Origin of the sequence: Cryobacterium sp. TMT1-2-1, assembly GCF_004403955.1 — a bacterium.
GTDB lineage: Bacteria > Actinomycetota > Actinomycetes > Actinomycetales > Microbacteriaceae > Cryobacterium > Cryobacterium psychrotolerans.
This window is the reverse complement of the sequence record NZ_SOHC01000025.1, coordinates 1-51,770: the sequence shown is the minus strand read 5'-3', so window position 1 is coordinate 51,770 and position 51,770 is coordinate 1. Positions and strand designations below refer to the sequence as shown.

Annotated in this window: 44 protein-coding genes; 33 read left to right on the top strand and 11 right to left on the bottom strand. The window is 69.4% G+C overall.

Going from position 1 to position 51,770, the window contains the following annotated elements:
- Nucleotides 1-241 precede the first annotated feature (241 nt).
- Nucleotides 242-994: an SGNH/GDSL hydrolase family protein gene (locus E3T33_RS04460; RefSeq protein WP_241982819.1), complete on the top strand. Its 753-nt coding sequence runs from the start codon at nt 242-244 to the stop codon at nt 992-994.
- Between the two features lie 43 nt (nt 995-1,037).
- Here E3T33_RS04460 and E3T33_RS04455 read toward each other — a convergent pair whose 3' ends face one another.
- Nucleotides 1,038-1,847 carry a metal-dependent hydrolase gene (locus E3T33_RS04455; RefSeq protein ID WP_166784392.1) on the bottom strand — a complete coding sequence of 270 codons (810 nt, stop codon included), beginning with the start codon at nt 1,845-1,847 and terminating at the stop codon, nt 1,038-1,040.
- Between the two features lie 187 nt (nt 1,848-2,034).
- Between E3T33_RS04455 and E3T33_RS04450 the strand changes: the two genes are divergently transcribed.
- The 6 genes from E3T33_RS04450 to E3T33_RS04425 all read left to right on the top strand — a co-directional run bounded on the left by E3T33_RS04450 (nt 2,035) and on the right by E3T33_RS04425 (nt 8,548).
- Nucleotides 2,035-3,153 carry an alcohol dehydrogenase catalytic domain-containing protein gene (locus tag E3T33_RS04450; RefSeq protein ID WP_134574830.1) on the top strand — a complete coding sequence of 373 codons (1,119 nt, stop codon included), beginning with the start codon at nt 2,035-2,037 and terminating at the stop codon, nt 3,151-3,153.
- A 127-nt stretch (nt 3,154-3,280) separates the two neighbouring features.
- A complete protein-coding gene (locus E3T33_RS04445; protein WP_092325231.1) occupies nt 3,281-3,637 on the top strand; it encodes a YraN family protein in 357 nt (118 codons plus the stop codon).
- Between the two features lie 43 nt (nt 3,638-3,680).
- Nucleotides 3,681-5,216, top strand: a complete 1,536-nt coding sequence (locus tag E3T33_RS04440) for a YifB family Mg chelatase-like AAA ATPase (protein WP_134574828.1) — start codon at nt 3,681-3,683, stop codon at nt 5,214-5,216.
- Nucleotides 5,213-6,466: a DNA-processing protein DprA gene (dprA, locus tag E3T33_RS04435; RefSeq protein WP_134574827.1), complete on the top strand. Its 1,254-nt coding sequence runs from the start codon at nt 5,213-5,215 to the stop codon at nt 6,464-6,466. Before E3T33_RS04440 ends, dprA begins: the two co-directional genes overlap by 4 nt.
- A gap of 141 nt (nt 6,467-6,607) precedes the next feature.
- Nucleotides 6,608-7,513, top strand: coding sequence for a phosphodiesterase (locus E3T33_RS04430; protein ID WP_092325225.1), 906 nt, complete (start codon nt 6,608-6,610; stop codon nt 7,511-7,513).
- A gap of 42 nt (nt 7,514-7,555) precedes the next feature.
- Nucleotides 7,556-8,548, top strand: coding sequence for a tyrosine recombinase XerC (locus E3T33_RS04425; protein WP_092325223.1), 993 nt, complete (start codon nt 7,556-7,558; stop codon nt 8,546-8,548).
- 29 nt (nt 8,549-8,577) lie between these two features.
- Here E3T33_RS04425 and E3T33_RS15440 read toward each other — a convergent pair whose 3' ends face one another.
- Nucleotides 8,578-9,225, bottom strand: coding sequence for a M23 family metallopeptidase (locus tag E3T33_RS15440; RefSeq protein ID WP_241982818.1), 648 nt, complete (start codon nt 9,223-9,225; stop codon nt 8,578-8,580).
- 340 nt (nt 9,226-9,565) lie between these two features.
- Between E3T33_RS15440 and rpsB the strand changes: the two genes are divergently transcribed.
- The 9 genes from rpsB to E3T33_RS04370 all read left to right on the top strand — a co-directional run bounded on the left by rpsB (nt 9,566) and on the right by E3T33_RS04370 (nt 16,196).
- A complete protein-coding gene (gene rpsB, locus E3T33_RS04410; RefSeq protein WP_092325221.1) occupies nt 9,566-10,504 on the top strand; it encodes a 30S ribosomal protein S2 in 939 nt (312 codons plus the stop codon).
- A gap of 11 nt (nt 10,505-10,515) precedes the next feature.
- Complete coding sequence (tsf, locus tag E3T33_RS04405) at nt 10,516-11,343, top strand: translation elongation factor Ts (RefSeq protein WP_092325218.1); 828 nt, start codon at nt 10,516-10,518, stop codon at nt 11,341-11,343.
- 116 nt (nt 11,344-11,459) lie between these two features.
- Nucleotides 11,460-12,176: a UMP kinase gene (gene pyrH, locus E3T33_RS04400; RefSeq protein WP_092325216.1), complete on the top strand. Its 717-nt coding sequence runs from the start codon at nt 11,460-11,462 to the stop codon at nt 12,174-12,176.
- Between the two features lie 32 nt (nt 12,177-12,208).
- Nucleotides 12,209-12,763 (top strand): ribosome recycling factor, encoded by a 555-nt coding sequence (gene frr, locus E3T33_RS04395; RefSeq protein ID WP_092325214.1) that lies wholly within the window; start codon nt 12,209-12,211, stop codon nt 12,761-12,763.
- Between the two features lie 13 nt (nt 12,764-12,776).
- Entirely contained in the window at nt 12,777-13,757 is a 981-nt protein-coding gene (locus E3T33_RS04390; RefSeq protein ID WP_092325212.1) for a phosphatidate cytidylyltransferase, read from the top strand.
- A gap of 44 nt (nt 13,758-13,801) precedes the next feature.
- Entirely contained in the window at nt 13,802-14,347 is a 546-nt protein-coding gene (locus tag E3T33_RS04385) for a DivIVA domain-containing protein (RefSeq protein ID WP_092325210.1), read from the top strand.
- Nucleotides 14,348-14,487: 140 nt separating this feature from the next.
- Nucleotides 14,488-15,069, top strand: coding sequence for a lytic transglycosylase domain-containing protein (locus tag E3T33_RS04380; RefSeq protein WP_241977090.1), 582 nt, complete (start codon nt 14,488-14,490; stop codon nt 15,067-15,069).
- 61 nt (nt 15,070-15,130) lie between these two features.
- Nucleotides 15,131-15,430, top strand: coding sequence for a hypothetical protein (locus tag E3T33_RS04375; RefSeq protein WP_166784391.1), 300 nt, complete (start codon nt 15,131-15,133; stop codon nt 15,428-15,430).
- A gap of 22 nt (nt 15,431-15,452) precedes the next feature.
- Nucleotides 15,453-16,196 carry an alpha/beta fold hydrolase gene (locus tag E3T33_RS04370; RefSeq protein ID WP_092324921.1) on the top strand — a complete coding sequence of 248 codons (744 nt, stop codon included), beginning with the start codon at nt 15,453-15,455 and terminating at the stop codon, nt 16,194-16,196.
- A 3-nt stretch (nt 16,197-16,199) separates the two neighbouring features.
- Here the strand turns inward: E3T33_RS04370 and E3T33_RS04365 are convergent, their stop codons facing one another.
- Nucleotides 16,200-17,246, bottom strand: a complete 1,047-nt coding sequence (locus E3T33_RS04365; protein WP_092324923.1) for an AI-2E family transporter — start codon at nt 17,244-17,246, stop codon at nt 16,200-16,202.
- A gap of 53 nt (nt 17,247-17,299) precedes the next feature.
- Nucleotides 17,300-18,913: a DivIVA domain-containing protein gene (locus E3T33_RS04360; protein WP_092324973.1), complete on the bottom strand. Its 1,614-nt coding sequence runs from the start codon at nt 18,911-18,913 to the stop codon at nt 17,300-17,302.
- A 270-nt stretch (nt 18,914-19,183) separates the two neighbouring features.
- Between E3T33_RS04360 and E3T33_RS04355 the strand changes: the two genes are divergently transcribed.
- Entirely contained in the window at nt 19,184-21,073 is a 1,890-nt protein-coding gene (locus E3T33_RS04355; RefSeq protein WP_092324925.1) for a hypothetical protein, read from the top strand.
- The gene (locus E3T33_RS04350; protein WP_092324927.1) at nt 21,070-22,041 is read left to right on the top strand and encodes a tetratricopeptide repeat protein; all 972 of its coding nucleotides are present in this window, start codon (nt 21,070-21,072) and stop codon (nt 22,039-22,041) included. Before E3T33_RS04355 ends, E3T33_RS04350 begins: the two co-directional genes overlap by 4 nt.
- Nucleotides 22,042-22,156: 115 nt before the next feature.
- Here the strand turns inward: E3T33_RS04350 and glgB are convergent, their stop codons facing one another.
- Nucleotides 22,157-24,397: a 1,4-alpha-glucan branching protein GlgB gene (gene glgB / locus E3T33_RS04345; protein ID WP_092324929.1), complete on the bottom strand. Its 2,241-nt coding sequence runs from the start codon at nt 24,395-24,397 to the stop codon at nt 22,157-22,159.
- A gap of 46 nt (nt 24,398-24,443) precedes the next feature.
- A complete protein-coding gene (locus E3T33_RS04340; protein WP_277870626.1) occupies nt 24,444-26,420 on the bottom strand; it encodes an alpha-1,4-glucan--maltose-1-phosphate maltosyltransferase in 1,977 nt (658 codons plus the stop codon).
- A gap of 160 nt (nt 26,421-26,580) precedes the next feature.
- On the opposite strand from E3T33_RS04340, the gene glgP reads away from it, so the two are divergent.
- Nucleotides 26,581-29,169 carry an alpha-glucan family phosphorylase gene (glgP, locus tag E3T33_RS04335; RefSeq protein ID WP_092324933.1) on the top strand — a complete coding sequence of 863 codons (2,589 nt, stop codon included), beginning with the start codon at nt 26,581-26,583 and terminating at the stop codon, nt 29,167-29,169.
- A 117-nt stretch (nt 29,170-29,286) separates the two neighbouring features.
- Here glgP and ybaK read toward each other — a convergent pair whose 3' ends face one another.
- The gene (ybaK, locus tag E3T33_RS04330; RefSeq protein ID WP_174775330.1) at nt 29,287-29,781 is read right to left on the bottom strand and encodes a Cys-tRNA(Pro) deacylase; all 495 of its coding nucleotides are present in this window, start codon (nt 29,779-29,781) and stop codon (nt 29,287-29,289) included.
- Entirely contained in the window at nt 29,778-31,835 is a 2,058-nt protein-coding gene (gene glgX / locus E3T33_RS04325) for a glycogen debranching protein GlgX (RefSeq protein WP_092324935.1), read from the bottom strand. Before glgX ends, ybaK begins: the two co-directional genes overlap by 4 nt.
- 121 nt (nt 31,836-31,956) lie before the next feature.
- Between glgX and E3T33_RS04320 the strand changes: the two genes are divergently transcribed.
- The 8 genes from E3T33_RS04320 to E3T33_RS04285 all read left to right on the top strand — a co-directional run bounded on the left by E3T33_RS04320 (nt 31,957) and on the right by E3T33_RS04285 (nt 42,742).
- Nucleotides 31,957-33,189 (top strand): cysteine desulfurase family protein, encoded by a 1,233-nt coding sequence (locus tag E3T33_RS04320; RefSeq protein WP_092324937.1) that lies wholly within the window; start codon nt 31,957-31,959, stop codon nt 33,187-33,189.
- Nucleotides 33,190-33,319: 130 nt separating this feature from the next.
- Nucleotides 33,320-34,474, top strand: a complete 1,155-nt coding sequence (gene mnmA / locus E3T33_RS04315) for a tRNA 2-thiouridine(34) synthase MnmA (RefSeq protein WP_174775331.1) — start codon at nt 33,320-33,322, stop codon at nt 34,472-34,474.
- On the top strand, nt 34,467-36,767 hold the full coding sequence (gene ligA, locus E3T33_RS04310) for an NAD-dependent DNA ligase LigA (RefSeq protein WP_134574825.1): 2,301 nt from the start codon (nt 34,467-34,469) through the stop codon (nt 36,765-36,767). The genes mnmA and ligA overlap by 8 nt, the downstream gene beginning before the upstream one ends.
- Nucleotides 36,768-36,968: 201 nt before the next feature.
- The gene (locus E3T33_RS04305; RefSeq protein WP_166784390.1) at nt 36,969-38,264 is read left to right on the top strand and encodes an alpha/beta hydrolase; all 1,296 of its coding nucleotides are present in this window, start codon (nt 36,969-36,971) and stop codon (nt 38,262-38,264) included.
- Nucleotides 38,265-38,302: 38 nt separating this feature from the next.
- Nucleotides 38,303-38,599 (top strand): Asp-tRNA(Asn)/Glu-tRNA(Gln) amidotransferase subunit GatC, encoded by a 297-nt coding sequence (gene gatC, locus E3T33_RS04300; RefSeq protein WP_092324945.1) that lies wholly within the window; start codon nt 38,303-38,305, stop codon nt 38,597-38,599.
- 2 nt (nt 38,600-38,601) lie between these two features.
- Nucleotides 38,602-40,149 (top strand): Asp-tRNA(Asn)/Glu-tRNA(Gln) amidotransferase subunit GatA, encoded by a 1,548-nt coding sequence (gene gatA, locus E3T33_RS04295; RefSeq protein WP_092324947.1) that lies wholly within the window; start codon nt 38,602-38,604, stop codon nt 40,147-40,149.
- Nucleotides 40,149-41,654 carry an Asp-tRNA(Asn)/Glu-tRNA(Gln) amidotransferase subunit GatB gene (gene gatB, locus E3T33_RS04290; RefSeq protein ID WP_134574823.1) on the top strand — a complete coding sequence of 502 codons (1,506 nt, stop codon included), beginning with the start codon at nt 40,149-40,151 and terminating at the stop codon, nt 41,652-41,654. The genes gatA and gatB overlap by 1 nt, the downstream gene beginning before the upstream one ends.
- 5 nt (nt 41,655-41,659) lie before the next feature.
- Entirely contained in the window at nt 41,660-42,742 is a 1,083-nt protein-coding gene (locus E3T33_RS04285) for a VIT1/CCC1 family protein (RefSeq protein WP_092324951.1), read from the top strand.
- 30 nt (nt 42,743-42,772) lie between these two features.
- Here E3T33_RS04285 and E3T33_RS04280 read toward each other — a convergent pair whose 3' ends face one another.
- Nucleotides 42,773-43,579 (bottom strand): PDC sensor domain-containing protein, encoded by an 807-nt coding sequence (locus E3T33_RS04280; protein ID WP_092324953.1) that lies wholly within the window; start codon nt 43,577-43,579, stop codon nt 42,773-42,775.
- Between the two features lie 4 nt (nt 43,580-43,583).
- Nucleotides 43,584-44,378: a GntR family transcriptional regulator gene (locus E3T33_RS04275; RefSeq protein WP_092324955.1), complete on the bottom strand. Its 795-nt coding sequence runs from the start codon at nt 44,376-44,378 to the stop codon at nt 43,584-43,586.
- A 102-nt stretch (nt 44,379-44,480) separates the two neighbouring features.
- Between E3T33_RS04275 and E3T33_RS04270 the strand changes: the two genes are divergently transcribed.
- The 6 genes from E3T33_RS04270 (at nt 44,481) to E3T33_RS04245 (ending at nt 50,146) form a co-directional block, all read left to right on the top strand.
- Nucleotides 44,481-45,521, top strand: a complete 1,041-nt coding sequence (locus tag E3T33_RS04270; RefSeq protein ID WP_092324957.1) for an ABC transporter ATP-binding protein — start codon at nt 44,481-44,483, stop codon at nt 45,519-45,521.
- Between the two features lie 16 nt (nt 45,522-45,537).
- Nucleotides 45,538-46,740: an ABC transporter substrate-binding protein gene (locus E3T33_RS04265; protein ID WP_198417081.1), complete on the top strand. Its 1,203-nt coding sequence runs from the start codon at nt 45,538-45,540 to the stop codon at nt 46,738-46,740.
- Between the two features lie 41 nt (nt 46,741-46,781).
- On the top strand, nt 46,782-47,708 hold the full coding sequence (locus tag E3T33_RS04260) for an ABC transporter permease (RefSeq protein ID WP_092324961.1): 927 nt from the start codon (nt 46,782-46,784) through the stop codon (nt 47,706-47,708).
- An 8-nt stretch (nt 47,709-47,716) separates the two neighbouring features.
- Nucleotides 47,717-48,517, top strand: a complete 801-nt coding sequence (locus E3T33_RS04255; protein WP_092324963.1) for an ABC transporter permease — start codon at nt 47,717-47,719, stop codon at nt 48,515-48,517.
- A 68-nt stretch (nt 48,518-48,585) separates the two neighbouring features.
- Entirely contained in the window at nt 48,586-49,806 is a 1,221-nt protein-coding gene (locus E3T33_RS04250; RefSeq protein WP_092324965.1) for a DNA polymerase IV, read from the top strand.
- A 10-nt stretch (nt 49,807-49,816) separates the two neighbouring features.
- Nucleotides 49,817-50,146 (top strand): hypothetical protein, encoded by a 330-nt coding sequence (locus E3T33_RS04245; protein ID WP_092324967.1) that lies wholly within the window; start codon nt 49,817-49,819, stop codon nt 50,144-50,146.
- Between the two features lie 46 nt (nt 50,147-50,192).
- Here E3T33_RS04245 and nhaA read toward each other — a convergent pair whose 3' ends face one another.
- The gene (gene nhaA / locus E3T33_RS04240) at nt 50,193-51,563 is read right to left on the bottom strand and encodes a Na+/H+ antiporter NhaA (protein WP_092324969.1); all 1,371 of its coding nucleotides are present in this window, start codon (nt 51,561-51,563) and stop codon (nt 50,193-50,195) included.
- Between the last annotated feature and the right edge of the window lie 207 nt (nt 51,564-51,770).

Here is a 51,770-nt window from a genome sequence, read left to right as displayed (position 1 = left end):
GCCAGGGACGGCACGCTCACCTGGACCTCGCCCGCCGGCCGGGAGTACACGACCGAACCGGCCACCCGGATCGACCCGCCACCCCCGTTCTGACGCCCGGCGTTCCCCGACCCTCTAGACTCCACCTGAGCCTCGACCGCCCTGCCACGGGCCGGGCGAACGCCGAGCGAAGTCCAAGCGAAGGCCAAGCGAAGGCCAAGCGAAGGCCAAGCGAAACGGACGCTCGCTCCGAAGGATTCCCATGACCTCACGCCCGGCCCCACACCTGACCTCGCGCCTGTCTTCACGCCTGACCTCACGCCTGACCTCGCGCCGGCGGCTGGCCGCCTGGCTGCTGGCCGGCCTGGGCATGGTGACGGCTCTCGTCGTGGTGACGGGCTGCGCCGCCGTCAGGAGCGGAACGCCGGTCGCATCCGACCAGGACTCCGCCACCGGCCCGACGGCGGCCTTCTATGGCGACTCCTACACGCTCGGCACCGGGGCCTCCGGCCCGGCGAAGCGCTGGTCGACCATCGTGTCGGCCGAGCGAGGCTGGAACGAAGTGAACCCCAGCGTCAATGGCCTCGGGTTCGTCAACAAGCGCGACTCGCGGCCCGGTCCCGACCTCGTCGACCAGGTGATCAGCGCCAATCCCGACATCGTCATGGTCACCATGGGCCTCAACGACAACTTCTCGATGCCCGACCGAGCCGCTGACATCCGGGCCGCCATCGCGGATGACCTCACCAGGCTGCACGAGGCCCTCCCGGACGCCCGCTTGATCGTCGTGGAGCCGTTCTGGTACACGGACGCGCGGCCCTCCTCGGTCGAGCGCATCATCGGTTGGGTGCGGGACGCGGCGGCGCAGGTCGGTGCCAGCTACATCCCGGGCGCCTCGCACTGGATCGAGGGTCATCCCGAATGGATGGCCGGGGACGGGCTGCACCCCAATGATGACGGCTACCGGGCACTGGCCGAACGGATGGACGCCGAGCTGGCGAAGCTGGGCCTCTGAGGCTCTGAGGCTCTGAGGCTCTGAGGTTCTGTGGCGCCGGCCTTCACAGGAAGTCGGCGAACTCCGTGTCGATGAACGCGCCCAGGTCGACGCCGGCCATCGCGAGCACAGCGAAGAGGATCCCGTAGACCACGTAGACCGTGACCGGGACCAGCAGGAACCACTCGCGGCGTGACCCGGCATTGCCCAGCACCGGAAGTGCGAGGTAACCGCCCCTGGACCACAGGCTGCTGAACAGGGGCACCTTCCGCCGCCAGCGCGGCGGTTTCGGAACCCAGGGCCACAGCAGGGGCAGCCCACCGGTGGTGAGGAAGTCGCCGACGAGGTGGATGCCGTAGCCGAGGGTGAAGCAGACGACGAACCAGGCCTGCTGCTCGGGAGCATAGAGGGCGATGAACGCCGCCACACCGAGGCCGATCAGCCACGCCACCGGCCAGGGGCCGTCGGAAAACCCGAGCGCCTTCACGGCGAACGCGACGGCGGCCGCGGTCAGTACGGCCGGGCCGAAGCTGACGGGCTCGTGCCACCACTCCGGTTGCCAGACGATGTGGCCGAAGCCGGTGGCCAGTAACCAGGCGCAGAGCAGTGCGAGCAGGCTGTGCAGGCCGTGCCGATGCCCTCCGGAGGCCCGGGAGATGCCGGAGGTGACGAGTTTGCCGAGCACGGGAACGGACTGGGCGATGGTCGCGGAGCCGTGGTCGGCATCCGCCAGCAGCGCCGCCCCGGCGCAGAGCAGCGCACCGGCGATTGTGCCGACCGGGGTGACGGGGAAGAGGCCGAGGCCGTGCCCCGCCGTTGCCGTGACGGCGATCCAGGCGGCGGCGCCGGACATGGCGTGGTGTCCACCCATCATGAGCGCGGGTCCTGTCTTGTTGCACGTGTCTTTTGCACGCCGAATTCGCGAGGGATTTCGGCGGGGAGTGTCGCCGGGCCTCGCTTGAGCGGATGCCGACGGTTCCCACTGTAGGTGCCGCCGGTGACATGGCCGCCGTTCGTCAGGCGCGCCGCCAAGTAGGTTGAGGACCATGACTCCAGCGACGATGCTCACCTCCGTTCTCCGCCACGCCGGCTCCGTCCGCCCCTACGCGACCAGCCGCCCGCTTTCGCTGGAACGGGTGGATGTGCCGGCGCCACGGCGCGGCGAGGTGCTCGTCAAGATCGAACGCGCCAGCCTGTGCCACTCAGACTTGTCCGTCATCGACGGCTCCCGCATCCGGCCGCTGCCGATGGCACTCGGCCATGAGGCCGCGGGAACCATCGCCGAGGTGGGGTCCGGCGTCACCGACGTGCGTGTCGGTGACCGGGTGGTGCTCGTCTTCGTGCCCAGCTGCGGCGACTGCCGTGCGTGCAACCACGGCCGGCCCGCCCTCTGCCACCGGGGCGCGATCGCGAACGCCGCCGGGGACCTCCTGCACGGCGATGCGGTGCTTCGTACGGGCTCGGGCGACCGGCTGAACCACCACCTGGGAGTCTCGGCGTTCTCGGAGTACGCGGTCGTGGCCCGCGAATCCGTTGTCGTGGTCGACGACGATGTGCCCTTCGACGTTGCCGCCATGTTCGGCTGCGCCGCGCTGACCGGGATGGGCGCCGTACTCAACACCGCGCGACTGGGCGAGGGGGAATCGGTGATCGTGTTCGGTCTCGGGGCCGTCGGCCTGATGGCGGTCATGGCGGCCGCGCAGGTGCCGGGCACCACGGTGATCGCGATCGACCCGCTTCCCGAAAAGCAGGCGCTCGCGCTCCGCTGCGGTGCGCACGTCGCCGGCTCGCCCGAACAGGCGGCCGCGCTGGTGGCGGAGCACGCCGGCGACGGGGTCGACGTGGCCATCGAGGCCGTCGGCAGCGGGCGGGTCATGGAGGCCTGCCTCGGGTTGCTGACCCGCGGCGGAGCCCTGGTGTCCGTCGGGCTGCCGCACCCCGACCAGACGATCACCGTGCAGGCCCTGCAGTTCGCTGGGGCCGGCAAGCGGCTCCTCGGCTCCTACATGGGCGATTCCGTTCCGGCCAGGGATATCCCGTTCTACCTGCAGATGTGGCGGGACGGCAAGCTTCCGGTCGAGCTCCTGCACACCGACACCCGGCCGCTCGCCGACATCAACGAGGGCCTGGATGCCCTGGCCGAGGGACGGGTCGTCCGTCGGTTGTTCGCGATGGAATAGGGAACCGGGTGGCGCCGATGCTCGCCGGTTCCTCCACAGCGACCGCGCGCGACCCATCCCGCACCGAAACCGCCCCTGACGGCGGCGGGAACCTCCTCCTCCGACACGCTGGGGGCCGGAGGTGCTCGTGGCTCGCAAAGACGAACTGGGCAGGCGCGGGGAAGCCTGTGCGGCGGCCTTCCTGACCGATGCCGGCTACCGCGTGATCGCCCGCAACTGGCGGTGTCCGCAGGGTGAAATCGACCTCGTCGTCGAGGGTGGCGGCGAGGTTGTCTTCGTCGAGGTGAAGACGCGCTCGGGCACCGGCTTCGGGCATCCGTTCGAAGCGATCACGGTCGCCAAGCTGGCCAGGCTGCGCCGGCTGGCCGCGGCCTGGTGCGAGCAGGCGGACGCATGGCCGGGCCGCATCCGGATCGACGCGATCGCCGTGATCGCCGAGCCCGGCAAGACGCCGGTGATCGAACATCTCGCCGGGGTGTTCTGATGGGGCGGCTCCGGCCTCGGAGCGTTCCGGCGGGGCGAGCCTGATGGGGCTCGCCAGAACCCACGCGATGGCCCTCCTCGGCCTCACCGGTGCCCTGGTCGAGGTGGAGGCGGACATCTCCGGCCAGCTTCCCGGGATGTTCCTGATCGGGCTGCCGGATGCCGCGCTATCGGAGGCGACGCATCGCGTGCGGACCGCGGCCGCGAATTCCGGCTGCCCCCTCACCCGCAACCGCCTCACCATCAACCTGTCCCCGGCCGCGCTGCCGAAGCACGGCTCGGGCTTCGACCTGGCCATCGCGGTCGCCTGCCTCGCCGCCGACGAGCTCATCTCGGCCGACTCGGTGGCCGGCGTCGTGCACATCGGCGAACTGGCCCTCGACGGACGGCTGCGTCCCACGCCCGGGATACTGCCGGCCGTCGTCGCCGCATCGAGGCTGGGGCACACCACCGTCATGGTCCCCGCGGGCAGCGCCGACGAGGCGTCGCTCGTCCCGGACATGCGCGTGATCGGCGTCGCCACCCTGCGGGACGCGGCGATCTGGCACGGCGCCCGGCTCGAGCCGATCCCCGTCGACGCGATCGTGCCGCCGGCGGACCCTGCCGAGCACGTCGAAGAGCCCGACCTCGTCGACGTGCTCGGCAACGACGATGCCGTGCTCGCTCTGCAGATCGCCGCCGCGGGCGGCCACCACGTCTTCATGCTCGGGCCGCCCGGCTCCGGAAAGACCATGCTCGCTGCGCGCCTGCCGGGGCTGTTGCCCGATCTGGACGCCGCGGCCTCCCTCGAGGTCAGCTCGATGCGCTCGCTCAGCGGGCACGCGCTCGGGCGCGCGCTCATCACACGCCCACCGCTGGAGGCCCCGCACCACACGGCGACCGCGGCGGCCATGGTGGGCGGCGGGAGCGGACAGATCCGGCCTGGCGCGGCGGCGCGGGCCTCGCACGGCGTGCTCTTCCTCGACGAGGCGCCCGAGTTCGCCTCCTCGGTGCTCGACGCACTCCGTCAGCCGCTCGAGTCGGGTGTCATCATCATCCACCGAGCCAACGCGACGGCACGCTTTCCCGCCCGGTTCCAACTGGTCATGGCGGCCAACCCCTGCCCCTGCGGTCAGTACGGTTCCACCGATCTGGACTGCACCTGCCCGCCGAGCGCCAGGCGGCGCTACCTCGCCCGCATCTCCGGGCCGCTCCTCGACCGGATCGACATCCAGCTGCGGGTGACCCGCGTCACCGCGGCCCAGTTGCGCCTCGCGGCAGACGAGTCGCGGCGCTCCAGCGCCACCGCGCGCGGCCGCGTGATCGACGCGAGGGCGGCGGCCGCCGACCGCCTGGCCGGCACGCCGTGGTCCCTCAACTCCGAGGTCCCGGGACCCTGGCTGCGTGGCCCGCAATCGCGCCTCGGCGGATCGATCACGGCCACCCTCGACCGTGCGCTCGAGCGCGGCGGAATCACCATGCGCGGCTACGACCGCGTGCTCCGAGTCGCCTGGACGATCGCGGACCTCGACGGCGTGCAGCGCCCGGGCGCCGACCACGTCGGGCAGGCGCTCTACCTGAGGAAGGGAATGACGACATGACACTGTTCGGGCTGGAGGAGTCGGTGATCGTGGGGCTGGCGAGGGGCGTGCACCCGGGCGGCGATGAGTCGGAGCGGGATGCTCCGGCCGACGTGTTCGCCCGAGCCGCCTGGACCGGCATCGCCGAACCGGGCGACGGGGTCGCGGGTCTGCTCGTCGGCAGCCTGGGCGCGAGCGTGGCCCTCAACGCCGTCCTCGAGACGTGGACGCCGGAGCGGCTCGCGGTCACCGTGCGGGAGAGCGGCGTCGCCGGGGAGGAGCTCGAGAGCGAGCTCGAGCAGGGCCTACAGCGGTGGCGCCCGCGCCTGTCCTCCGCCGAGGTCATCCATTCCCTGCAGCAGGCAGCGCGGGTGTCGGCGCGACTGCTCCTGCCCTCCGACCCGCTCTGGCCGGCGTCGCTCGACGATCTCGGCCTGCACGCCCCGATCGCGCTCTGGTGGCGCGGCGACCCGGCGGCCTTCCACGCTCTCCCGCACGCGGTCGCCCTGGTCGGTGCCCGGGCAGCGACCGGCTACGGCGAGCACGTGGCGATGGAGGCCGCCGCCGGGCTCGTCGACCGCGGCTTCGCTATCGTGTCCGGCGCCGCCTACGGGATCGACGGTATGGCCCACCGCGCGGCCCTCGCCAGCGAGGGCATTACTCTCGCGTTCCTGGCCGGGGGAGTCGACCGGCATTACCCGACCGGTCATGACGCGCTGATCAGCCGCATCGCCGAGGTGGGCGCCGTCGTATCCGAGTTGCCGTGCGGCGCCGCGCCCACGAAATGGCGATTTCTCCAGCGCAACAGGTTGATAGCCGCTGCCGGCGCGGCCACCGTCGTGGTCGAGGCGGGCTGGCGATCCGGCTCGCTGAACACAGCCGGCCACGCCGCCGCCCTCGGCCGTCCCCTGGGCGCGGTTCCGGGGCCCGTCACATCGCCCGCCTCGGCCGGATGCCATCGCCTCATCCGCGAGTTCGACGCCGTCTGCGTGACCACCGCCGCAGAAATGGCCGAGCTTGCCGGTGAAGGGGTCTGGGCCCTCGACCGGATCGAGGCCGAGGGCGCCGCGGGCGGGACGGATTCCCGCACCAGCGAGGAGATCCGCGTCCTCGATGCGCTGAGCCGAAGGTCCCCGCGCCCCGTGCCCGACATCGCGCGCAGGGCCGGGATGTCAACCGCGGCCGTACTGGGCGCCCTCGGCGCGCTCGACCTCGACGGGGTGGTGAGCGAGCGCGAGACCGGTTGGGTCTCGATCGGCCGCGGAACGTGATGCCTGGCCTGTGGGCTCGGGGATCGAGAGCGCTCCGGCGTTCATCCCATCGGCCGGCTGTTCGCGAGCCGACACGGGGAGTGCCGGTGGTTGGTCGTAGTGTGGTCGCTGACCCACGAATCAGACCCACCAGGGGGATCCATGCCAGACGAAGACTGGGGCCAGTACTCGCCGGCCTCGCACCTCCTGGTGCACCTCAGCGACACGCACTTCCTCGGTGCGGAGCGGCCGCTCTTTGGAGCCGTCGACACGGACAGCACGGTGCAGCGGGCGCTGGAGCAGCTGGAACGATCAGGGCTGCGCCCCGACGCCATCGTGCTCACCGGCGACATCGCCGACCGGGGCGAGCCCGACGCGTACAGGCGCGTGCGGGACCTCGTAGAGGCGGCCGCCGATCGCCTCGGCACCCAGGTCATCTGGGTCATGGGCAACCACGACGAGCGGGCGGCCTTCCGCACCGAACTGCTGCGCGAAGAGGAATCGGCAAACACCGGGCCGGTCGACGCGGTCTTCGACATCCGCGGCCTCCGGGTCATCGTGCTCGACACGAGCGTGCCGGGCTATCACCATGGCGAGGTGTCCGACGAACAGCTGGCCTGGCTGGCCGGCGTGCTCGCGGATCCGGCCCCCCACGGCAGCCTCCTCGCCCTGCACCACCCTCCGGTCCCCACCCCGACGGCACTGATGAGCATCCTCGAACTCCGGGATCAGCCGCGCCTGGCCGAGGTGATCGCAGGCAGCGACATCCGGTCCATTCTGGGCGGCCACATGCACTCCGCGACGACCGGGCAGTTCGCGGGCATCCCCGTTTCCGTGGCCGCCGCCACCTGCTACACGCTCGACCCGAGCGCGCCGCGGCGCGAGCTGTCCGGGGTCGACGGGGGCCAGTCATTCAATCTGGTGCGCGTGTACGAAGACCAGGTCGTGCATTCCCACGTGCCGCTCGGCGCCTACGACGTGGTGACGCACTTCGACGCCGCATTCCTCGACCGCTTCGCCAGCCTCACCGCCGAGGAACGCACCGAGGCGTTCTCCCGGCACGCCTGAGGCGCTGCGGTGATATCCGATGCGGGGGTCGATGCCGGGGGAGTGCACCTGGACCGCGCCATCGACGACTTCGTGCTCTACCTCACGGTGGAGCGCGGGTTCTCGCCGCACACCATTCGCGCCTACCGCACCGACCTCGCCGCGCTGGCCACCTTCGCGGAGCTGCGCGGGCATACCACGACGGATGCCCTGAGCCTGGACCTGCTCCGCGACTGGCTCTGGTCGGGCACCCAGGCCGGGCTCGCTCGCTCCACGATCGCCCGGCACTCGGCCTCCGCCCGGAGTTTCACGGCGTGGCTGGCACGAACCGGTGCCGGCACGGTCGACCCGGGCGTGCGGCTGCGCTCGCCGAAGCCCGGCCGCACGCTGCCTCGGGTCATCAACCGCAGCCAGATGCAGGAACTCCTCGGTTCCCTGGCGCTACGAGCCGAGCACGGTGCGCCCACGGCGCTTCGGGACCTGGCGGTGATCGAGCTCCTGTACGCGTCGGGCCTGCGGGTGTCGGAGCTCGTCGGCCTCGACGTCGGCGACGTCGACCTGGACCGGCTGACCGTCCGGGTCACCGGCAAGGGCGGCAAGGAACGCGTGGTTCCGTTCGGGGTCCCGGCGCAGGGCGCGATCGTGGACTACATCCGTCGGGCTCGTCCGGTATTGGCCGCGGCACCGGCCGCCTCGAAAACAGCCGCCCAGACTGCGGCAGCGGCACGCGCTGCGGCGCAGTCCTCGCCGCAGTCCCGGCCATCTTCGTCGCCGGCGCCGTCAGCACTCTTCCTCGGAACCAGGCGCACGCGCCTCGGCGTGCGTGCCGTGTACCGCCTCGTCGCGAGTCTCCTCGTCGAGTTCCCGGGAGCGGGGCCGGCCGGTCCTCACGCGCTCAGGCACACGGCGGCCACCCATCTGCTGGACGGCGGGGCCGACCTCCGTGCGGTGCAGGAGATGCTCGGGCACTCCAGCCTGGGCACCACGCAGATCTACACCCACGTATCCGCCGAGCGGCTCAAGCAGAGCTATCGCACCGCCCACCCCCGCGCCTGATGCTCCCCGCGAAACCGCAGTTGTGCACGTTATGAGGGCGTTTTAAGCGGCACAACTGCAGTTTCGCGGAGGATTGAGGCCTGCAGGGGCAGGAGCACGGCGCGGGGAACCCCGCCGAGCAAGAGCATCGGCGACACGTACTGCCCGTGCAACCGCACGCCGAAATGTAGGCAGGCGTCCGCGCAGTGGCCGCCGGATGCCATCAGCCCGATTCGCTGCCCGGCGGCAACACGGTCGCCTACGGGAACGACGCCGATCACGGGCTCGACGGTCGAGACCAGGTCGCCCGGGTGACTGATCGACACCACAGGGCGGCCGGCGACGACGCCGGAGAAGGAGACAACGCCTCCCGCCGGTGCGAAAACGGGGGCGCCCCGCCGCTCGGGGAGATCGATGCCCCGGTGTCCGGCGGCGTAGGGGGAGGCCGGGGCCTCGAACGACCTCGTCACGGAGTGCGGAGCAGGCACTGGCCAGAGCCAGGTGGCCGGAGGCGAGGAGCCGGGCAGCAGCCAGAACGGGACGAGCAGCGACGCGGCGAACACACGGGACGGCCGCGCCAGGGACGGCAGCGCCCGGGACAGCAGCAAACGGGACGGCAGCGCCCGGGACGGCCATGCTCGGGGAGGCGGCGCCCCGAACGGCCACACCCGGAACGGGGATGCTCGGGAGGAGGACACGTACCCACCCTGTGCGTGCGCCCGCCGTCCGGATGCCCGGGGCCGGCATCCGTGCGGGGTCGGCTCGGCGCCGCGGTTGTGGTGGAAGGCCTGGTGCCGGCCCGGTGGCGAACGACGGTGTCCGCGGACCCGGTCGGCCTGGTGCTAAACTCATCCCAGCAGCGCTTTAGTGCGCTGACTACGCGTGCCCATTCGGCCTCCACGACCATTCGGTCCCCGCTTCGCAGGAAGCAGGGGCGGTTGTGTGCCGGGCACCAGGAGAGGCGATCGACCGATTGCCGCGTGAAACCGATTGGCGTTTTGCTGCCTCGCAGCGCGCGCCGGACAAGGAGAACGGCTCATGGCCGTCGTAACCATTCGCCAGCTGCTCGACAGCGGCGTGCACTTCGGGCACCAGACCCGACGTTGGAACCCGAAGATGAAGCGCTTCATCTTCACCGAGCGTTCCGGCATCTACATCATCGACCTTCAGCAGTCGCTCGGCTTCGTCGACAAGGCGTACGACTTCGTCAAGGAGACGGTTGCCCACGGCGGCACCATCCTCTTCGTCGGCACCAAGAAGCAGGCGCAGGAATCGATCTCGGAGCAGGCGCAGCGCGTCGGCCAGCCGTACGTCAACCAGCGCTGGCTCGGTGGCCTCCTCACCAACTTCCAGACCGTGTCAAAGCGTCTGGCTCGCATGAAGGAGCTCGAAGAGCTCGACTTCGAGGACACCGCCAAGAGCGGTTTCACGAAGAAGGAAATGCTCATTAAGAAGCGCGAGCTCGTCAAGCTTCACAAGAGCCTCGGCGGTATCCGCAACCTCACGAAGACGCCGTCGGCGCTGTGGGTTGTCGACACCAACAAGGAGCACCTCGCCATTGACGAGGCCCGCAAGCTCGGCATCCCCGTCATCGCGATCCTCGACACGAACTGCGACCCGGACGACGTCCAGTACCCGATTCCGGGCAACGACGACGCCATCCGCTCCGTCGGCCTGCTGACCCGCATCATCGCGGACGCGGCAGCCGAGGGCCTCATCCAGCGTCACGCCAAGCCGGAGGCCGAAGTTGAGCCCCTCGCCGCCTGGGAAGCCGAACTCCTGGCCGCCCCCGCTGAGGCCGAGGCCGCTACGGAGACCACTCCTGAGCAGTCCTCCGCCGAGACCGTAGAGGTTGCAGCCGAGAAGGTTGCCGCCGAGCAGGTCGCCGGCGAAGAAGCAGCAGCCACCGAGGTTGCCGCTGAGGCCGCAACCGAAGAGGTTGCCGCCGCAGACGCACCCGCCGAAGAGACCAAGTAAGGACACCAGGTATGGCAAACGTCACACTCGAAGCAGTCAAGGCCCTGCGCGAACGCCTCGGCACCGGCATGGTCGACACCAAGAACGCCCTCGTTGAAGCCGATGGCGACATGGAGAAGGCCGTCGAACTCCTCAGGATGAAGGGGGCGAAAGGCAACGCGAAGCGCGCCGACCGTTCCACCTCCGAGGGGCTCGTCGCCGCCAAGGAAATCGGCAACACCGCCACGATGATCGAGCTCGCCTGCGAGACCGACTTCGTCGCCAAGGGTGACAAGTTCGTCGCCCTGGCTGAGAAGGTCATCGACGCGGTCGCGGCTGCCGGCGCCACCACGGTCGACGAGGGCCTGGCCGCACCGGCCGACGGCAAGACCGTCGCCGAGCTGATCAACGACGAGGCCGCCATCATCGGGGAGAAGTTCGAACTGCGTCGCGTCGCATCCGTCACGGGTGAGAAGTTCGCGGTTTACCTGCACAAGACCAGCAAGGACCTGCCCCCGCAGGTCGGCGTTGTCGTCGGCTACTCGGGTGACGACGCGGAGACCGCGCGCAGCATTGCGCAGCACATCTCGTTCGCCAACCCCGAGTACCTCTCCCGCGAAGACGTCCCTGCGGACGCCGTCGAGGCAGAGCGTCGGATTGTCACCGAGATCTCGAAGAACGAGGGGAAGCCGGAAGCGGCACTCCCCAAGATCGTCGAGGGTCGCGTGACCGCGTACTTCAAGCAGGTTGCCCTGCTCGAGCAGGACTACGCCAAGGACAACAAGTTGTCCGTGAGCAAGGTCCTCGCCGATGCCGGAGTCACCGTCTCGGGCTTCGCCCGGTTCAAGGTCGGCGCGTAGCTTCACCATGAGGGAGACCGGATTGCGAACGCAATCCGGTCTCCTTTTCTGTGCCCTCACTCGCAGGTGCACGCAGTAGCTTTAGAACCACGTCACAACGGAAGGACTCGCACGGCATGTCAGAAACGGGTAAGAAGCGCAGGGTCCTCCTCAAACTTTCCGGGGAGGCGTTCGGGGCAGGAGCCCTGGGCGTGAACCCCGACGTCGTCAGTTCCCTCGCCCGCGAAATCGCCGAAGCGGCCAAGACCGTTGAGATCGCCATCGTCGTCGGCGGCGGCAACTTCTTCCGTGGCGCGGAACTCTCCCAGCGCGGCATGGACCGCGGCCGGGCCGACTACATGGGGATGCTCGGCACCGTCATGAACGCCCTCGCCCTGCAGGACTTCCTCGAGCAGGCCGGCGCGGAAACCCGCGTCCAGTCCGCCATCGCCATGACCCAGGTCGCCGAGCCGTACATCCCGCGGCGCGCCGAACGTCACCTCGAGAAGGGCCGGGTCGTCATCTTCGGCGCCGGGGCGGGCCTTCCGTACTTCTCCACGGACACCGTCGCCGCCCAGCGCGCCCTGGAAATCGACGCCCAGGTCGTCCTGGTGGCCAAGAACGGTGTGGACGGCGTGTACTCCGACGACCCGCGCACCAACCCCGATGCGACGAAGATCGCCCGCATCACCTACCAGGAAGCCCTGCAGCGCGGCCTCAAGGTCGTCGACTCCACCGCCTTCAGCCTGTGCATGGACAACGGGATGCCCATGCAGGTGTTCGGAATGAAGCCGGACGGCAACGTCACGGCTGCGATTCTGGGCGCCGATCTGGGAACCCTCGTCTCCAACTAAGCTTGATCCTGCCCACCGAAGAAGGAGTCCCCGTGATTGCGGATGTTCTGTCCGATTCCACCCAGCGCATGACGAAGGCCGTCGAAGCCGCCAAAGACGACTTCGCAACCGTTCGGACGGGGCGTGCGAACCCCCAGATGTTCGCGAAGATCCTGGTCAGCTACTACGGCACCATGACGCCCCTCGAGCAGCTCGCCTCCCTGCAGAACCCCGAGGCGCGCACGTTGCTCATCACGCCCTACGACAAGGGCGCCCTCCGCGACATCGAGGTGGCCATCCGGGACACCCCCAACCTCGGGGCCAACGTCGGCAACGACGGTGTCATCATCCGGGCGACCCTGCCCGAGCTGACGGCCGACCGTCGCAAGGAATACGTCAAGATCGTTCGGACCAAGGCCGAGGATGCGAAAATCTCCGTGCGAAACCTCCGCCGCAAGGCCAAGGACGAGCTCGACGCGCTGAAGAGCGACGTGGGTGAAGACGAGGTGTCACGTGCCGAGAAGGAACTCGAGTTGATCACCAAGAGCCACGTCGACAGCATCGACGACGCGCTCAAGCGCAAGGAATCCGAGCTCCTCGAGATCTAGGGGAGTCGCCGTCATGACCCAGGATCCTCCCGGCTCCCAGCCCCCCAAGCGCGGTCGTGGCACCAACCGCGCCGAATTCCGGGCGCAGGTCGAGGCCACCAAAGCCGACTTTGAACGCCAGGTTCAGGCGACCCGGGCGCAAATCGATGCCACGAATGTTCGGATCGAGGCGCGAACGGGCCGGAATCTGATCCTGGCCGTGCTGATCGGCCTCGTGCTGGGGCTGACGATGGTGTTCAGCCTGATCTTCATCAAGGAACTGTTCATGGTCTTCGCGGGCGTGATCGTGGCGTTCACCGCCTTCGAATTCGCCCAGGCTCTGCGTCACGCCGGGCGCATCGTTCCCCGGATCCCGGTCGTCATCGCGGCCGTAGCCGTCGTCCCGGCCGCGTTCTACTGGGGCGCCGAGGGCCAATGGCTGGCTACGCTGGCCGGCATCCTGTTGATTGCCCTCTGGCGGATGGCACTGCTCGCCTGGCCCGCGCACCGGGCGGAGTTCCGCAGCGTGCTCGGAGACATCGGCGCCGGATTCCTGATCCAGGCCTACGTCGTCTTCCTGTCCAGTTTCGCCGTGCTGCTGGCCGCCCAACCGGGAGGCCAGTGGTGGACTCTCGCATTCCTCCTTCTGGTCATCACCGCCGACACGGGCGCCTATGCCAGCGGCCTGTCGTTCGGCAAGCACCCGATGGCCCCCGGCATCAGCCCCAAGAAGACCTGGGAGGGCCTGGCCGGGGCCGCTCTGGTCTGCATGGTCGCCGGCGTGCTCCTCTCGCTCTTCATGCTCGGCCAGCCGTGGTGGTTCGGTCTGATCTTCGGGTCGGTCATCCTGGTCACCGCCACATTCGGCGACCTCGCCGAGTCGCTCATCAAGCGTGACCTCGGCATCAAAGACATGAGCTCGTGGCTTCCCGGACACGGCGGATTCCTCGACCGGCTCGACTCGATCCTCCCGTCCGCCGCAGCCGCTTACGCGCTCTTCCTCATCTTCGCCTGAGCCCGGTTGCAGCAGTGAAGCCGAGCGTGCGAGAGAATGAAGCGGTGAGCACCTTTCCCCTGACCGACAAGAAGACTCTCGGCTACAGCGTCGAGCAGGTCGATGGTTTCCTCGCAGCGGCCCGGAGCGCGTACGACGCGAAGGGTGTCTCCGAGCAGCTGACGGCCGAGTCCATCCGTCACACGGCCTTCGCGATGCAGAAGGGTGGCTACTCTCCCTCGCACGTCGACGCAGCCCTGGAGCGCCTCGAGGATGCCTTCGCCGCGCGCGAGCGTGACGACGCGGTGCGGACCAAGGGCCGCCAGGCGATCTCCGCGGAGGCGAGCAAGAAGACCCAGGAGATCGTCGACCGGCTCACTCGCCCGCCCGGGCACCGCTTCACGCGGACGAGCGTGCTCACCGTCGGCTACAGCCTCGCCGACGTCGACCGGTTCACGAGCCGAGTCGTCAAACACCTGGAGAAAGGCCGCGCGCTCAGCGTCGACGACGTGCGCACCGCCGTTTTCCGTCCGCAGCGCGGCGGATACCGCGAGGCGCAGGTCGATCTCGTGCTCGACGGCGTGGTCGACCTGATGCTCGCGGTTCGCTGACATCGGCCTGTTATCTCGCTGTGACCGCCGATCTGGGCTAGGCTCGACAAATCGTGGGTAGACATCTGAATGTAATCGAACCTGTTGCGGCTCACCAGCCGCCCAGGGCCCGGATGGTCAGACCCCGCTCGCGGAGCCGTTTGACCCTGGGTGTCTTCGCTTTCACGGCGGCATCCGCCTTCGTCCTGGTGAGCGTCATCGACCCGTACTCCGGCGCAACGGCGTCTCCGTACTTCCAGCCGGCCGGGGACCGCTTCGCCGGCCAGGCCAGCCAGGAAGTTCTCGTAGCCGGCAGCTACACGAACACCGTCTCTCGCGACAGCTTCACCGTGGGCGAGAAGCCCAAGCCAAAGCCCAAGCCCAAACCAAAGGCGGCGGCCTCAGCAGGCTTCGCAGCGCCGGATGCTGCCGTGCCCAGCCCGGGTTCCGCCCAGGCCATCGCGCACGGCAAGGTCATTGCGCGCGGCTGGGGCGAAGACCAGTTCAACTGCCTTGTCTCCCTGTGGAACAAGGAGTCGGGCTGGCGCGTCAATGCCATGAACTCCTCGAGCGGCGCCTACGGCATTCCCCAGGCACTCCCCGGATCCAAGATGGGCTCGGCCGGCTCCGACTGGGCGACGAACGCCGGAACCCAGATCGAGTGGGGCCTGGGCTACATCACCGACCGGTACGGCTCGCCCTGCGGCGCCTGGGGCAAGTCCCAGGCCGACGGCTGGTACTAGGCGCACAGCTGGCACCGGCGCCCGAAGCCGGCTCCCGAAACCAGCCCCATAGACTGGTCTCATGCCTCGTAGCAACCGCCCCAGGGGCCGTAAGCCCGGCGTCGACGATGACGGCGAAGCCGATCTGTCCAGCCTGCTGGCGGGCTGGCGTCGCACGGAGATCCGTCGTGACGGCCAGTGGCACGTTCAACCGGTGCCGGCGGCGCAGGCCCTGAAGAACTACGTGTGTCCCGGTTGCGGCCTCCGGGTCGTGCCCGGCGTCGCGCATATCGTCGCGTGGCGGGGCGACGGCGTCCTCGGCGACGGAGCCGACATCGCTGCCCGACGACACTGGCATTCACACTGCTGGAAAATCAATTGACCCGGTTGCCGGAGGATGACGCATGACCACGAACGCAGAGAGCACGCACGGAGTCGAGATCCGCGGCGGCATCGAGCTGCCAGCTACGCGCGAACATATCGAACTGCACACGAGCGACGGCCTGACCCTGGTCGGTGAGCTGGCGACGCCCGTGGGCCGCACGCCGGTGGCCACCCTGGTCACGCTGCACCCACTTCCCACCAGCGGCGGGTTCATGGATTCGCACATCCTGCGAAAGGCCGCGGGACGACTGCCCGCCCTGGCCGACCTGGCCGTGCTGCGCTTCAACACCCGCGGCACGACCTCGCCCCGGGGCACGAGCGGCGGCAGTTTCGGCAGCGGCGTGACCGAGCGCGAAGATGTCGCCGCCGCCATGGCCTTCGTGGCCGCACGCGGACTGCCGAACCCGTGGCTGGTCGGCTGGTCGTTCGGCACGGAGCTCGCCGTCAAGTACGGCCTCGAGCACCCGATCCGCGGCGCCATCCTACTCTCGCCGCCGCTGCACCGGGCGACGGACGCAGAACTGGCGGCCTGGGCCGGAAACGAGCGCCAGCTGGTGGCCATCATCCCCGAACACGACGACTACCTGCGGCCCGAAGAGGCCAGGGAACGATTTGCCTCGGTGCCCACCACCCGCTTCATCGCGGTCGATGGCGGAAAGCACTTGTGGGTGGGGGAGAACCAGACCCGGCGCATCCTGAACGAGATCGTCGCGGTCGTGAACCCGGCCGCGCTTCCGCTTCCGACCGAATGGGTCGGCCCGTAACTCCTAGAGTTCGTTCTGCCTCGGGATGACGACCTGCTTGATGATCATCAGGACGGCCGCCGCCACGGGAATCGCGATCAACGCGCCCAGCAGGCCCAGCAGCGAGCCGCCGGCCAGCGCCGCGATCACGACGAGGGCCCCGGGAACGGACACGGCGCGGCTCATGATGTGGGGGCTCAGCACATATGCCTCCACCTGCATGTAAATCAGGTAGTAAACCGCCGCGGCGATTGCGGTCTCAAGCGAGCTGATGCCCGGGATGAGGCAGGTCAGCACGATGATCACCGATCCGGTGATCGTCCCGACGAGCGGGATCAGGGAGAACAGGAACGCGATGAACGCCAGCAGGGCGGGGAATGGCGCTCCGATGATCGACAGGAAGATGAAGCTGAGCACTCCGTTGCACGCAGCGAGTGAGGCCTGACCGACAACGTACCGGCCCACCGCGGTCGTGATCTGCTCGCTGATGTCGGTGAAACGCTCACGCCTGGACGCCGGTACCAGCTGGTACACGCCGCGCTTCATGCTGCTCAGTGAAGCCGTGAAGTAGAGCGTGAGGATGAGGATGATCAGCCCGCCGAACAGGCCGCTGATGATGGCCAGCCCGGACTGGATGGCCGTCGTGGTGATCGTCGTCAGGTTGGTGCCGAGGAATTCGGTCACCGTCTTCACGACCTCGTTGACGTCGATGCCGGGGAACTGTTTCTGGAGGTCGGCCAGGAAGGTGGCCGAGTTGACGGCCTTCACGAGGTCGGGGATGGCCTTGGAGAGTTCCTTCACCTGTTCGGCGATGATCGGCACGACGGCGAAGATCACGCCGGTCAGTACACCCACGACGGCCGCGACCACGGTGAGGATTGCCGCCCAACGCGGGAACCCCTTCTTCTGCAGCCAGGACACCGCCGGGTCGAGGCCGAGGGCGATGAACAACGCCGCCCCGATGTAGACGATGATCGTCTGCAGCGTGACCACCGACGAGATGATGAGCAGGCCGAGACCCACGCCGAGGGTACCGATCAGGCCGACGCGAAACGCGTTCTGAATTTTCACGCGAATTCCCCCAAAATGTCGGACCTACCTGCCCGAACCTGCCTGGCTCGGACCTACTTGTCGGCGTTGTTGACCTTTTCCGCCTGTGTGAGAACACTGCGGAGGCTCTCGAAGTAGCCGGCCACCGCGTCGCGCTCAATCCTAATCTGGGAGAGGCGGTCTTCCGCGTCGGAGACAAGCAGGCGTGTCCGCGTGGTCGTTTCCTTGGTGAGGGCCCTGGCCCTGGTCTCGGCTTCGCGCACAATGCGGTCCGCGTCGGCCTGGGCCTGCTTGCGCTGCGTCGCGGCTTCCTCCCTGGCTCCCGAGTCGAGCTGCTCGTTGATCGCACGAAGTTCGAGGGTGCGCGCGGTGGTCTCGGTGAGTTGCGTGTCGGCTTCGGTCTGGAAGGTGTTCAGCAGCAACACGGCCTCCTGGTGCCGGGCCAGGTGCTCCTGCTCTGCCTCGTCGCGCCTGGCCTTCAGCTCCAGTTCGAGGTCGGCTCGAGTCTGGTCGATCTCTCGCTTGAGCTTGGCCGCCTCACGGTCGCCCTTTTTGCGTCCCGCCGTCAGCTTGTTTTCGAGGTCGATCCGGGCCTGCTCGCCTTCCGCGACGAAGTCGGCGGTGGCCTGCTCATTCTCGCGGGCCAGGTCAGCCCGGGCCTGCTCGAGTTCCGAGGCCAGGTCGGCCCGGGCCTTGTCGATCTTGCGTGCTGCCGCGGCGCGTTCCGCGTCAAGCTCGCGGGTGAGGTCCGTGTGCGCCTGTTCGTGCTCGATCTGGCGGGCGATCCGATCGGCCTCGATCTGGCGGGCGAGATCGGTGCGGGTCTGCTCGACCTCCTCCGCCAGCGTGGTGCGCGTCTGCTCTGCGTCGTGGGCGAGCTCGATCCGAGACTGCTCGCCGTCGCGCGCCAGGTCGAGGCGTGCCTGTTCGGTTTCGGCCGCCAAGTCGATCCTGGCCTGCTCGGACTCCCGCGCGAGGTCGGCCCGCTCCTGGTCCAGCTCGTGCGCCACTTCGGCGCGCGTGAGCTCCGTCTCGGCGGTCAGCCCGGCCGCAACCTCTCGCGCCACGCTGGCCTCGCGCTGGGCGACAACGCGTACCTCCGCCGCCTCACGTTCCGCCTCGGAGCGCAGCGCGGCGGCTTCACGCTTGACCGTCGCCCGCACTTCCGCGGACTCCGTCGCCACGGCTCCGCGGATCGCGGCGGCCGCCTGTACTGCGTCCTGGGTGAGCGACGCGGCTTCCGCGCGGGCGGCGGCGAGCACCGAGTCGGCTTCGGCCTGTGCGTCGTCGAGCATGCGCCCGGCCCTGACCGTGGCATCGGAGAGCGCGCTTTCGGCACGCTCCGTGGCTTCCCGGCGCAGGTTCTCGACCTCGCCGGCGGCTGAGGAACGAAGCTTTTCAGCGTCGATGTCGGCCTGCGCGATCACACGGGTCGACTGCTCCTCGGCCACGCGCAGGGTGTTCTCGAGCTTCGTGCCCAGCCCGGAGAAGGTGGGACTGCCCACTTCCTCGATCTCGGCGGTCAGGTCATCTATGCGCGTGGTGAGGCGTTTGATTTCCTTGCCGGCCTCCGCGCCCTGGGTGTTGGCCTGGATGAGGTCGCGCCGCAGGCTCTGGAGGGCCTTGTCGACCTCGTCCTTGTCATACCCGCGGAAAACCTGGGTGAATTCAGCGTCGTCTACCGCCACGGCCATCTCCTCGTCGTCGGGCTCGAATACAGGCCCGATTGTTCGAATGCGGGGGAGCCGATCCGATTTTAGTGCATTCCGGGAGTTCAGGCTCCATCCCAACTTCTGGGCCCCCCGACTTCTGGGGGCGCGGGGCTTCAGGAGACTATTAGGCGGCTCTCAGGGGAGTCAAGTATCGTAGAACGACTGTGTCTGTTGCCCTTCGGACGCGAAAAGTGCGTGCGAACCCAGGTCTGCACCCGCCGGTCGGCAACATAGGAAAGGTTTTACGTGCGTTTCGTTCTTGCCATCGTGGCATTCGTTCTCGCGGCCGTGATGATCATGCTCGGCATCGCGCAGCGAACGGTTTTTCTGGAACCGGCATCCACCAGCCTCAGCGCGACCGTTGAGGGCGGTGACCGGTATGCGGTCATCACCCCGGAAGCGCTCAGGGCTTACCCGGGCAGCCAGACGATTACGGTCTCCGGTCCGGGCACGATCTTCCTGGCCTATGGCCGATCCGCCGACGTCGATGCCTGGCTCGCCGATGAGGCCCACGCCGAGATCGGCTTCACACCCAGGACCGGCAAGCTGACGAGTAAGCGCAGCGGCGAAGCCGCCCCGAGGCCTGCCCCCACGGCCACGGCCACAGCACCGGCGGCCGCGCCGACGCCAGCGCCGACGGCCACACCGACGGCCACGCCGGCGGCCACACCGGCGCCCGGCGCACCGGCCGATGCTGAACCCGGCGCGAACCCGGCCGGGTCAGACCTCTGGCTCGAGGAGTTCACCGCGGACCGCGACCTGAAGACCCGAATCAATGTGCCCGCCGGCATCTCCCTGATCGTCGCGAGCGACGGCACCCAGCCGGCTCCGACCGAGATCACCCTGGACTGGCCCGCCGACAACTCGACGCCCCTGGCCGGCCCGCTGATCGCCGGGGGAGCGGTCCTGCTCTTGATCGGACTCATCCTCTACCTGCTGGCCCTGATGCACATGCGCCGCTCCCGGGGCCCGCGTCGCAACCTGCCCAAGGGCCCCCGGATGCCGCGCCTTCCCCGCGCTCCGCGCCCCAAGTCGATCAAGGCCAGCGAGATCACCGGCCCCCGCCGGTCGATCACGCGATCGTTCCGGGCCGTCGTACCCGTGGTGCTCGTCTCGAGCCTCGCGCTCAGCGGATGCTCCGCCGATTTCTGGCCGAGCACATCCTCGGAGTCGAGCGCCGCGGCCAGCCCCAGCCCGTCTGCCTCCGAGGCGGCGAAGCAGGGCGAGGACGTGTCCCCGCCCGCCGTCACCGTGCCCCAGCTCGAGCGCATCGTGCGCAAGGTCGCGGTGCTCACCCGCGACGCGGACGCCGCGCTCGACGCAACGTCGCTCGCGACCAGGTTCACCGGCCCGGCCCTCGAGCAACGGCTGGCGAACTACAAGATCCGAGCCAAGGACAAGAAATACCCGACGCCCCTCGCGTTGCCGGCCTCGCCGCTGACGCTGACCCTGCCGCAGCAGACGTCGACCTGGCCGCGCGTGGTCATGACCGTGATCCAGGACAAGGAAGACCCCGCCGTCGCCCCCACGGCCATCGTGCTCAGGCAGGACGGCCCCCGGGAGAACTTCCTCGTCGAGTACGCCGTGCAGCTCGAGCCCGCCGCGCAGGTGCCCGAGGTCGCCCCGGCGACCATCGGCGCCCCGCTCATCGCCCCCGACTCCAGGCTCCTGCTGATGCCGCCGGACCAGATCGCGGCGGCCTACGCCGACATCCTGGTGAAGGGCGACACAAGCGAGTTCGCTGACCTGTTCGAGGCCAAGGGCGACACCTTCCGAACGCAGGTCGGCCTGGAAGCGAAGACGAAGAAGCGGACCGACCTGCCCAAGACGGCATCGATCGCCTTCGGCATCGCGGTGGGGACGGGTAAGACCATCGCCCTGGCCACCAACGACTCCGGAAGCATCGTCGCCGTGAGCATCAAGGAGACGGAAACCGTGAAGCCGGTCGACGCCGGCGCGACGGTGAGTCCCTCGGGTGCGAGCAAAACGCTCTCCGGCGTCTCGGCGACGGCCAAGGGCATCCAGAGCGTCTACGGCGAGCAGCTCCTCTTCCACGTTCCTGCCGCCGGCTCGAAAGACAAAATCGTTCTCCTTGGCTTCGCCCAGGGACTGATCTCATCAGCGGAGCTCAAATGACCAATCTGCCACCATCCGGCGTCAACCTGCGCGGGGCCGTCGACCTGTCCTCGCTCGTGAACCGTGCGGCGGCTCCGGCCCCCGGCGCACCGGCTGCGCCGGGCGCGGCCGCGGGTGGTCCCGTGCCCGTGCCCAGCCTCGTACTGGAGGGAACCGACGCGAACTTCGGCGAGGTGCTCGAGTTGTCGATGACCGTCCCCGTTATCGTCGACCTGTGGGCCGAATGGTGTGGACCCTGCAAGCAGCTCACGCCCGTGCTCGAGAAACTCATCGCGGAGTTCGACGGCAGGATCGTCCTGGCCAAGGTCGACGTCGATTCGAACCCGCAGCTGTCGCAGGCCTTCGCGGCCCAGTCGATCCCCACTGTCGCCGCCGTCGTCGGCGGCCAGCCGGTGCAGCTCTTCAGCGGTGCCATCCCCGAGGCGCAGGTGCGCGAGGTGTTCGAGCGTGTCCTCGAACTCGCCGCCCAGCATGGCGTGACCGGGACCGCCCAAACGCCCGCCGGAGACGACGCCCCCGACGAGGTCGCCGCGGCCCTCCCGGCGGAACCGGAACTCCCGCCCCACCACAGGGAGGCCTTTGAGGCCATCGAACGCGGCGACTACGACGTGGCGATCAGCGAGTACAGCACGGCCCTGGCCAAGGACCCCCGCGACCAGATGGCTGTCGCCGGTCTCGCCCAGGTGCGACTTCTGGCGCGCCTGCAGGGCAAGTCGATCGCGGAGATCCGCTCCGCGGCGGCGGCCGGGCCGGACGAGCTCGACGCGCAGCTTCTCGTCGCCGACCTCGACCTGTCGGGCGGACACGTCGAAGACGCCTTCGACCGTCTCCTGACCCTCTTCCCCGCCCAGGACGCCGCCGGCAAGAACACGATTCGCGAACGCATCCTGGAGCTGTTCCAGGTCGTCGGACTCGAAGATCCGCGGGTGCCGCCGACTCGTTCCCGGCTCACCGCGCTGCTCTACTAAGTCCCCGCTGAGTCCCCCGCTAAGTCCTCGCTGAGTTGCGGAGAAAGTACCCTCGCTGTGACAGTGAGGGTACTTTTTCCGCAACTGAGCTGAAACGCAGGTCAGCGGTGAATCACTAGCGGCGGAGCTTCAGCCAGAGTCCCGCCAGCGGAGGCAGCGTGAGCGTCGCGGATGCCGGGCGGCCAGCCCACGGTTCGTCGGTCGCCGTGACCCCGCCGAGGTTGCCGACGCCCGAGCCGCCGAAGTCGGCGGCATCCGTGTTGAGGATCTCTTCCCAGTGGCCGGCGAAGGGCAGGCCGATGCGGTGGTCGTTGTGCGGATGCCCGGCGAAATTGAAAATGCAGGCCACGGGGTTGCCGTCGTTGTCCCAGCGCAGGAAGGAGACCACGTTCTGGGCCGCTCCGCCTCCGTCGAGCATCTCGAGGCCGCCGGCGTCGTTGTCGCGCGCCCAGAGGCTGGCGTTGGCCCGGTACACCCGGTTGAGCTGGCCGACGAGGGTGAACAGGCCCCGGTGGGCGGGCTGGTCGAGCATCCACCAGTCCAGGCCCCTGGCCTCGCTCCACTCCGACCGCTGCCCGAATTCCTGGCCCATGAACAGAAGCTGCTTGCCGGGGTGAGCCCACATGAACGCCAGGTAGGCGCGAAGATTGGCGAGTTGCTGCCAGGAGTCGCCCGGCATCTTCGAGACCAGCGAGCCCTTGCCGTGCACGACCTCGTCGTGGCTGATCGGCAGCAGGAAGTTCTCGCTGAAGGCGTAGACGAACGAAAAGGTGATGTCGTTGTGGTGGTACGAGCGGTACATCGGGTCGACGTGCATGTACTGGAGCGTGTCGTGCATCCAGCCCATGTTCCACTTGAAGCCGAAGCCGAGCCCGCCGGACGAGGTGGGCGCGGTGACGCCGCCCCAGTTCGTCGACTCCTCGGCGATCATGACCGTGCCGGGGTTGCGCTTGTACGCGGTGGCGGTGATCTCCTGGAGCAGGCTGATCGCCTCGAGGTTCTCATTGCCGCCGTGGATGTTCGGCTCCCACTGGCCGTCTTCCCTCGAGTAGTCGAGGTAGAGCATCGAGGCGACGGCGTCGACCCTCAGTCCGTCGATGTGGAACTCCTCGAGCCAGTACAGCGCATTGGCGACCAGGAAGTTGCGCACCTGCTTCTGGCCGAAGTCGAAGACGTAGGTGCCCCAGTCCATCTGCTCGCCGCGCCGGGGGTCGGGGTGTTCGTAGAGCGGCTGCCCGTCGAACCGAGCCAGCGCGAAGTCGTCCTTGGGGAAGTGGCCGGGCACCCAGTCCATGATCACGCCGATGCCGGCCTGGTGCAGCCGGTCGATCAGGTAGCGGAGGTCGTCCGGGTGGCCGAACCGGCTCGTCGGCGCGTAGTAGCCGGTGACCTGGTACCCCCAGGACCCGCCGAACGGATGCTCCGCCAGCGGCATGAACTCGACGTGCGTGTAGGCCAGCTCGTGCAGGTACCCGATGAGCTCGTCCGCCAGGTCCCGGTATCCGAGCCCAGGGCGCCAGGAACCCACGTGCATCTCGTAGATGCTCATCGGCTGGTTGTGCGGGTCGGTGGCCGACCGTGCGCCCAGCCACTCGGCATCCGCCCACTGGTAGTCGGATGAGCCGATCACGGACGCCGTCTTCGGCGGCACCTCGGTGTACCGGGCCATCGGGTCCGCTTTCCGCACCCAGTCGCCCGACTGCGCGAGCATCTCGAACTTGTAGTTGGCGCCGGTATCGAGGCCCGGGACGAACAGCTCCCACACCCCGGTGCTGCCCATGTTGCGCATGGCGTGGGCCCCGCCGTTCCAGCCGTTGAAGTCGCCGATGACCCGCGCGGCCTGCGCGTGCGGCGCCCAGACGGAGAAGGACGTTCCGCTCGTGGTGCCGAGCACGCCCGCGTGGTCGCGGTGGTGCGCCCCGAGCACGTCCCAGAGTCGCTCGTGGCGGCCCTCGCCGATCAGGTGAAGGTCGAGTTCGCCGAGGGTGGGGAGGTAGCGGTACGGGTCGTCGGCGATCCAGTTGGGGACACCGTCGTAGAGGGTTTCCAGGGTGTAGTCCTGCAGGCCGAGCGTGCTGACGCCCTGCCAGATGCCCTGATCGAGGTGCGTGAGCTCGATGTGGGCGCCGTCCGCGAGCACCGCGAACACCTCGGTCGCGAGTGGCCGGAGGGCCCGGATGACCACGAGCGGGGTCGCTGCGCCGCCCGCGCTCACGAGGTGCTGGCCGAGCACCTCATGGGGGTTGTAGTAGCGCCCCTCGGCGATCGCCTTGAGAACGTGCGCCGGAACGGCGGGGACGCTCGTGTGCGAGCCGTTCGCCGGGCCGTCGACCGGTCCGTCTGCCGCGTGCCTCATCCGTGCCGTCCGTTCCTGCGTGGTGACTGGGTCATGAGGGTGCCGTTCATGCGCGCGGACCCCTCACCTGGAGGATGTGCACCGGTTCGCTGAAGGCATCCAGTCGCACGTAGTTGTCGGCGGACCAGGTCCATTCCGCGCCGGAGACAAGGTCGTGCACCTCGAAGGTCTCACCACGCCTGAGCCCGAAGCGGGTGACGTCGAGGTGCACCAGGGTCTCACGAACCGAGTGCGGGTCGACGTTGGCGACGATGATGAGGGTGTCCGGTCGCCCGGTACCGGTGAAGGCCGCATCCAGGTGCTTACTGAACACCAGCACGGACTCGTCGTCGCTGGTGTGGATGTGCAGGTTGCGCAGCTGCCCCAGCGCCGGGTGCTCGGCACGGATGCGGGTGAGCAGGGTGAGGAAGGGCGCGAGCGATTTGCCGGCCTCCTCGGCCTGCGCGAAGTTGCGCGGGCGGAACTCATACTTCTCGTTGTCGATGTTCTCTTCGGCGCCGGGTCGGGCGACGCTTTCGTAGAGTTCGAAGCCCGAGTAGACACCCCAGGTCGGAGCGGCGGTGGCGGCCAGGGCGGCCCTGATCTTGAAGGCGGCCGGTCCGCCGAACTGCAGGAACTCGGAGAGGATGTCGGGCGTGTTCACGAACAGGTTCGGCCGGAGGAAGTCGGCGGTCTCGTGCGCGAGGCCGTCGAAGAACTCCTCCAGTTCCGCCTTCGTGTTGCGCCAGGTGAAGTAGGTGTACGACTGCTGGAATCCCACCTTGGCCAGGCCCTGGAGCAGGGCCGGACGGGTGAAGGCCTCGGCCAGGAAGACGACCTCCGGATACTCGGCGTTGATCTCGTTGATCACCCACTCCCAGAAGTCGAGCGGTTTGGTATGCGGGTTGTCGACGCGGAAGATGGTCACCCCCAGGTCGATCCAGTAGCGCAGGATCCGCAGCGATTCCGCGCGGATGCCCGCCGGGTCGTTGTCGAAGTTGATCGGATAGATGTCCTGGTACTTCTTCGGCGGGTTCTCGGCGTAGGCGATCGTGCCGTCCGGCAGGGTCGTGAACCACTCCGGGTGCGCCGCCACCCAGGGGTGGTCGGGGGAGGCCTGCAGGGCGAAGTCGAGCGCGATTTCGATGCCGACCTTGCTCGCCTGGCCCAGGAAGTACCGGAAGTCGGCGACGGTGCCGAGGTCGGGGTGGATCGCGTCGTGGCCGCCCTCGGCCGACCCGATCGCCCAGGGCGAGCCGGGGTCGTTCTGCCCGGCATCCAGCGAGTTGTTCGGCCCCTTGCGGTAGGCCCGGCCGATCGGATGGATCGGGGGCAGATAGACCACGTCGAAGCCCATCATTGCGACCTCGGGGAGCCGCCTGGCGGCGGTGCGGAAGGTGCCGCTCTTCCAGGACCCGTCCGCGAGCCGTTTGGCGCCCTCGGAGCGGGGAAAGAACTCATACCAGGAGCCCACGCCGGCCCGCGCGCGCTCGACGACCACCGTTCGGGTCGCGGAGACGCTCTCGAGGCTGCTGATCGGGCGGAGCGCGATCGCCGCGTTCAGTTTGTTGTTGCTGATCACGGCCAGGCGGGTGTCGACCGGCAGCCCCCGGTCGGCGAGCGTCTGCGCCGCGGCCTGGACCAGGCGGCGTTCGGCGGCCGGCCTGGCCTTGTCGATGCCGGCCGCGTCCAGAAGTCGGGCGCCCATCGTGAACATGAGCTCGACGTCGATGCCCGCCGGGATCTTGATCGCGGCGTTGTGCTCCCACGAAGCCCAGTCGTCGGCGTAGGCACGCACGCGGTACGTCCAGCGCCCCTGGACGCCCAGCTGCACGAGGGTTTCCCACCGGTCGGTTCCCGGGGCGCTCAGGCCCATCGGGTGGCGGGTTTCGGTGCCGTCGGGCGCGGTCAACAGCAGGGTGACGCCGATCAGGTCGTGGCCTTCGCGGAAGGCGGTCGCGCGGAACGGCACAACCTCCCCGACGAAGGATTTGGCGGGCCACAGGCCATCGTTCAGTTGCGGCGACAGGTCGAGGATGGGAATCCGGCCGATTTTCGGGGGCGCGCCGGCCAGTCTGGTGGATTCGTGCGGGTCGCGGAGTGTCTTTGCTGTCTTAGCCACCCATCGACCGTAGCGCGAATTGATTCGACGGCGCTGCACCGAATTTCCCTGTGGCCTCAATCCGCACAATAGGGTTGACCTCGTGAAGGCCATCCGCAAATTTACCGTCCGCGCCGTCCTGCCCGAGCCCCTGGCCGCGCTCGACGAACTTGCCGGGAACCTGCGCTGGTCCTGGCACGAACCCACCCGGCGCCTGTTCGAGCACATCGCCCCGGAGCTGTGGCGTGGGAGCTGCAACGACCCGGTCGCGCTCCTCGGGGCCGTCGATCCCGCCCGCCTGGCCGCGCTCGCAGCCGACGCCGGCTACGTGGCCCGGGCGGACGCCCTCCGTGACGACCTGCGCCAGTACCTCGACCGGCCCCGCTGGTACCAGGGCCTCACCGGGGACAAGCCCGCTGCGATCGCCTACTTCTCGCCGGAGTTCGGCATCGCCGCCGCCCTGCCGCAGTATTCCGGCGGGCTCGGCATCCTGGCCGGAGACCACCTGAAGAGCGCCTCCGACCTGGGCCTGCCGCTGGTGGGCGTCGGGCTGTTCTACCGGGCCGGATACTTCAGCCAGTCGATCTCCTCCGACGGCTGGCAGATGGAGCAGTACCCGCTGCTGGACCCCGACGGCCTGCCGCTGTCGATCCTGCGCCGCCCGGACGGCTCCGACGTGCAGGTCTCCCTGGCATTGCCCGACGGGCGAACCCTCAACGCCCGCATCTGGCAGGCGCGGGTCGGGCGCATCCGCCTGCTCATGCTCGATACCGACATCCCGGAGAATCCCGACGATCTGCGCCTGGTGACCGATCGCCTGTACGGCGGCGGTGGAGAGCATCGCCTGCTGCAGGAGCTCCTGCTCGGCATCGGGGGCGCCCGCGCCGTCAAGCTGTGGAGCGCCCTGAGCGGCAAGCCGGAGCCCGAGGTCTTCCACACCAACGAGGGCCACGCCGGATTCCTCGGCCTCGAGCGCATTTCCAGCCTCATCGGCGAGGGTCTGAGCTTCAACGAGGCGCTGCAGGTGGCACGTGCCGGCACCGTTTTCACGACCCACACGCCGGTCGCGGCGGGCATCGACCGGTTCGAACGAGACCTGATCCGGCGCTACTTCGAAACGGATCTCCTGCCTGGCGTGGCCGTCGACGACCTCCTGGCCCTCGGTGCCGAGAACTACGAGGGCGGCTCTCCCGACGTCTTCAACATGGCCATCATGGGTCTCCGGCTCGGCCAGCACGCCAACGGGGTGTCGAAACTGCACGGCGAGGTCAGCCGCCGCATGTTCAAGGGACTCTGGCCGGGGTTCGACCCGGCCGATGTGCCGATCGACTCGATCACCAACGGTGTGCACGCCCCGACCTGGACCGACCCTGAGCTGCTGGAACTCGCGCAGGACCGCCTGGGCGCGAGCGACACCTCGACCGCCGACTGGGCGTCCGCGGCCGTCACCGACCACGACCTTTGGTCGGTTCGGGGCCGGATGCGCCTGCAGTTCGTCGAGGATGCCCGGCGACGCCTGCGCTCCGCCTGGTTGGAACAGAACCCGGGCGGAATCCCCCCGGCCTGGATCGACCAGGTCTTCGACCCGAACGTGCTCACGATCGGTTTCGCCAGGCGCGTGCCCACGTACAAGCGCCTGACCCTCATGCTGCACGACCCGGAACGGCTGCGCGCCCTGCTGCTGCACCCCGAGCACCCGATCCAGATCGTCATCGCCGGCAAGTCGCATCCGGCCGACGACGAGGGCAAACGCCTGATCCAGCAGATCGTGAAGTTCGCGGCCGACCCGGAATTGCGCACGCGCATCGCCTTCCTGCCCGACTACAACATCGCCATGGCCCAGCTGATGTACCCGGGAACGGACGTCTGGCTGAACAACCCGCTGCGGCCGCTCGAAGCCTGCGGCACGTCGGGCATGAAGGCAGCCCTGAACGGCGGGCTCAACCTGTCCATTCTCGACGGCTGGTGGCCCGAGTATTTCGACGGCCTGAACGGCTGGGCGATTCCGTCGGCGGATGCCGCCGGAGACCCCGCGGAGCGCGACCGGCTCGAGGCGAATGCGCTCTACGACCTGATCGAGCACCAGGTCGCTCCGCCGTTCTACGAGCGCAACGCCGACGGCGTCCCCGAACGCTGGGTTCGGGCCATCCGTCACACCCTGGCCACCCTCTCTCCCGAGCTGAGCGCCGACCGGATGGTGCGCGAGTACGTGGAACGCCTGTACCGGCCGGCCGCCCGCTACGAGGCTCTGCTCTCCACCAACGACTACCGCGCCGCCCGGGAACTCGCCGCCTGGAAGAGCAGGATCAGCGCCGCCTGGCCGGGCGTGGCCGTCACGCACGTCGAGTCGGGCGGGGTGGTCTCCGTCCCGCAGGTGGGCGATGAGCTGCACCTGCGGGCCCACGTGCAGCTCAACGGACTCAGCGTCAGGGACGTCACCGTCGAGGTCGTGTACGGCAAGAGCCTGGCCGGCGACGACCTCAGTGACGTGGAGGTCCAGGCGCTCGAACCTGACGGGACGCCCGACCCGGACGTCGCCGCCGGCCCGTCGGAGGGGGGAGGCCCGACCCTGTTCACCGGAACGGTCGAGCTCGACCGCGCCGGCGCGTTCGGGTACACCGTGCGGGTCGTGCCGCGGAACGACCTGCTGATCAGCTCGGCCGAGATGGGCCTGGTCGCCGTCGCGAGCTAGCTGCCCCTGCCGCTGCGCCCGCCCCTGCAGTTGACGTGCGGACAAAGTACCTTCGCGGGCCCGAGGAAGGTACTGTCTCCGCAACTCAACCCCGCGCCAGGCGCGGAAGCTTGATGCTCAGGCGCGGGCGATCGCGGCGAAGGTCGCGGATGCCGCCCGCGCGAGGTCGGACGGAGCCAGTTCGATGTCCAGGCCCCGGCGTCCGCCCGAGACGAAGACCGTGTCGTGGAGCAGGGCGCTCTCATCGATGACGGTGGTGAGCGCGCTCTTCTGCCCGACCGGGCTGATCCCGCCGAGCACGTACCCGGTCTTCCGCTCGGCGCGTGCGGGGTCGGCCATGACCGCCTTCTTCGCCCCGACCGCGGAGGCCAGCGCCTTCAGGTCGAGCTGGCCGGCGACCGGAACGACGCCGACAACGAGTGCTCCGTCGGCGTCGGCCAGCAGCGTCTTGAACACCCGTTCCGGGTCCAGCCCCAGCTCGCGCGCGGCCTCGAGGCCGTAGCTCGCCGCGGCCGGATCGTGGGCGTAGGGGTGCGGGGCGAACGGGATGCCGGCCCGCACGAGGGCGAGCGTCGCCGGCGTGCCCGCCCCGGCATCCGGCTTGCGGATCATCGCGGCGCCTGGTTGGTGCGCAGCAGCTGGATCGAGGCGCCCGTCAGGAGAAGCGGCGTGCCCGGGTCGTGGGTGATCACGGCGTCACGCAGGTCGTCATGGCTGGAGTCCCAGAGCAGCGTGTAGGAGGTGACGTCCTCGTGCGTCGGCAGGATCACCCCGGTGTCCCGCTCGAGGCCGTGCACGATGAGCAGGATGCGGTTGTATTCCTCATGCTCCGGTGTACTGGCGGCCAGGTACTGGAGGGTGCGTTCCCTGGGCGAATTCCAGTCGTCCTCGGACATGGTCCGGCCGAGGGCGTTGTACCAGTTCATCCGGCTGGCGCCGGGGGTGGTTTCCCCCGGCCGGCCGAAGCGCACCGGGCGCAGCGCGGGATTCTCCCGGCGCAGCTGCAGCAGCCGCCGGCTGACCCGGTGCAGGTCCTGCTGCCAGTCGTCGAAGTCCCAATTCAGCCAGGTGAGCTCGCTGTCCTGGCAGTAGGCATTGTTGTTGCCGCGCTGGCTGCGACCGAACTCGTCGCCCGCCGTGATCATCGGCACGCCCGCGGAGAGCAGCAGGGTCCCCATCAGGTTGCGCATGGCCTTGCGCCGGGCGGTGAGGATGGACACGTCGCGGGTCGGCCCCTCCGTGCCGTGGTTGAACGAGAGGTTGCTGTCGGTGCCGTCGCGGTTGGACTCGCCGTTGCCCACGTTGTGCTTGACGTTGTAGGCGGTGAGGTCGGCCATCGTGAAGCCGTCGTGCGCGGTGATGAAATTCAGCGAGGCGAGCGGGCCGCGCTCCTGGGAGAACGTGTTCGACGAACCGGCCAGCCGGGTCGCGAAGCGTCCGATACCGCTGCCCGCCGGGATCATCCGCCGAGCGCCGCCGATGTCGGTCAGCCAGAACGACCGCATCCGGTCCCGGTAGCGGTCGTTCCACTCGGTCCAGCCCTCGGGGAAGTTACCGGTCTGCCAGCCGCCCTGTCCCACGTCCCAGGGCTCGGCGATGAGCTTCGTGCCGGCGAGGTCCGGATCATCCCGGATCGCGGTGATCAGCGGATGGTCCTGCTGGAAGTGCACGTCACCGTTGCGGGCGAGCGTCGCCGCGAGGTCGAACCGGAACCCGTCGACCTGCACGTCGTTGGCCCAGTACCGCAGCGAGTCGAGCACGAGGCGGCTCGGGACATCGTGGCCGAAATCGACCGTGTTCCCGCATCCGGTGACGTCGATGTAGGTGCCGTCGTCGCCCTGGCGGTAGTACGCGGCGTTGTCGACGCCCCGGAGGCTGGTGACCGGGCCGGAAGGGCCCTCTTCGGCGGTGTGGTTGTAGACCACGTCGAGGATGACCTCGAGGCCGGCCTCGTGCAGGAGTTTGACCATGCCCTTGAACTCGCGGAGCACAGCCTCCGGTCCGGCGGCCTGGGCGGCCTTCGTGGCGTAATCGGCGTGCGGGGAGAAGAAGTTCTGGGTGTTGTAGCCCCAGTAGTTGATCAGGCCCTGCTTGAGCAGGCGCTGCTCGGAGACGAACGCGTGCACCGGCAGCAACTCGATCGACGTGACGCCGAGGTTCTTGAGGTAGCCGATCGTCGCAGCGTGGGCGAGGCCGGCGTAGGTTCCGCGCAGGTCGGCCGGCACCGCCGGGTTGAGCTTGCTGATCCCGCGCACGTGCGCCTCGTACACGACGGCGTGGTCGAGGGGGGTCCGAGGCTTTTCCGCGCCGGCCCAGTCGAAGCTCCCGTCGACGACGGATGACTGCCACTGGTCGGCGCCGACGCGCACGAGTCCCCGGGAATACGGTTCGATCAGCGTCTTCTCGGGATGGAAGGCGTGCGTCGGGCCGGCGGGGCCGGACACCCGGATGCCGTAGCGGCACCCGGGAGCGAGCAGACGCGACTTCCCGGACCAGACGCCATGGGCATCCTGGGTCATCGGAACGGTCTTGATGATCCAGTTCGGATCCGTCCCATCGAAGATGCACAGCTCGACGGCGTCGGCGTGTTCCGACCACACGCGCAGTTCACCGACACCGCCCGAAACCCGGACGCCAAGGTCGCGCAGGGGATCGCCGGGAGTCATGAGTTCTAGAGTAATGAGTGAAGGAGCCGCCCCTGACCACACAGGTCCGGGTCGCAACACGGCCCCCAGGCACCACGCGCAATGCGGGCACGGGGCACGCGCAGGCACGGAAGGAAACGTCATGGCTGTCTACCCCGAGAACGTCCGCCCCGACAACGTCCGCCCCGACAACGTCTATCTTGACCATGCGGCGACGACGCCCATGCTCCCGGCGGCCATTAGCGCGTATGCCGAGGCGATGACGGTGGTGGGCAACCCCGCCTCGATCCACAGCCAGGGCCAGAACGCCAAACGGATGCTCGAGGAAGCCCGCGAAGTCGTCGCCCGGAGTGTGGGCTCGGACCCGATCGAGGTGGTGTTCACCGGGGGAGGCACCGAGGCGATCAACCTGGCCGTCAAGGGGCTCTTCTGGGCCAGGGCGCCGCGCACCCGGATCCTCGCCCCGGGGGGCGAGCACCACGCCACCCTGGACACCATCGAATGGCTGGAACACCACGAGGGCGCCGTCGTCGAATGGCTCCCGCTCGACGACCTCGGGCGCGTGGACGTCGCAGTCCTCGAACGCGCCATCGCCGCCAACCCGGACGACGTCGCGCTCGTCACGCTCCTGGCGGCCAACAACGAGGTCGGAACGCTCCAGCCGATCAGGGAGGTCGCCGCGCTCGCCGCGGCACACGGCATCCCGGTGCACGTCGACGCGGTGTCGGCCTACGGGCACGTGCCGATCGACTTCGCGGCGCTCAGCCGCACCGGGGCGTCCGCGGTCAGCGTCTCGGCGCACAAGATCGGCGGGCCGGTGGGCATCGGCGCCCTCGTGCTCTCCCGCCGGGCCACCGTCGTGCCGCTCATCCACGGCGGCGGTCAGCAGCGGCAGGTGCGCAGCGGCACCCAGGATGTGGCGGCCGCCGTGTCGTTCGCCGTCGCGGCATCCGCCGCGGTGGCCGAGCTGCCGGGCGAGGGCGTGCGCCTGGCCGCCCTGCGCGACCGCGTCATCGCCGGGGTTCGGGCGGCGGTTCCGGAGGCGGTGCTGAACGGCGACCCCGACCCGGCCGGCCGGCTGCCCGGCAACGCGCACTTCACCTTCCCGGGCTGCGAGGGCGACTCCCTTCTGTTCCTGCTGGACGTGGCCGGAGTGTCGGTCTCGACCGGCTCGGCCTGCCAGGCCGGCATTCCCGAACCGTCGCACGTGCTGCGTGCGATGGGCCGGAGCGAGACCGAGGCCAGGGGAGCGCTGCGCATCACGCTCGGCCGCACCTCCACCGACGCGGACGTCGACGCGTTCCTCGCCGCCCTGCCCGCGGCGTACGCGCAGGCGGCGCGCGCCGGCCTGGCCGACCGCGAGCCGGCCCGCTGACCCGCGCTGCCGTTCGCCGACCTTGACAGTTCCGGTCGAGCTTGCCTGGTGCGCGCGGCAAACTCGACCGCACAGGCCAAAGTCGGGGCCGGAGGGGAGCCCCGGGAGCGGGGTCGTTTAGACTGGTCGGATGAAGGTTTTGGCAGCAATGAGCGGCGGGGTGGACTCCGCCGTCGCCGCAGCCCGCGCGGTCGAAGCGGGGCATGAGGTGGTGGGCGTGCACCTGGCGCTCAGCCGCATGCCGGGCACGCTCCGCACCGGCAGCCGCGGCTGCTGCACGATCGAGGACTCGATGGATGCCCAGCGGGCCGCGAACATCATCGGCATCCCGTACTACGTGTGGGACTTCTCCGAGCGCTTCAAGCTCGACGTGGTCGACGACTTCATCGCCGAGTATGCCGCCGGCCGCACTCCCAACCCGTGCATGCGCTGCAACGAGCGGATCAAGTTCGCCGCGCTGCTGGAGAAGGCCGTCGCGCTCGGTTTCGACGCCGTCTGCACCGGCCACTACGCCTCGATCCTGACGGATGCCGACGGCAACCGGGAACTGCACCGGGCGAGCGCCTGGGCCAAGGACCAGTCCTACGTGCTGGGCGTGCTCACCACCGAGCAGCTGGCCCACTCGATGTTCCCGCTGGGCGCGACGCCGTCCAAGGCCGAGGTTCGCGCAGAGGCCGCCGAGCGCGGCTTCTCGGTCGCCAACAAGCCCGACTCCTACGACATCTGCTTCATCCCCGACGGCGACACCCGCGGCTGGCTGGCCGAACGGGTGGCCCCGGCGACCGGCGACATCCTCGACCGGGACGGCGCCAAGCTCGGCGAGCACGACGGAGCCGTCGCGTTCACCGTCGGGCAGCGCAAGGGCCTGCAGATCGGCACGCCCGCCGCCGACGGCAAGCCGCGCTTCGTGCTCGAGGTGCGCCCGATCACGAACACGGTCGTCGTCGGGCCGAAGGAAGCGCTGGCGATCCGCGAGATCGCCGGCTCGACCTTCACCTGGTGCGGCGTCGCGCCCGCGAACCCCGAGGTCGCCTTCGACTGCGACGTGCAGATCCGCGCACACGCCGACCCGGAGCCGGCCGTGGCGCAGGTCGTCCCGGTGTCAGGCTCCACCACCGGGGAAACCGAACTCGTCATCACTCCGAACGAGCCGCTCACCGGGGTCGCCCCCGGCCAGACTGCCGTCGTCTACGTGGGCACCCGGGTACTCGGCCAGTGCACGATCGACCGCACGGTCAGCGCGGTGCCGGTCGCGGCGATGAGTTCCGCCGCGGCAGATGCCTGACCCGGCCGATCCGGCGCCCGCGACGGCTTCGGCCGCCGAGGCGCTGCCCGCCGAGGCGCTGCATGCCGCCGACGCCGAGGCCGCCGCGCTGAAGACGCGCATTCTCCTGGCCAGGGACGCCTACTACGAGCGCAACGACGTGATCATCTCCGACGCGGAGTACGACGCGCTCATCCACCGGCTGGGCGAGCTCGAACGGCTCTTCCCCGAGCTGCAGAGCCAGGACAGCCCCACCCAGACCGTCGGCGGCCGGGCCGAGACCACCCTGTTCGCGCCCGTGCAGCACGCCGAGCGGATGCTCAGCCTCGACAACGTGTTCGCGGCCGGCGAATTCGCGCTCTGGGCCGCAAAGGTGGAACGGGACGCCGGCCGGCCGGTGCACTACCTCTGCGAGCTCAAGATCGACGGCCTCGCCATCAACCTCCGCTACGAAAACGGGGTGCTGGTCACGGCCGCCACCCGCGGGGACGGCGTGGTCGGCGAGGACGTCACCGAGAACATCGCCCTGGTGCCCGGCATCCCCAGTCGGCTCGCGACAAACGACGGCACGGGGCACCAGCCCGTGCCCCCGCCCCTGGTCGAAGTACGCGGAGAGGTGTTCTTCCCGGTCGAATCCTTTCGCGAGCTGAACGCCGAGCAGAGCAGGGCCGGCGAGCGGGTCTTCGCAAACCCCCGCAACGCGGCCAGCGGGTCCCTGCGCCAGAAGGCGGAGAGCAAGAACCCCGCCCAGCTGCTGCTGATGCATGCCCGGCTGGGCCGGCTGCGGATGCTCGTGCACGGCATCGGCGCGTGGGAGCGCCCGCCCGTCGCCGCGCAGTCCGAGGTGTACGAACTGCTGGCCACCTGGGGTCTGCCCACGAGCACCCACTACAAGGTCACGCCCACCGCGGCGGAGGCCGCGAGTTTCATCGAGTATTACGGCGAGCACCGGGGGAGTGTCGAGCACGAAATCGACGGCGTCGTGGTGAAGGTCGACGAGCTCGAGCTGCACCACGAGCTCGGCGCCACCAGCCGGGCCCCGCGCTGGGCGATCGCCTACAAGTACCCGCCGGAGCAGGTCAACACGAAGCTGCTCGACATCGTCGTCAGCGTCGGCCGCACCGGACGGGCCACCCCGTTCGCCGTGATGGAGAAGGTGCGGGTCGCCGGCTCAGAGGTGCGCCAGGCCACCCTGCACAACCAGGACGTCGTCAAGGCCAAGGGCGTGCTCATCGGCGACACCGTCGTGCTGCGCAAGGCCGGCGACGTCATCCCGGAGGTGCTCGGCCCCGTCGCCGAGCTGCGCAACGGCACCGAACGAGAGTTCGTCATGCCCGCGAACTGCCCCGAATGCGGCACTCCGCTGGCGCCGGCGAAGGAGGGCGACATCGACCTCCGCTGCCCCAACGCCCGCAGCTGCCCGGCCCAGGTGCGCGGCCGGGTCGAGCACATCGGCTCGCGCGGCGCGCTAGACATCGAGGTGCTCGGCGAGGTCGCCGCCGCCGCGCTGACCCAGCCCACCGTGCCGGCGGAGCCGCCCCTGCCGACCGAGGCCGGGTTGTTCGACCTGGCCCTGGCCGACCTGCTGCCGATCGAGGTCGTCGTCCGGGACGCGGAAACCGGGTTGCCGATCGAGGAGGGCGACGGAACCATGCGCCTGCGCAGGCCGTTCCGTCGCAACCCGACCGCCGCCGAGAAGAAGAACGGCCTGACCGGGCCGCAGCCGTCCTCGAACGCGCTCAAGCTCCTCGCGGAGATCGAGCTGGCGAAGGCCAAGCCGCTGTGGCGCATCCTTGTCTCGCTGAACATCCGCCATGTCGGCCCGGTCGCCGCCCGCGCCCTGGCGAACCACTTCGGGTCGCTCGACGCGATCAGGGCCGCCTCCCGCGAGGAACTCGCCCAGGTCGACGGGGTCGGCGGCATCATCGCCGACGCCGTCATCGACTGGTTCGAGGTCGACTGGCACCGGGACATCGTCGAAGCGTGGGCCCGCGCCGGCGTGCAGTTCCAGACCCCCGACCACCCCGGTCCGGGTTTCGCTGCGGCGGCAGGCGGAGTGCTCGCCGGGCTCACGGTCGTGGCCACGGGAGCCCTCGAGGGGTTCACGCGGGAGGAAGCCCAGGAGGCGATCATCGCGGCCGGCGGCAAGTCGGCCTCGAGCGTGTCGAAGAAGACCGACTACGTCGCGGCGGGGCCGGGTGCAGGCTCGAAGCTCGCCAAGGCGGAGCAGCTGGGCATCCCCGTGCTCGGCGCCGACGGCTTCCGCATCCTGGTCTCGGAAGGGCCCGCGGGGCTGATTTCTACCTCGGAATAGCCTCGGCCGACAGACAAAGGAGTATCCCCCACAATCGGGGGTGGACCGGCTCCCTGCCGCTGTTTTCCGGTCACTAGGCTGTGATCCTGAGACCTGAATTGGGCCCGCGAGGGCCCTCCTTCGGTCATGCGGGAGGGGACGTACCCGGTTTTGCTGTTTGACGTCGCAGCGGTTCTGGCAACCTCGCTCACACTCGGCAGGGTGAGCGAGCTCAGCGGTGTGCCCGAATTCGCGGCGACAAGCATCGCCGACGTCATGCCCACGCGGGTGTCGGATGTCCCCGCGGGCGGCGCGTCCTCCCCGCTCTGGCTCGACCTCTCGGCGCGGGTCGGAACATCCGTCGACGTTGCCACCCTCCCGACGCTCCGCGGGGCCGGACTCCTCGTCGGGATGTCCAGCCTCTCGCCGGGCGACCTGTCCACTTTCGCCGCGGCACACCCGGGGCAGATCGACGCGCTGCTGTCATCGCCGCCGTCGTCCACGGCGGTCACCGAGTGGTGGGCCGGCCTGGACGCCGACCGGCGGGCGACAATGGCGGGCGCCGTTCCGCAGCTCGTCGGCAACCTCGACGGCGTGCCGGCGCGGGAACGGGGTCTGGCGAACCGGCGCTACCTCGCGCACACTGTGGCCGAAGTCACCGATGCCCTGGCCACGGCGACCGGGCCGGAGCGCATTCGCCTGGAGGGCGAACTCGCGGTCCTGCACCAGGTCAGGGACGCGCTGCGGCCGAACGAGGACGGTCCCAGGCGGTCGCTGATTCTGCTGGACACCGCCGCCGGCGGGCGGGCGGCCATCGCGCTCGGGAACCCGGACACGGCCGACTATCTGAGCTACCTGGTTCCGGGAATGAATTACGGCGTGCGCGAGCAGCTGGTGAACTGGGCCACGACCGCCGACGACCTCTACGCCGAGCAGCGCGCGGTGCTCGCGCGCCGTGTCGCGCACGGCGGACCTCGGGCCACCGTCGCCACGATCGCGTGGATCGGCTACGAGACGCCCGACCTCTTCTCGGTCGGTGGCCTGGACCGGGCCGAGGCCGGTGCCGACTTCCTCGAGGATTCCTGGCTCGGCGTGCGCTCGGCCCGGGGCGCGGAACAGCCGTACATCTCCGTCTTCGGCCACTCCTACGGCTCGACGGTCTCGCTCGTTGCGCTCGCGCGCGGGTCGGTCGGCGTCGACGCCCTCGTCATGGTCGGCTCGCCGGGCAGCGGCATCCAGTCGGCAGCCGAGCTGGCCGTGGCCGGCGGCAACGTCTACGTCGGAGAGGCGGACTGGGATCCCGCCGTCAACAGCGCCTTCTTCGGCAGCGACCCCGGCGCGGCGTCGTACGGCGCGCACACCCTGGGCGTCGACGGGGCCAGGGACCGCGTCACCGGCGCGTGGCTCGACGGGGCGCTCGGCCACAACGGCTACTTCACCCCCGGCAGCGAGTCGCTGCACAACATGGCCTTGATCGGCACGGACAACGCGAAACTGGCCACCAGCGGCTCCGAATAGAATTGAGGCATCCACCTCGACGAACCGTACGGAGTTTCATGTCTGGAATCACGGCCGAGCAGGTTGCCCATTTGGCCAGCCTCGCCCGGATCGACCTCAGCCCGGAAGAGATCGCCAGTCTCACAATCGACCTGGGTCAGATCGTGGAGTCGGTGAAGAAGGTCCAGGAAGTGGCCACACCCGACGTCCCGGCGACAAGCCACCCGATGCCCCTGACCAACGTGTTCCGTGACGACATCGTCGTTCCCTCGTTGACGGTCGAGCAGGCGCTCTCCGGAGCCCCCGACCGCGACGGCGACAAATTCCGGGTGCCCCCGATCCTGGAAGAGGACTGACCATGACCGATCTCATCAAGCTGTCCGCCGCCGACCTCGGCGGCCTCCTCGCCAACGGTTCGGTCAGTTCCGTCGAGGTGACCCGCGCGCACCTCGACCACATCGCGGCCGTCGATACCGACCTGCACGCGTTCCTGCATGTGGCCGCGGATGCCGCTCTCGCCACGGCGGACCGGGTCGACGCCCGGCGCGCCGCGGGTGAGCAGCTCGGCCTGCTCGCCGGCGTGCCGATCGCGATCAAGGACGTGCTCGCCACCCGGGACATGCCGTCCACGGCCGGCTCGAAGATCCTCGAGGGCTGGATCCCGCCCTACGACGCCACGGTCGTCAAGCGGCTGCGCGACGCGCACCTGATCCCGCTCGGCAAGACCAACATGGACGAGTTCGCGATGGGCTCCTCCACCGAGCACTCCGCCTACGGCCCGACCCGCAACCCGTGGGACCAGGAACGGATCCCCGGCGGCTCCGGAGGCGGTTCGGCCGCCGCGGTCGCCGCCTTCGAGGCCCCGCTCGCGCTCGGCAGCGACACCGGCGGCTCCATCCGGCAGCCCGCGGCGGTCACCGGTTCCGTCGGGGTCAAGCCCACCTACGGCGGCGTCTCCCGCTACGGCGCCATCGCCCTCGCATCCTCGCTCGACCAGGTCGGCCCGGTCTCGCGCACGGTCTATGACGCCGCGCTCCTGCACGATGTCATCGGCGGTCACGACCCGCTCGACTCGACCTCCCTCACCGACCCGTGGCCGTCGATGGCCGCCGCCGCGCGCGCGGGCCTCGCCGACGGAGCCCTCACGGGTCTCCGCATCGGCGTCGTCAAGGAACTCAACGGCGAGGGCTTCCAGGCCGGCGTCACACAGCGCTTCACCGAGACACTCGCCCTGCTCGCCGCAGCGGGCGCGGAGATCAGCGAGGTGAGCGCCCCGAACTTCGAATACTCGGTCGCCGCGTACTACCTGATCCTGCCCGCCGAGGCATCCAGCAACCTGGCTCGCTTCGACTCGGTGCGCTTCGGGCTCCGGGAAAACCCCACCGACGGCCCGGTCACGATCGAACGCGTGATGGCCGCCACCCGCGACGCCGGCTTCGGCCCCGAGGTCAAGCGCCGCATCATCCTCGGTACCTACGCGCTCAGCACCGGGTATTACGACGCGTACTACGGCAGCGCGCAGAAGGTGCGCACCCTGATCCAGCGCGACTTCGACGCGGCCTTCGAGAAGGTCGACCTGCTCGTGTCGCCGAGCGCCCCGACCACGGCGTTCAAGTTCGGCGAGAAGCTGGCCGACCCGATGGCCATGTACCTCAACGACATCACGACGATCCCGGCGAACCTCGCCGGGATCCCCGGGATGAGCCTGCCGATGGGCCTGGCGCCCGAGGACGGCCTGCCGGTCGGCCTGCAGGTCATGGCGCCGGCGAAACAGGATGCCCGCCTCTACACGTTCGGTGCCGCGGTCGAGCAGCTGCTCGAAGCGCACTGGGGTCACACCCTGCTCAGCCGCGCTCCCGCGCTGGCGCCGGTGGAAATGTTCGCGAGCGAAGAAGGGGTCATCTGATGAAGAAGGCTGAATTGATGGACTTCGACAAGGCCCTCGAACTCTACGAGCCGGTGCTCGGCTTCGAGGTGCACGTCGAACTCAACACGAAGACCAAGATGTTCTGCGGCTGCGCCAACGAGTTCGGCCAGGGCGCCAACACGAACACCTGCCCGACCTGCCTCGGGCTGCCCGGCGGGCTGCCCCAGGTGAACCGGAAGGCGATCGAGTCGAGCATCCGCCTCGGCCTGGCGCTCGGCTGCGACATCGCCGAGACGTCCCGATTCGCCCGGAAGAACTACTTCTACCCGGACACGGCGAAGAACTTCCAGACCTCGCAGTACGACGAGCCGATCGCCTTCAACGGCTCGCTCACCATCGAACTCGAGAGCGGCCGGCAGGTCACCGTCGAGATCGAACGCGCCCACATGGAGGATGACGCCGGCAAGCTCACCCACAAGGGCGGTGCCACCGGCCGGATCCAGGGCGCCGACTACTCGCTCGTCGACTACAACCGCGGCGGCGTGCCGCTGGTCGAGATCGTCACGCAGATGATCGAGGGCGGCGAGGCGGACTCGCCCGAGATCGGCAAGACCTACGTTGCCGCCATCCGTGAGATCGTCAAGGCCCTGGGCGTGTCCAACGCCCGGATGGAAGAGGGCAACGTGCGCTGCGACGCGAACGTGTCCCTCCGCCCGCGCGGCTCGAACATCCTCGGCACGCGCACCGAGACCAAGAACGTCAACTCGCTGCGCTCGGTCGAACGGGCCGTGCGGTACGAGATCCAGCGCCAGGCCGCCCTGTTGTCGGCCGGCGGAACCATCACCCAGGAAACCCGCCACTGGCACGAAGACACCGGCCGGACCTCCGCCGGGCGCCCCAAGTCCGACGCCGACGACTACCGCTACTTCCCCGAGCCCGACCTCGTGCCCGTCGCGCCGTCGCGCGAATGGGTCGAGGAGCTGCGGGCGACCCTGCCCGAGCCTCCGGCCGCCCGCCGCAAGCGCCTCCAGGCCGACTGGGGCTTCGCGAACCTCGAATTCCAGGATGTCGTCAACTCGGACCTGCTCGACGCCGTCGAAGCGACCATCGCGGCCGGGGCATCCGCGCAGGCCGCCCGCAAGTGGTGGACGGGTGAGGTGGCCCGGCTCGCGAACGTCGCCGGTGTGGCCGCCGACTCACTCGTGCAGCCGCACCAGGTGGCCGCGCTGATCGAACTCGTCGAGGCAGGCACGCTGACCGACCGCCTCGCCCGCCAGGTGCTCGAAGGCGTCATCGCCGGCGAAGGAACCCCGCTCGAGGTCGTGGACAGCCGCGGCCTCGCCGTGGTCTCCGACGACGGCCCGCTGATCGCGGCCATCGACGAGGCCCTGGCCTCGCAGCCCGATGTGCTCGCGAAGATCCGCGACGGCAAGGTGCAGGCCGCCGGCGCGGTCATCGGCGCCGTCATGAAGGCGATGAGGGGCCAGGCCGACGCGGCGCGTGTGCGCGAGCTTGTGCTTGAACGCGCCGGATCGGCCGAGTAGCCGCAGTGTCGACCGGGCGAGCGGCACGCGAGGCCGAGATCCGTCGCTGGCGGCGGTACCTGGCCGACGAACAGGCGGAGGCCTCGGTCTACCGTGACCTCGCCGGGCGCAGGTCGGGCGAGGAGCGCGACATCCTGCTCGCCCTGGCCGAGGCCGAGGGCCGGCACGAGGCGCACTGGCGCGATCTGCTCGGTGACGACGTCGGGGCGCCGCGCAAGGGCGCCCTGCGCACCCGGATGCTCGGCTTCCTGGCCCGCCGGTTCGGCTCGGTGTTCGTGCTCGCGCTGGCGCAGCGGGCGGAATCCGGCTCGCCCTACGGCGCCGACGCGGACGCGACCGACGCGATGGCCGCCGACGAACGCATCCATGAGGAAGTCGTGCGCGGCCTGGCCGCCCGGGGGCGCCAGCGCCTCTCCGGCTCGTTCCGGGCCGCGGTCTTCGGAGTCAACGACGGCCTGGTGAGCAACCTGGCGCTCGTGCTGGGTGTCGGGGCGGCCGGGATGCCGGCCGCCACCATCCTCTTCACCGGTGTCGCGGGACTTCTGGCCGGCGCCCTGTCGATGGCTGCGGGCGAATTCGTCTCGGTGCGGTCGCAGCGTGAACTGCTCGAGGCCTCCAGCCCGAGCCCGTCGAACACGAGCGACCTGGGCCACCTCGACCTCGGGGCGAACGAACTGACCCTGGTCTACCGGGCACGGGGGATGAGCCCGGAGAAGGCGGAGATCCACGCGCGGGAGGTGCTGCGCACCATCACGATCGCGACCGGGCCGGTGGACATGGACGCCCCGGCGAGCGAGCCCGTCGACGAGCACGAAACCGTGGGCACCGCCGTGGGCGCGGCCCTCTCGAGCTTCTGTTTCTTCGCTTCGGGAGCGGTGCTCCCTCTGCTTCCCTACCTCTTCGGGCTCAGCGGAGCGACGGCCATGATCGGCGCCGCAGTACTCGTCGGGCTGGCCCTGCTCGCGACCGGCGCCATCGTGGGACTCCTGTCGGGCGGCCCGCCGCTGCGCCGGGCGCTCCGCCAGCTGGGCATCGGCCTGGGCGCCGCGGCCGTCACCTACGCGCTCGGGCTCATCGTCGGCGGATAGCGCGGCGCGGGCAGCGAAACAAACGGCGCTCTAGCGCTGGGCGGGCCGCGCGACCAGGGCGAGGCCGGTGCCCGGGCACCACACGACCTCGTGCCCGTCGCCCAGCCGAACGGCCGGGCCGGTGTCGGCCGGGCCGGTGTCCTCGCCGCCGCGCAGCGCTCCGGCGAGGCCGTCCAGACGCAGCAGCGCCCCGGTGGCCAGGTGCACATCCGTCGACAGCAGCACCCGTCCGGATGCGTTGACGAGCGTCACCGGGGTGCCGAGGGCGGCCAGCCGGGGGAGGAGGGCCCGCTCCACATCCTCGACGTACAGGTCGGCGCCCACCACCCCGACCACCGCCCGGCCGTGCCGCACCGGCACCGTGAGGGTGAGGGTGTAATCGTCGGTGCACAGGTAATCCACGTAGGGACCCGTGATGTGCCGCGCCCCGGTGGTCACCGGCACGCGCCACCACTCCAGGGTGGTGTAGTCACGGAAGTTCTCCTCCGCGCTGTCTTCGACGGCGTCGAGGCGGCGGACGCCCGGGGCAGCGGCCCCGACCCCGAAGGTGTTGCGGTCGCCGAGCCACCAGGCGAGGTGCCACTCGGCGTCCCGGAGGAAACCGGGGGCGGCGACGAAGCCGGCACCGATGACGCACCCGTGCTCGCTGGCGAACTCGCGGAGCACCAGGCCCTCAACCAGGGCGTCGAGCTCCGCGCGGGTGACCTCGCCGCCGCGTGACTCGAGGAAGTCCTGGGTCGCGTCGCGCCAGTGCTCCAGCCGCAGGAAGACGGAGTTGAAGTGCTCGCCGACCGCGGCAATGCCGTCGGCGATCGATGTGCGGGTCAGGGCATTCACCGGGTCATTCCTCTTCCTTGGGGCCGTTGGTCGGCCCGGCCGTGTTCTCGGCCGTCGTCTCAAGGACGGCCTTGGCTTCGATCAGCCACTCGATGGCATCCGTGATCTGGAGCACGGAGAGCCGCCTGGCGGTCTCGCCGTCCTGGTCCGCGATCGCTGCCACAATACCGCGTTGGGTCTCCCGGCACCGGGCGCGGTAGTCAGGGTTGCGCAGGCACAGCCAGAGCAGGGGGCCGAATTCGGACTGCAGCCTGAGTTCTTCGCGAACGAGCCGCGCCGACTGGCTCAGGGCGGAGACCTCCAGCCGGAACGTTCCCTGCGCCCGCCGCGCGGCGCCCTCCTGCACAATGTCGGCCGATTCCACGATGCGGCGGAGGTTGTCGACGTCGCTGTCCGAGGCCCGATCCGCGGCGAGCTCCGCGGTCATGGCCGCGATGGCGGCGTAGTGCGCGCCCAGGTCCCGCAGCTGCACCCGGGACAGGCCGAGGAGCCGTTCGTCCTGCAGGCGACCGTGCCCGGCTCCGGCATAGGTGACGAAACTCCCGCCCCCGCGCCCGCGCTTGGTCTCCACGAGGCCCTTGCGCCGCAGCGCGTCGAGCGCCTCGCGCGCGGTCACCGTGGCCACGCCAAACTGGCGCGCGAGCAGGGATTCGGTCGGCAGGCGTTCGCCGTCGGCCAGGATCCCGAGCACGATCGCGTCGGTGAGACGTTGCGCGACCAGCTCTGCCCGTCCGGCGCCCTCGAGGGGCGCGAAGACGGCCGCGTGCGTGACCGTGCGGGGGCGGATGGACTGGGGCATATTGGATACTCTTCCGGAGTTGTGACACGACCGTAACATCTGCGGCTGCCGAAAAGACATCTAACTCCATATGATTTATCTCAGAGTGAGCTAGGAGGCCACGTGAGCGCGGAATACCCCGCTATCCGGTTGACCGGATTGACCAAGGTCTTCGGCACGGCCACCGCCGTCGACCACGTGGACCTCGACATCGCAGAGGGGGAGTTCTTCTCGATGCTGGGGCCGTCCGGCTCGGGCAAGACGACCGTGCTGCGCCTCATTGCCGGCTTCGAGCAGCCCACGTCCGGCACGATCTCGCTGTTCGGGCAGGACGTGACCCAGCGTGCGCCGTTCGACCGTGACGTCAATACGGTCTTCCAGGACTACGCGCTCTTTCCGCACATGAGCGTGCTCGAGAATGTCGCGTACGGACTCCGGGTGCGCGGCGTCTCCAAGCGGGACCGCCTGGCCCGGGCGCGCGAGGCGCTCGACACCGTGCGCCTCGGCGGATTCGGCGACCGCAAGCCCAGCCAGCTTTCCGGCGGGCAGCGGCAGCGTGTGGCGCTCGCCCGCGCCACGGTCGTCAGGCCCAAGGCGCTGCTCCTGGACGAGCCGTTGGGCGCGCTGGACCTGAAGCTCCGCGAGCAGATGCAGGTCGAGCTGAAGGAACTCCAGCGCGACCTCGGGATCACCTTCATCTTCGTCACCCACGACCAGGAGGAAGCCCTCACCCTGAGCGACCGGATCGCGGTGTTCAACGACGGCAGGATCGAGCAGCTCGGAACCCCCGCGGAGATCTACGACCGGCCCGTCTCCCCGTTCGTCGCGGCGTTCGTGGGCACCTCCAACGTCTTCGACGACGAGGTGTCCCATCGTCTGTTCGGCCACGGTGGCCTGCATTCCCTGCGGCCGGAGAAGATCTCGATCGGCTCGGAGGCGTCACCGCCCGCAGCGGATCGGACGGCCACGGGCACGCTGGCCGAGGTCATCTACGTCGGCAGCAGCACACGGCTGATCGTTGACCTCGATGCCGGCAAGCGCATCACGGTCCTCGAGCAGAACGACGCCCACCGTGTGGGCGAAGACCAGCGCGGCTCGCGCGTCAGTGTCGGGTGGAACGACGTCGACGTCGTCGACCTCGAACCCGCAATCACACACCAGTAGAAGGATGGAGAACGCTATGAAACGCTATTCAGAAAACCGCAGGGGGCGCCTGCCATCGGCCGTCCTCACCGGTCTGGCAATTGCCTCGGTCGCCGTGCTCACCGCCTGCGGCACCACGCAGGGCGGCGGCGGCGGCAGCGAGGGCCCGAAGGCCGCCGACGAGCTCGGGAAGACCGAAGGCGCCGTGTCGATCCTCGCCTGGCCCGGCTACGTCGAGGACGGCAGCAACGACCCGGCGGTGGACTGGGTGAGCGCCTTCGAAGACGAGACCGGCTGCAAGGTCACAAGCAAGACCTACGGCACCTCGGACGAGGCCTTCAACCTGATGAAGACCGGCGAGTACGACGTGGTCGCGGCCTCGGGCGATGCATCGCTGCGACTCGTCGCCGCCGGCGACGTGGCCCCGGTCAACACCGACCTGATCCCCAACTACGAGGGCATCTACGACTTCCTCAAGATGCAGTCGTGGAACAGCGTCGACGGGGTCTCGTACGGCATCCCGCACGGCTACGGCGCCAACCTGCTCATGTACAACACGGAGGCCGTGACACCGGCCCCCACGTCGTGGGACGTCGTGTTCGACAAGTCCTCCGAGTACAAGGGCAAGGTGACCGCCTATGACTCGCCGATCTACATCGCGGATGCCGCGGTGTACCTGATGGCCCACCAGCCGGACCTGGGCATCGAGAACCCCTACGCCCTCGATGAGACCCAGCTGGCCGCGGCCGTCGAGCTGCTCAAGGAGCAGCGCGTCAACATCGGCGAGTACTGGTCCGACTACCTCAAGGAGATCCAGGCCTTCGAGACCGGCGACACCGTCGTCGGGACCACCTGGCAGGTCATCCGCAACTCCCTCGCCGAGGGAACCAAGGCCGAGGTGGTTCTGCCCGAGGAGGGCGTGACCGGCTGGTCGGACACCTGGATGATCGCATCCGAGGCGACGAACCCGAACTGCGCGTACGAGTGGCTGGACTACATCGCGAGCCCCGAGGCGAACGCGCAGGCAACCGAGTACTTCGGTGAGGCGCCGTCGAACCAGGCTGCCTGCGACTTCCGCTCGGAGGGCTCCTGCGAATCCTTCCACGCCGGAGACGCCGACTACGCGTCGAAGATCTGGTACTGGTCGACCCCGATCGCCGAGTGCCTGGACGGTCGCACCGATGTGGAGTGCACGGACTACTCCGCCTGGACGACGGCCTGGCAGGAAATCAAGGGCTAGGCAGGCCCGATCAGGCCCAGCAGACGGAAGGACGAAGAACAATGACGGTCGACGCAACGGCGCCACCCGGCAAACGGATGACGGTACCGCCGCCCAGGGACACCCTGGGCCGGCGGGGCTCGGTCTTCCTCAGCCGGCACCGACGCCTGCGACTGACCCTGCTGCTCTCCGCCCCTCTGTTCTGGCTGGGCCTGATCTACATCGTTGCCCTGGTCGCGCTGCTGATCACCTCCCTGTGGACCGTCGACACGTTCACCGGGCAGATCTCCCAGACCTGGACCCTCGAGAACATCATCACCGTCCTCACCGGTTCGCTGTACCAGACGGTCACGGTCCGCACGGTCGGCGTTGCCCTGCTCGTCACGATCGTCGACATCGTGATCGCCCTTCCCATCGCGTTCTACATGGCCAAAGTGGCCAGCCCGCGCATGCAGCGCATCCTCGTCATCGCCGTACTGATGCCGCTGTGGGCGAGCTACCTGGTCAAGGCGTACGCCTGGCGGTCGGTGCTGTCCCAGGAGGGCATCCTGAACTGGCTGCTCGCCCCGTTCGGCGGGGAGAGCCCCGGGTACGGCCTGCCGGCGACGATCATCACCCTGTCTTACCTGTGGCTGCCGTACGTGATCCTGCCGATCTACGCCGGTCTCGAACGTGTTCCCGACTCGCTGCTCGAGGCGTCCAGCGACCTCGGCGGCAAGACGGTCTCGACCCTGCGCCTGGTCGTGCTCCCGATCATCTGGCCGGCCATCATCGCCGGCTCGATCTTCAGCTTCTCGCTCTCGCTCGGCGACTACATCACCGTGAACATCGTCGGCGGAGCCAACCAGCTCCTGGGCAACCTCGTTTATACCAACGTGGGCGCCGCCAACAACCTGCCGCTCGCCGCGGCGATCGCCCTCATCCCCATCGTCATCATCTTCGGCTACCTCGCCACGGTGCGGCGCACGGGCGCCCTGGAAAACCTGTAGGAGACACGATGAGACTGAGTCGAGCGGCGCGTGGCATCCTGGGCGGACTGACCGTGCTCGTGCTGGCGGGCATCTACCTGCCCCTGTTCGTCGTGTTCGTGAACTCGTTCAGCACCAGCACGAGCCTCAGCTGGCCGCCGCCGGGCTTCACCCTCGAATGGTGGGCGAAGGCGTTCCGCAGCGAGGGGGCACTGGACGCGCTGGTGACCAGCGTGCAGATCGCCTCCGTCTCCACGCTCATCGCGCTCGTGCTGGGGACGCTCATCTCCCTGGCCCTGCAGCGGTACTCCTTCTTCGGACGCGAGGCCGTCAGCCTGCTGGTGATCCTCCCGATCGCCCTGCCCGGCATCATCACCGGTATCGCGCTGAACAACGCCTTCCGCACCATCCTCGGCGTGCAGCTGTCGATCTACACGGTGATCGTCGCCCATGCCACGTTCTGCATCGTCACCGTGTTCAACAACGTGATCGCGCGTCTCCGGCGGCTGGGAACGAGCATCGAGGACGCGTCCGCAGACCTCGGCGCCGGCCTGTGGACCACGTTCCGGCTGATCACCTTCCCCCAGCTGCGCTCGGCGCTTTTCGCCGGCGGTCTCCTCGCCTTCGCGCTCAGCTTCGACGAGATCATTGTGACGACCTTTACCGCGGGAGCCGGGGTGAAGACCCTGCCCCTCTGGATCCTGGACAACCTCTTCAGGCCGAACCAGGCCCCCGTCGTCAACGTCATCGCCGTGGTGCTCGTCATCGTGTCGATCATCCCGATCTACATCGCCCAGCGCATTGCCGGGGCGGAGAAGATCGTGCGCTGAGGCCGACCGCCGAGGCCGGCGCGTGAGCCGGTGTGCGGCCCCGCCCCCGGTGGGTTAGGGTCATCCTGATGAGCAGGCAGGACGGCAGCAACCGAGAGGTCACGACCACCCCGGTCGATGACTCCCGAGCGACCATGCTGCACGTCGACCTGGACGCGTTTTTCGCCTCGGTCGAGCTCCTCGACCACCCCGAACTCGTCGACAGGCCGGTCGTGGTGGGCCACCGCTCCGGCCGGTCGGTCGTGACCGCGGCCAACTATGTCGCCCGGCGGTACGGCGTGAATTCGGCCATGCCGATGGCCCTTGCGCTGCGCCGCTGTCCCGACGCAGTCGTGCTGGAGCCGCATATGAGCCGCTACCAGGACTTCTCCCGGCGCGTCATGGCCATCTTCAACGATGTGACCCCGCTGGTGGAACCGCTCGGGATCGACGAGGCGTTCCTCGACGTGGCCGGGGCCCGGCGCATCCACGGCTCTCCCGCCGAGATCGGCGCGCTGATCCGGCGGCGGGTGGAGACCGAGACCGGGCTCACCTGCTCGGTCGGGGCCGCGTCCACGAAATTCGTCGCAAAGCTCGCGTCCGGCCGGGCGAAACCCAATGGCCTGCTCGTCATCCCCGCCGACGACACGATCGCCTTCCTGCATCCGCTGCCGGTCGGCGCGCTCTGGGGCGTCGGGGCGACCACCGAGCAGACCCTCCTGCGGCTCGGCTTGAAGCGGATCGGCGATATCGCGAACACCCCGTTGTCCGTGCTCCAGGCCGGGGTCGGGGAGGCGGCCGGCCGCAAGCTGCACGACCTCGCCTGGGGGCGTGACCCTCGCGCCGTCAGCGTGGACCGCGAGGAAAAGAGCATCGGCCATGAGGTGACCTTCGAACACGACGTGACGGATGTCGCCCGCCTGCGCAGCGAGATTCTCCGGCAGGCGGATGCGGTGGCCGCCCGCCTCCGCGGCGCCGGCCTCGTGGGCCGCACGGTCGTGCTGAAGGTGCGTTACGCCGACTTCAGCACGGTCACCCGCTCGCGCACCCTGCCCGAGCCCACCAACGTGGGCCGGCGCATCTACGAGGAGGTCGTCGCCGTCTTCGACGCCCTTGCGGCCTCCGGAATCCGGGTGCGGCTGATCGGGGTGCGCGTGGAGCAGCTGGGATCCGGGGACGGAGCGGGCCTCGGCCTGTGGGATCCCGACGACGACTGGCGCGAGGCGGAACTCGCCGTTGACACTGTGACCGCGCGCTTCGGGCGTGGCGCGGTGAAGCCGGCCTCGCACCTCAAACCCGACAGGGGGTAACCTGAGCGGCATGACCAACCTTGTGCTGAAGCTCGCAGAAAATGCTCGATCCGTCGGTGTGCGATCGGCCTACGGCGATCCGATCCAGGTGGAGGGAGTCACGCTCGTCCCGGTGGCTCTCGTCCAGTATGGTTTCGGCGGCGGTGACGCCGGGGAGACCGAAGGCGGGGCCGCGGGCGGTGGCGGCGGCGGGATGTCCGTGCCGATCGGCGCCTACGTCAAGACGGGCAACACCGTGCGTTTCGACCCGAACGTCGTCTCGTTGCTCGTGGTGGCGATCCCGTTCGTCTGGGTCGCCGGCCACGCGCTTTCGCGCGTGATCCGCGCACTGAAGAAGTAGCCGCGCCGGGGAAGTGAGCCGCGCCGGGGATTGGCCGCGCCGCCGGTCAGCCGGCGGGTGCTTCCCGGCCCGGCTCGGGCAGGAAGACGTCGGGAACCCCGTCGAGGTCGGCGTCCGTGTTCTCTTTCTCCTGGATCCGGCGGTAGTGGCGGTTCCTCGCGCGCAGCAGCCCGGTGGCCAGCAGCGCCGCCAGCAGCGAGCCCGTGAGGATCGCCACCTTGGCGTGGTCGTCCTCCGCACTCCCGTGGCCGAATGCGAGCTCGCTGATCAACAGGGAGACCGTGAACCCCACCCCGGCGAGCACGGCCACTCCGACGATGTCCACCCAGGCCAGGTCAGGGTCGAGCGAGGCCCTGGTGGTCTTCGTCACCAGCCAGGTGGCGAGCAGGACCCCCACCGGCTTGCCGAGAACGAGCGCCGCCATGATGCCGAGGGCAACCGGGTCCGTCAGCGCATCCACCAGGCCCTGGCCGCCGCCGATGGCGACGCCGGCCGAGAAGAACGCGAAGATCGGCACGGCCACCCCCGCCGACAGCGGGCGGAAACGGTGTTCAAAGGATTCGGCCAGTCCCGCGCCGTCGCCGGTGCCGCCGTCCCGGCCGCGGGCCAGCACCGGAACGGCGAAGCCGAGGAGAACCCCGGCAACGGTCGCGTGGATGCCCGAACCGTGCACGAGCGCCCAGGTCATGGCGCCCAGCGGCAGCAGAATGAGCCACGCCGCGAACGCCCGCGCCACGAAGAACTTCGAGTATCGATGCGCCAGGAACGCGTAGAGGGCCAGGGGCAGCACCGCGAGCAGCAGCGGGACGACCTGGATGTCGGCGGAGTAGAAGAGCGCGATGATCACGATCGCCAGCAGGTCGTCCACGACGGCGAGGGTCAGCAGGAAGATGCGCAGGGCGCTCGGCAGGTGGGAACCGATGACGGCCAGGACGGCGACGGCGAAGGCGATGTCGGTGGCCGTGGGGATGGCCCAGCCGCGCAGGGCGCCGGCCCCGCCGCCGAGGTTGATCGCGACGAAGACCAGTGCCGGGATGATGACCCCGCCGACCGCGGCCGCGACGGGCACGACGGCACGGCTGACGACGCGCAGTTCGCCGGCCACGAATTCACGTTTGAGCTCCAGCCCGGCCAGGAAAAAGAAGATGGCCAGGAGGCCGTCCGCGGCCCAGGTGCCGAGACTGAGGCTCAGGTGCCACGGTTCATAGCCGACCTCAAAGTCGCGGAGGGCGAAGTAGAAGGGCGCGGCCGGGGTGTTGGCCAGGACCAGCGCGACAACGGTTGCGGCCAGCAGCAGGGCGCCGCCCACGGTCTCCTTGCGCAGGATCGACGCGACGCGCAGGTACTCGGGGTAGCTGCTGCGGCCGAAGATCCGGGCCCTGGCGGAAGGCTGTGGGGTGAGCGATGGTTGAGTCACAGGGGAAATCCTCTGGGTTTCGGCACACGTTCTGCGTTCGAGTTCCGGGCGCACTGAATGAAATGCCGACCAGACTTCCCGGCTCACCAGTATCCAGCGTACACGCGGCTAGGGCGTGTCTCCTAATCGAATCGTGATTCGTTTGGGAGGGTGGAGGGATGTCTCGTACTGCTTTGCTGACCGATCACCAGTGGGCTCGGATCGAAT

What these genes read in the sequence shown, in the direction of transcription:
- E3T33_RS04255 (WP_092324963.1), top strand. Translation starts at nt 47,717, where the DNA reads ATGAGACTGAGTCGAGCGGCGCGTGGCATCCTGGGCGGACTGACCGTG.
- gatA (WP_092324947.1), top strand. Translation starts at nt 38,602, where the DNA reads ATGACCGATCTCATCAAGCTGTCCGCCGCCGACCTCGGCGGCCTCCTC.
- E3T33_RS04245 (WP_092324967.1), top strand. Translation starts at nt 49,817, where the DNA reads ATGACCAACCTTGTGCTGAAGCTCGCAGAAAATGCTCGATCCGTCGGT.
- E3T33_RS04460 (WP_241982819.1), top strand. Translation starts at nt 242, where the DNA reads ATGACCTCACGCCCGGCCCCACACCTGACCTCGCGCCTGTCTTCACGC.
- E3T33_RS04250 (WP_092324965.1), top strand. Translation starts at nt 48,586, where the DNA reads ATGAGCAGGCAGGACGGCAGCAACCGAGAGGTCACGACCACCCCGGTC.
- E3T33_RS04440 (WP_134574828.1), top strand. Translation starts at nt 3,681, where the DNA reads ATGGGGCTCGCCAGAACCCACGCGATGGCCCTCCTCGGCCTCACCGGT.
- gatC (WP_092324945.1), top strand. Translation starts at nt 38,303, where the DNA reads ATGTCTGGAATCACGGCCGAGCAGGTTGCCCATTTGGCCAGCCTCGCC.
- mnmA (WP_174775331.1), top strand. Translation starts at nt 33,320, where the DNA reads ATGAAGGTTTTGGCAGCAATGAGCGGCGGGGTGGACTCCGCCGTCGCC.
- E3T33_RS04390 (WP_092325212.1), top strand. Translation starts at nt 12,777, where the DNA reads ATGACCCAGGATCCTCCCGGCTCCCAGCCCCCCAAGCGCGGTCGTGGC.
- E3T33_RS04375 (WP_166784391.1), top strand. Translation starts at nt 15,131, where the DNA reads ATGCCTCGTAGCAACCGCCCCAGGGGCCGTAAGCCCGGCGTCGACGAT.
- E3T33_RS04370 (WP_092324921.1), top strand. Translation starts at nt 15,453, where the DNA reads ATGACCACGAACGCAGAGAGCACGCACGGAGTCGAGATCCGCGGCGGC.
- rpsB (WP_092325221.1), top strand. Translation starts at nt 9,566, where the DNA reads ATGGCCGTCGTAACCATTCGCCAGCTGCTCGACAGCGGCGTGCACTTC.
- E3T33_RS04455 (WP_166784392.1), bottom strand. Translation starts at nt 1,847, where the DNA reads ATGATGGGTGGACACCACGCCATGTCCGGCGCCGCCGCCTGGATCGCC.
- tsf (WP_092325218.1), top strand. Translation starts at nt 10,516, where the DNA reads ATGGCAAACGTCACACTCGAAGCAGTCAAGGCCCTGCGCGAACGCCTC.
- E3T33_RS04260 (WP_092324961.1), top strand. Translation starts at nt 46,782, where the DNA reads ATGACGGTCGACGCAACGGCGCCACCCGGCAAACGGATGACGGTACCG.
- E3T33_RS04450 (WP_134574830.1), top strand. Translation starts at nt 2,035, where the DNA reads ATGCTCACCTCCGTTCTCCGCCACGCCGGCTCCGTCCGCCCCTACGCG.
- gatB (WP_134574823.1), top strand. Translation starts at nt 40,149, where the DNA reads ATGAAGAAGGCTGAATTGATGGACTTCGACAAGGCCCTCGAACTCTAC.
- E3T33_RS04275 (WP_092324955.1), bottom strand. Translation starts at nt 44,378, where the DNA reads ATGCCCCAGTCCATCCGCCCCCGCACGGTCACGCACGCGGCCGTCTTC.
- ligA (WP_134574825.1), top strand. Translation starts at nt 34,467, where the DNA reads ATGCCTGACCCGGCCGATCCGGCGCCCGCGACGGCTTCGGCCGCCGAG.
- glgB (WP_092324929.1), bottom strand. Translation starts at nt 24,397, where the DNA reads ATGAGGCACGCGGCAGACGGACCGGTCGACGGCCCGGCGAACGGCTCG.
- E3T33_RS04350 (WP_092324927.1), top strand. Translation starts at nt 21,070, where the DNA reads ATGACCAATCTGCCACCATCCGGCGTCAACCTGCGCGGGGCCGTCGAC.
- E3T33_RS04320 (WP_092324937.1), top strand. Translation starts at nt 31,957, where the DNA reads ATGGCTGTCTACCCCGAGAACGTCCGCCCCGACAACGTCCGCCCCGAC.
- glgX (WP_092324935.1), bottom strand. Translation starts at nt 31,835, where the DNA reads ATGACTCCCGGCGATCCCCTGCGCGACCTTGGCGTCCGGGTTTCGGGC.
- dprA (WP_134574827.1), top strand. Translation starts at nt 5,213, where the DNA reads ATGACACTGTTCGGGCTGGAGGAGTCGGTGATCGTGGGGCTGGCGAGG.
- pyrH (WP_092325216.1), top strand. Translation starts at nt 11,460, where the DNA reads ATGTCAGAAACGGGTAAGAAGCGCAGGGTCCTCCTCAAACTTTCCGGG.
- E3T33_RS04430 (WP_092325225.1), top strand. Translation starts at nt 6,608, where the DNA reads ATGCCAGACGAAGACTGGGGCCAGTACTCGCCGGCCTCGCACCTCCTG.
- E3T33_RS04265 (WP_198417081.1), top strand. Translation starts at nt 45,538, where the DNA reads ATGAAACGCTATTCAGAAAACCGCAGGGGGCGCCTGCCATCGGCCGTC.
- ybaK (WP_174775330.1), bottom strand. Translation starts at nt 29,781, where the DNA reads ATGATCCGCAAGCCGGATGCCGGGGCGGGCACGCCGGCGACGCTCGCC.